We start from the raw sequence: 54,516 nt of genomic DNA on the forward strand, positions 1-54,516 counted from the left end.
ACCGCTCCTAACAAGCCTTTTAAGACAGCCATCGATTGCCGGGCGTGCTTGACGCAAGGTAAACCGTCGCAAGCGCGGCCGCGGGCGTGCAGGAGAATGCGGATTGGTGCAGGCCGAAGGTGCGGCGACGGATGTGTTGCGCGATGAGAGGTAGTTAGGGCAAAGCGACTTGTCCGCCGCAGCTCGAAGAGCGGAAGCGGAAGCGTGCCCACCATGTCACGCAACGGAACTGAGATCGGAGTGATGGGCACGGCGCTTCGCGCCTTTGCCCACCCCACGAGATCGCGTTTTGTACGGACATCAAAGTGGTGCTCCACTAATCCACCCTACGAAGTACGCCCGAGCTGCACGTTGCGGTCGACCGCAATCCACGTCGCCCTTGCCACCGCCAGCAACCTCCCGGCTTCATCGTGCGCGGCAGCCTCGGCGATGCGCTTGCGGCCGTCGCGGCCGGTGGGCCAGGCGGTGATGATGCAGCGTTCGCCGGGACGCGGGCGAGACTCGATCCGGGCCGACATTCGTCCCAGCAGGAGCGGGGCCTGGTCGAAGCCATCGGTCTCCTGATTGTAGTTGCAGGCATAGCCGGTGGGGCAATCGAGCGCTGACCAGAGAAATTCGGGGGCGACCAAGCCATCCTCGGCGACCAAATTCGGATCCGGTGTCCAGCTCGCTGCGAGGACGGCGTTTCGCGAATGACGCCCGAGCGGCCCGGCAAAAATGCGCAGACCATCCCCTTTCGCCCGTGCAGGTCCGCAGACGAAGCATGTCGGCAGCGGATGCTCGTGCGGTTTCACAGGCGTCAGCAATTCTGCGGCGCAGGCTTCCTCAAAACTGGCTGTCTCTACGCGCGTGAGTTCAACGCTCGTCGCGCGCCCGGCCGCGACGACCTTGGCGCCGTCGCGAAGCTCCCATGTGCCGTCGGCGGTCGCGGCCGCATCGAGCGATTTGTCGAGAGGAGGCGGCGCGCGCAGCGTCACCTCGGCGCCGCCGGAAATGTGGCGGGCCAGCCGGCCGCAGACATAGCCGCCGTTCCCGGAGTTCGGAGGACCGCAAAAGCGCTTGTCGATGATGATCTCGGTCATCGGTTTTGTCCTCTCTTCCTGGTCGGGACGCAGTCTACCTGATCTTGAGAACAATTCGTCCCTGAACCGTGCGATTGGCCAAGGCGCGCATGGCGTCGCCGGCCTCCTGCAAAGGGAGGACGCGGTCGATGTGCGGGCGGATCTTTCCGTCGGCCAGCAATTGCATCAGCGTATCATTCATGCGCGCGGCCTCCGCGGAGAATTTCTCCGCCCAGGCGCCGACAAAGACACCGATGATGGCGTAATTTTTCAGGAGAGGCAGGTTCATCGGGATCTGTGGAATCTCGCCGCTGGTGAAGCCGATCGGCATCAGCCGTCCGTCCCACTTCATCGATCGGGCCATCTGCTCGAAAATCGCGCTGCCGACATTGTCGAAGCCGATATCGATGCCGTCTCCCGATGTGATCGACTTGATCCGGTTGCGCAGGTCCTCGCTGCGATAGTTGATGACCTCGCTGGCGCCGTAACGCCGCACCAGGGCGGCCTTGTCGTCGGAACCGACACCGGCGATGACGCGCAGACCGAGATGACGCCCGAGGTCGACGGCGGCGAGTCCAACCCCGCCGGCCGCGCCCGTGACCAACAGGGTTTCGCCACGCTGCGCCCGAGCCCGCTCGACCAACGCATAATAGGCCGTGCCGTAATTGTGCAGCACCGTCGCAGCGGCTTCGAACGCGACACCATCAGGCAGCCGCACGCTCTTCGATTCCTTCGCGATCATCCGTTCGGCGTAGCCACCGGTCCAGGCACTGCACGCGACGCGATCGCCGGGGGCGAACGTCGTGACCTTGTCGCCGACCGCGACGACGACGCCGGAAGCTTCCGTGCCGGGCACGAAGGGCGTTGGCGGCCGCATCTGGTAGAGGCCCGAGACCAGCAACTGGTCCATGAAGCTCACGGACGCCGCATGGACGTCGATGAGAATCTCGTCGCCGGCAGGCCGCGGCGTAACGATTTCACCGAGGCGCAGATCCGCAGGGCCAGTGAACGAATTGCACAGAACCGCTTTCATCGGGGCGCTCCGAAAAGACGCGGCAACAGCATCGGAACGCGCCGGCGATAGTCCTGATAGGTCGCGCCGAACTCGGCGATCAGGTCCCGCTCTTCGAACTGCAGGGCGACCAGGATGTAGGCCGTGTTCGCGATCGCGAACAGCAGATGGCCGGCGGTCATCTCGGGCGTCGCCCAGAACGCGAGCAGAAAGCCCAGCATGAGCGGATGCCGCACGATCTTGTAGAGCAGCGGCGTCCGGAAGGATTGACCTGATATCTCGGCTCCGCGCAACGCGACGAGAGCCTGGCGCAGGCCGAACAGATCGAAATGATCGATCATGCAGGTGGAGGCGAACGCGATCAGCCAGCCGAGCCAATGGACGCCGGTCAGGAGCCACGCCGTAATGCCGCTGGCCTGCCAGACCGGCGCCGGGATCGGACGCCACTGCCAGAACAGCAGCAGGAGGATCAGGCTGGAGAGCAGCACATAGGTGCTGCGCTGGCAGGCCACGGGAAGAAATTGGGCCCACCATCGCTTGAAGGCCGGGCGCGCCATGACGCTGTGCTGGATGGCAAACAGGCTCATCAGCAGCAGGTTGACGACGACGGCCTCGCTCAAATTCGAAGGCGCGCCGACGTCGATCGACTTGTCGATTGACTTGGGCACGACATAATTGCCGACGAAACCGAGCGCGTAGAGGAATGAAGCCGTGAAGACGGCGTAGCTCACGATGGCGTAGAGCAGGATTGCGAGGCGCGCGAACATGGTTTTTCCTATTGTGCCGATGGCGGCGGTGCCGCATTCAGGAGCCTGAGCTCATCGTTGGAGAGCGGGCTCGATCTGGCCTGACTGCTATCGCTGCACCGTCCCCTGCGCGTCCCCAGGGGGCGCCGACCGGGGAGGGAGTATCTCCATGACGGCCTTTTCGCTGGGGACGTTCGGGTTCCCCGAGGTCCATGCCGGCGGCCGCCCGATCAAGCTGGCCTTACGCAAGGGGCTTGCGCTGCTGGTCTATCTCGCGGAAGCCAAAGGCCCCGTCGCGCGCGACGTCATCGCCACGCTGCTATGGCCCGAGACTCCCCGCGAGACGGGCCTTGCACGATTGCGGCGTCTGCTTCACCGCGTCGAGCTCACGCTCGGCCAGGCGGTTTTCGAGACCGACCGCACGAGCTTGCGTTGGTCTCCGGAGGTCGAGCTCAAGATCGACTCGCATCTGTTCGAGAGCGCCTGCGATCGCGGTGCGTTTGAAGAGGCCTGCCGGATTTATCGCGGAGACTTCCTGGCGGGCTTTTCTCCGGACGACTGTCCTGAGTTCGACGATTGGGCGTTCTTTCGCCGCGAGGCGTTGCGGGGACGGCTCGTGCAGGCGCTCGAGCGTCTGGTGCAGGACAGGAATGCTGCCGGCCATCATCTCGCCGCGACAGTGCATGCGGGGCGTCTGGTCGAGCTCGATCCGCTCAGCGAGGTCTATGGCCGGCATCTGATCCGCAGCCTGCTGCTGGCGGGCGACCGAAGCGCGGCCGAACGGCACCATGCGGCACTGGCGCAGCGGCTGCGCGACGAGCTTGGCGTCGCGCCGGAAGCCGAGACCGAAACGCTCATGAGCCGCGCGGCCGCGCCGCTGCGCGATGCTCTTCCAGCGACACGCTACGTGAAGGGCGCCGGCGTGCATCTGGCCTATCAGACCTATGGCAGTGGTCCGCTCGACATCCTGGTCATGCCCGGCTTCGTCTCGCATGTGGAGCGCGCCTGGGAGCATCCGGCGAGCCGGACGTTCCTGGCTTCATTGATGAGGCTTGGGCGGCTGATCGTTTTCGATCGCCGCGGCATCGGCCTGTCCGACCGGGTCGGATCGGCCCCCGGCATCGATGTCACCGCGGAAGATATCGGCACGGTGCTACGGGCGGCGGACTCGCGCCGCGTCGTGCTGTTTGGCGCATCCGAATGCGGGCCGGCCTGCATCAAATTTGCGGTCGAGGAATCCCGCCATGTGGCCGGGCTCATCCTGTTCGGCGCACTGGCCAAGGGCTGCTGGTCGGAGGACTATCCGCACGCGCTGCGCGCCAGCCAGTATGATGCCTGGAGCAAGCACCTGATTGCGCAATGGGGCGGCCCGGTCGGGATCGAAGCCTTCGCGCCGAGCCTTGCCAATGATCCGCAGGCGCGCGCCTGGTGGGCGGGGCTGTTGCGCGCGGCGTCCAGTCCGGGCGGAATCTCCGCCGTGCTCGAGGCATTTCGCGACGCCGACGTGCGACACCTACTGGCGCAAATTGCCGTGCCGACGCTGGTGCTGCATCGGCGGGACGACAAGGCCGTGCGGATCGCGGCCGGGCGCGATATCGCGTGCCGGATCACCGGTGCGGAATTCGTCGAGCTCGACGGCAATGACCATTGGTTCTTTGCCGGCGACCAGCAGCCGGTGCTCGAGGCGATCAAGCGGTTCACGGAGGCTTTACCGCGTGAGGGGAGGTCGGGGCGGTGACGCCTCAAGCCTCATTTATTGGCACGTTTCGTGCCTCCCAAAGCGGCACAAACGACGTGACACGATGCCTGGCCAAGGGAGCCCCTGACATGAAACGCGAAGACCTCACCGAAAAGCTGCTCGACATCAAGCGCGAGAACGGCTGGAGCTGGAAACACATCTGCGACAAGGTCGGCGGCTATTCCGAGGTGCTGATCGTCGGTGCGATTCTCGGCCAGATGAAGCTGACGAAACCGCAGGCCGCCAATGCCGGCGAGCTCTTCGGCCTGTCGAAGGCCGAGACCGCGATGCTCAACGAGGTGCCGATGCGCGGCACCGGCACGCCGATGCCGCCGACCGATCCGCTGATCTATCGCTTCTACGAGATGGTGATGGTCAACGGTCCGGCGTGGAAGGCGCTGATCGAGGAGGAATTCGGCGACGGCATCATGTCGGCGATCGACTTCGACATGGCAATGGAGCGCGTTGCCAACCCGAAGGGCGACCGCGTCAAGATCACCATGAGCGGCAAGTTTCTGCCGTACAAATATTACGGCGCCAGCGGCAATGTGCCGGAATACGGCTTCAAGGAGGGGTGATCAAGCTCACCGTGATTCCGGACGCGGCGCTAGCGGCGATCCGGAATGACGGGATTCTCTGGTGCGCAACTGCGCACCAGAGTTCGGTCCTGCAGACCGCCTGGGAACGACGGTGTTGGGGGGCTTATTTTCCCGCCTTCACTTCGGCCGCCGCCACGGCGATCAATTCGCTCATCTTGGCGCGAATCGCCTGCTCGGTGATGGCGACGTTCTTGGCGGCGAAATCGGCCATGACCTTGCGCAGGACGTCGGCGTCGCCGGCCTCCTCGAAATCGGCCGCGACCACTTCCTTGGCGTAGGCGGTGGCGGCCTCGCCGGTGATGCCGAGCTTCTCGGCGGCCCAAAGGCCGAGCAGCCGGTTGCGGCGGGCTTCCGCCTTGAATTTCTGCTCCTCGTCGAGCGCGAACTTCTTCTCGAAGCCTTCCTCGCGCTTGTCCAAACTGCTCATGCCTTTTCCAATTCCCTGCTGACTGGATCCGGCGGCCGTCGTTGCGACGGCCCCGGTGCATGCCTAGATAGGGGGCACGAATCGGCAAAACAACGAGCCGTTAAGCCGCAGGCAAGACGGTATAAGTTGATGCCGGACGGCCGGATCGATTGTGCTGGGACAGCCAATCGGATAGGTTGCCTGGAGGCTTGGTTCCCGTTCTGTTTCCAAGGGGTTATAGACGGGTTCCCAGCCGTTCACGGCAGCTCCGCTGTGGGTCGTAACCTGGTAACCGGAGCACACCAAATACATGGATTTCAACAAAACACGGTACATCCCCATGAGCCGTCGGCGTCGTATTTATGAAGGCAAGGCAAAGGTTCTTTACGAAGGCCCCGAGCCCGGTACCCTGATCCAGCACTTCAAGGATGACGCCACCGCGTTCAATGCGAAAAAGCATCAGGTGATCGAGGGCAAGGGTGTCCTCAACAACCGGATCTCGGAGTACCTGTTTCAGCACCTCAACGACATCGGGGTGCCGACCCATTTCATCCGCCGCCTCAACATGCGCGAGCAGTTGATTCGCGAGGTCGAGATCGTGCCGCTGGAAGTGGTGGTGCGGAACGTTGCCGCCGGCTCGCTGTCGCAGCGCCTCGGCATCGAGGAGGGCACGCAGCTGCCCCGGTCGATCATCGAATTCTACTACAAGAACGACCAGCTCAACGACCCCATGGTGTCGGAAGAGCACATCACCGCGTTCGGCTGGGCCACGCCGCAGGAGATCGACGACATCATGGCGCTCGCCATCCGTGTCAACGACTTCCTCACCGGCCTCTTCCTCGGCATCGGCATCCGCCTCGTCGACTTCAAGATGGAGTGCGGCCGGCTGTTCGAGAACGAGATGATGCGGATCATCGTCGCCGACGAGATCTCGCCGGATAGCTGCCGTCTGTGGGACATCAAGTCGAACGAGAAGCTCGACAAGGACCGTTTCCGCAGGGATCTCGGCGGCCTGCTCGAGGCCTACACCGAAGTCGCAAAACGCCTCGGCATCCTCATGGAGAACGAGCGTCCGCAGGGCACTGGCCCGGTGCTGGTGAAGAGCTGAGAGGGATTTGACGTGAAGGCACGTGTTACCGTTACCCTGAAAACGGGCATCCTCGATCCGCAGGGCAAGGCCATCGAAGGCGCGCTGAAGTCGCTCGGCGTCGACGGCGTCGCCAGCGTGCGCCAGGGCAAGGTGTTCGACATCGAGCTCGCCGGCGCCGACAAGGCCAAGGCCGAAGCCGCGCTGAAAGAGGCCGCCGACAAGCTGCTGGCGAACACCGTGATCGAGAATTATCGGGTGGAGATCGTCTAGCCCGCGCGGCGCTTCACAGCCATCCGACGCGGCGGAAGCGCCAGTAGAGTGCGGCGCATGACGCGAGCATCACGCCGAGCAGCACGTAATAGCCGTACTCCCAATCCAGCTCCGGCATGTGCTTGAAGTTCATGCCGTAGATGCCCGCAAGCGCGGTCGGGATCGCGATGATGGCGAGCCACGAGGCGAGCTTCTTGGAGACCGCCGTCTCCTGCGCCTGTCCGACCAGCAGGCTCGCCTCGAAGGCGAAGGCCAGCACCTCGCGCATGGAATCGATGCGCTCCTGGATGTTCCTGACGTGGTCGGTGACGTCGCGGAACAGCGGCTGCATCGTCGCGCGCACCATCGACAGTTCGTCGTGCTCGAGCCGGCGGCAGACTTCCACCAGCGGGCCGATCGCGGTCCTGAGCCGCAACAGGTCGCGGCGCAGCATGTAGAGCCGCTCGATCTGCGCCTTGCTGATCGGCTTGGAGAGCACGTCGTCCTCGATGCCTTCGACCTCCTCGTGGATGCTCTCCAGCACAGGCGAGTAGTTGTCGACGATGAAATCGAGGATGGCGTAGAGGATGTAGTCCTCGCCGCGCGCCAGCGCCCGTGGGCAGCTTTCACAGCGTTCGCGCACCGGCGTGTAGGATGTCGAGGCGCCATGGCGCACCGAGACCAGATAGCCTTCGCCGACGAAGATGTGCGTCTCGCCGAAGGCGATCCGGCCCTCGATCAGTTGCGCCGTCCGCGCCACGATGAACAGGGCCTCGCCATATTGCTCGATCTTCGGGCGCTGATGGGCGTTGTTGGCGTCCTCGATGGCAAGGTCGTGCAGGTCGAACTGCTTCTGCACGGCGCCGAGCAGCGCCATGTCAGGCTCGTGCAGCCCGATCCATACCACGTGGCCGGGCTTGGCCCGCCAGCTCGAAGCCTCGCTGATGGCGATATTGGCGACACGCCGGCCGTCGACATAGGCGCCGGCCGCGATGACGCCCTGAGTGGACACCGGTTCAGAGGAGGAGACGGGCAGCGACGGGACGTTCATGGCTTCAATCCCGGGCAAGATCGCCAGGCAAAAGTGCCGTGGCTATGGCCTGTGTACAAGGCCGCCCGGCGAGGCTAGCACTGGTAAAATCCCCGTCAAATGGCTATGTCTCTTCACGATTTTGGCCCTCTCCGGCCAGCCCGATTCCCATCACCTTCGGAACCCGAACCATGAAAGCCGCCATCCTCGTCTTTCCCGGAATCAACCGCGAGCGCGACATGGCGCGCGCATTGAGGCTGATCTCCGGCAGCGAGCCCGCGATGGTCTGGCACGCCGAGACGTCGCTGCCCGCGGGCACCGACCTCGTCGTGGTTCCCGGCGGCTTCTCCTACGGCGACTATCTGCGCTGCGGCGCGATTGCGGCGCGGTCGCCGGTGATGGACGCGGTGCGCGACTATGCGGCCAAGGGCGGTCTCGTGCTCGGCGTCTGCAATGGTTTTCAGATCCTCTGCGAATCCGGCCTGCTGCCCGGCGTCCTGATGCGCAACGCACGGCTGAAGTTCATCTGCAAGGACGTGCATCTGCGCGTCGAGCGTTCCGACACGCCGTTCACCCGCGGCTACAATGCCGGCCAGGTGATCCGCGTGCCCGTCGCCCATGGCGAGGGAAATTATGAGGCGGATGAAGAGACCATCAAGCGGCTCGAAGGCGAGGGGCGGGTGCTCTATCGCTATTGCTCCGCCGACGGCGTGGTCGATGATATCAGCAACATCAATGGCGCGGCGCAATCCATCGCCGGAATCGTCAACGACAGGGGCAACGTGCTCGGCATGATGCCGCACCCGGAGAACCACGTCGAAGACATCATGGGCTGCACCGATGGCCGCGGCCTGTTCGCCGGTCTCACTGCCCATCTGGAAAAGGCCGCGTGATCTCGTTCGTGGGGAAGCGGGCTCTCGCCGCGATCGCGGCGCTGTCGCTCGCGACATTTTCGTTCGCGACTGCCGCCTTCGCGCAGGATTTCCCCAAGCGCCCGATCACGATGATCGTGCCGTTCGCGGCCGGCGGCACGTCGGACGTGATCGCGCGCACGGTGGCCGAGCAGATGGGCATCGCGCTCGGCCAGACCATCGTGATCGAGAACGTCGCCGGCGCCGGCGGCTCGACCGCGCTGGCGCGCGCCTCCCGCGCCGAGCCCGATGGTTACACCATCGCGATCGGCAATGCCGGCACCAATGCCGCGACCTACACGATCTATCCAAAACTGCCGTTCACGCCTGAATCCTTCGTGCCGATCGCCATGGTCGCGAAGACGTTCGGCATCATCGCGCTGCGCAAGGATTTCCCGGCGAAGGACCTGAAGGAGTTCATCGCCTACGCCAAGGCCAACCCGGGCAAGATCAATCTCGGCCACGCCGGTGTCGGCTCGTCGAATTACCTCATTTGCAAGAGCTTCGTGACGGCCGCCGGCATCGATGCGACGCTGGTCGGCTATCGCGGTGCGGCGCCTGCGCTTACCGACGCGGTCGGCAGCCAGATCGACGGTGTCTGCGACGCCGCAGCCTCCGTCTCGCAGTCGATCAACGAGAAGCTGGTGCGGGGGCTCGTGGTCGGCTCGACCGTGCGGCTGGCCACGCTGCCCGATCTGCCGACGTCTGCCGAGGCAGGCCTGCCGGACTTCGAGGCGCAGGGCTGGAATGGCCTCTTCGCACCCAAGGGCACGCCGCAGGCCGTCATCGCCAAGCTGAATGCAGCCGCGCGCACCGCTGTGGAAACCGACGCGGTGAAGAAGCGCTTTGCCGATCTGTCGACCGTTGCGCCCGATCCCGACGAGCATACGCCCGAGGTGCTCCAGAAGCTCGTGACGCGCGACGTCGAGAAGTACCGGAAGATGCTCGCGGACGACGCCAAGTAGACGCTAAGTAGCAGCCGCCCAAGTCATAGCCGCCCAAGTCATAGCGATTTTAGGCTTGCTGTCTCATGAACCTCAATCGCGTTTGAGACGACTGACTCCTCGTCGCCATCAAGGCGCGCGCCTCCGGGGTCGCTGATTTCCGCGCGGATGGAAGCAACTCAAAGTTGTTTCGCCGCGCGAGTTGCGATGTCAGGAAGCGTGCGCTGTCGTTGTGCTCCCGGATGTCACATGCCCGTCGCTTTGGTCGTTCTGCTGCTCGATATCACACTGATTTATCATGCGTCGCGAACCGGGCGGTTGCAGCCCTGGGCCTTCATCATCCTTATGGTGCCGCTGATCGGTGCGCTCGCCTACATCGCGGTCGAGCTCGTCCCTGAATGGTTTTCCAGCCCCGGTGCGCGACAGGCGCGTCAGCGCGTTGCCAATCGGCTCGATCCGGAGAAGCGCTATCGCGAGCTGTGCGACCGGCTGGCGGCCACCGATACCATCGCCAATCGTGCGGCGCTGGCCGAGGAGTGCGCGAAGATCGGGCGTTACGGTGAAGCCGGGCAGCATTACGATTATATTTTGGCGCTGCCCATGGGCCACGATCCCGCCTATGCCTTCGGCAAGGCGCAGGTCGAGTTTGCCGCCAAGCGCCCGGCCGACGCGCTGGCGACGCTGGACGATCTCCAGAAGCAATGGCCGGACTTCGACTCGGGCGACGCGCATCTGCTCTACGCCCGCGCGCTCGCCGATGTCGGCCGGCTCGACGAGGCGCTGGAGGAACATCACGCCGTCGCCAGGTATTTCCCGGGCGCCGAGGCGCGGGTGCGCTACGGCATGCTGCTGCAGATGGTCGGCCGCAGCGCCGAGGCGCGCGTGGTCTTCAACGAGCTGCTGATCCAGATGCGCCGCGCCCCAAAATATCTGCGCGAGGCGCAGGCCGAGTGGCTCAACATCGCCGAGAAGCAATTGTCGGCGTCGCGCTGATTGCCGCTTCAACGCCAAACGCCAGAGAAGGCGATCAGGTCAACCAGGTAATGCACGAGCACGACCGGCCAAAGCGCGCCTGAGCGCCGGTACATCACCATGAAAAGAATGCCGATTGTTGCGGAGAGCAGGATGTTTCCGATCCCGGTCCACCAATGATAGGCGCCGAATATCAGAGACGTGACCAGAATGGCAAAGACACCGTCGCCCACGTAGGGCAGCGATGCGTTTCGAAGCAATCGCCTGAAAACGATCTCTTCGCTGGCCGCTACCAGTGCCAGGCCAAAAACGAGATCGAAGACGTTGAGCCAGCCGGTCGGGTACGGATACTTGCCAATGACGGTCGCAGGAAATGTCGCATTGATGAGACGTTGCGGCCACTGACCCAAGCGGTCCAGTAGCACAATTCCTGCGATCCAGACGCCGATTTCAAGAAAGGAAATCCGACGCTTCTGCGTGCGATAGGCAATGGCTCGTGCTGCCGGAATCGCCGCAAGGATGGCCAGGGCGGCGATCCGGCCGGCATAGTCCCAGGCGAGCCAACCCGCTGCGGTGTCCTGATGCAGTCGCATGAGTTGGGATGCAACGAGCGGAACAAGCGCGAGGGCGAACCACCAGATGCCGGGCACGCGATCGGCTTTTGAATCGCCAATGGCGTGCGGTGAACGACTTTCCATACTGGGCCTTGAGGGAGGGATGCGTCACGACAGGCTTGCGCGCGACTACCTCACATTGGTCCAACTTGTGTCAACCGGCCCTCAGAGCCCACGCAGCCGTCCCAACCACCGCGTGTACACCTCGCCCGGGATCGTCATCGCGGCGACGCCGGCCATGACCAGCACGAGGCCGAGCGCAAGGTTTGACGGCACGGATTCGCCGAGCAGCACCACCGAGAGCGCGACGCCGATCGGAATGCGCAGATAGCCTTGTGCGTTCGTGGTCAGCGTGCCGAGCCGGCCGAGGCAGACGTAGAACAGCATCAGCCCCAGCGCGCTGGAGACGATGCCCATGACGATGGTGGCCACGATCGCCGTCGGCGTCGGATGCAGCGTCCAGGGCTGGTCGATGATCAGCGAGGGCGGCAGCAGCACGAGGCCGCCGAACAGCAGCGAGCCGGTCGCCACCACCATCGGATCGTATTCGGAGAGCCGCAAGCCGAAAATCGTCGCGCAGGCAAAGGAGATGGTGGCGAGCAGGATCGCGATCTCCGCCATGATCTCGCTGCCGAAGCCGCGCAGCGCGTCCAGCCCGACGATGGCGATGGTGCCGGCGAGGCCGAGAATTGCGCCCGCGAGCTTCAGCAGCGTGGCCGGCTCATGTCGCGTGATCAGCGAGGTGATCAGGAAGGCGAAGATCGGCGTCGTCGAGGCCAGCACCACCGTGTTCGAGGCCGGGACATATTGCTGCGACCAGGTGATGACCAGGAACGGAAAGGTCGAGTTGATCAGCTGTTGGGTCGCAAACAGCTTCCAGGCCTTCACGTCGGTCGGCAGCTTGACGCCGCGCATCCACAGGATCGCGGACAGGAAGGCGAACGCGATCAGCGAGCGCGCCGAGATGAAGGTGATGGGCGGGATCGTGGGAAGCGCGAGCTTCGCCAGCGGATAGGTCGAGCTCCAGCAGCAGGCGAGTGCGAACAGCAGCGCGTAGTCGTGCCAGTTGCGCGCACCGGTGGCGATGATGGATGGCGACGATGATGCGGCGGCCGCCGTGCGGCCCGACGATGTGCTCTGCGGCACCTTGTTCCTGCTCCCCCGCGCCAGCGCGCTTGGCGCAAGTCTGGGCGAGGGGGCGCGAAAAGGGAAGGCGTCGAGCTATGCGTTTGGCTGGAGTGCCGGCTTCCGCTTCACCCGCTTGATCGTCCCGGAGAAGGTAAACAGCGGCCGCCCGGCGGAGGTCAGCTTGCCCCGCAGGAAGATCAACGAGCCGCCGGCGCGGGACACTTCGCCGACGCATTCGACCAGCTCGCCCTCGCGGGCCGCGTCGAGGAAATCGCAGGCGAAATTGGTCGTCACCGCCGGGCCATCCAGCTCGTGGGTGGCGATCGCGAACAGGCAATAGTCGGCGAACGCCATGAAGCAGCCGCCATGGACGTTTCCGGAGCCGTTGAGGTGCTTTTTCTCGACCCGGAACGCCGAGCGGACGCTGCCGTCGTCCTCGATTTTGTGCCAGAACGGGCCGATATGGCTCTCAAAACTGTCGCGAATCCAGGTCCGCCAGCCCCTGAACTCGCCATCGGTGGCGACGTGCAGGTCCGGGCGGCGGGTGGAGGGGACTTTGGTCAATTCGTGCAAGGAAATGGGCCTTCAATTACGGGTCTTTAGTCCTTAAATCCGATCCGTCAGCGCCTTGCAATTCCCGTTCCCGCCGACCGCCTGCCCGCAAAACGTGGGACAGCGGGAAAATGCGCCACAAAAGGCTTTTCGTAGGCCCCCGATCTTCCTAAGAACGGCAAAACGCCGCCGAAAGCCCCGAATCCATGAAGAATGAACCCAAGATCACCCCCGAACTGGTTGCCGCCCACGGGCTCAAGCCCGACGAGTACGAGCGCATCCTGAAGCTGATCGGGCGAGAGCCGACCTTCACCGAGCTCGGCATCTTCTCGGCGATGTGGAACGAGCACTGCTCGTACAAATCCTCGCGCATCCATCTGCGCGGCCTGCCGACCAAGGCGCCTTGGGTGATCCAGGGCCCCGGCGAGAATGCCGGCGTGATCGACATCGGCGACGGCCAGGCCGTGGTCTTCAAGATGGAGAGCCACAACCACCCGAGCTACATCGAGCCCTACCAGGGCGCGACCACCGGCGTCGGCGGCATTCTGCGCGACGTCTTCACCATGGGCGCGCGGCCCATCGCCTGCCTCAATGCGCTGAGCTTCGGCGCGCCCGAGCATGCCAGGACGCGGCATCTCGTCTCCGGCGTGGTGGCCGGCGTCGGCGGCTACGGCAATTCCTTCGGCGTGCCGACGGTCGGCGGCCAGGTCCGCTTCCACACCCGCTATGACGGCAACATCCTCGTCAACGCGATGGCCGTGGGCCTCGCCGACGCCGACAAGATTTTCTATGCGGCCGCCTCCGGCGTGAACATGCCGATCGTCTATCTGGGCTCCAAGACGGGCCGCGACGGTATCCACGGCGCCTCGATGGCGTCGGCCGAGTTCGACGACAAGTCCGAGGAGAAACGCCCCACCGTGCAGGTCGGCGATCCCTTCGCCGAAAAACTGCTGCTCGAGGCCTGCCTCGAGATCATGGAGAAGGGCTGCGTCATCGCGATCCAGGACATGGGCGCGGCCGGCCTGACCTGCTCGGCGGTCGAGATGGGCGCCAAGGGCGACCTCGGCGTTGACCTCGATCTCGACGCGGTGCCGACGCGCGAGACCGGCATGAGCGCCTACGAGATGATGCTCTCGGAAAGCCAGGAGCGCATGCTCATGGTGCTCAAGCCCGAGAAGGAAAAGGAAGCCGAGGCGATCTTCAAGAAGTGGGGCCTCGACTTCGCCGTGGTCGGCTACACCACGCCGAGCAAGCGCTTCGTGGTCAAGCATGGCGGCGACGTGATGGCCGACCTCCCGATCAAGGAGCTCGGCGACGAGGCGCCGCTCTACGATCGCCCGCACGTGCCCTCCGCCGCGCTGCCGGTCGTGCATGCGCGGGAGGTGCCGGCGCCGATGGGCGTCGGTGCCGCGCTGGAGAAGCTGATCGGCACGCCCGACATGTGCAGCAAGCGCTGGGTCTGGGAGCAATACGACCACGTCATCCTCGGCAACACCTTGCAGCGGCCCGGTGGGGATGCCGCCGTGGTGCGCGTGCAGGACGGGCCGAAGGGCCTGGCACTGACCGTCGACGTCACGCCGCGCTATTGCGAGGCCGATCCGTTCGAGGGCGGCAAGCAGGCGGTGGCGGAAGCCTGGCGCAACATCACCGCGGTCGGCGGCAAGCCGCTCGCGATCACCGACAATCTCAATTTCGGCAATCCTGAACGGCCCGAGATCATGGGCCAGTTTGTCGGCTGCCTGAAGGGCATCTCGGAAGCCTGCCGCACGCTGGACTTCCCGGTCGTGTCCGGCAACGTCTCGCTCTACAACGAGACCAACGGCCGCGCGATCCTGCCGACACCTTCGATCGGCGGCGTTGGCCTGCTCGACGATTTCACCAAGTCCGCTTCGCTGGCCTTCAAGGCCGAGGGCGAGGCGATCCTCCTGGTCGGCGAAACCCACGGCTGGCTCGGCCAGTCGGTCTACCTGCGCGACATCTGCGGTCGCGAGGAGGGCGCGCCGCCGCCGGTCGACCTCGCGGCCGAGAAGCGCAACGGCGACTGCGTGCGCGGCATGATCCATGCGGGCACCGCGACCGCGGTGCACGATCTCTCCGACGGCGGCCTCTTGATTGCGCTCGCCGAGATGGCAATGGCCGGCGGCATCGGCGCAAGACTGCTCGCGGCGCCGGCGGCGCTCGTGCCGCAGGCCTATTGGTTCGGCGAGGACCAGGCGCGCTATCTCGTCACCGTGCCGGAAGCGGAAGCCGGCCGCGTGCTGGCCAAGATGCGCGGCTGCGAGGTGCCCTGCGTGCGCATCGGCACCACCGGCGGCGATGCGATCGCGATCGCGGGCGAGGCGCCGGTCACGATCGATAGCTTGCGGAAATCTTTCGAGCGCTGGCTGCCGGAGTATATGAGCGGGAAGGCGGCGTAAGGCGTCGCCACACACTCCGTCATTGCGAGCGCAGCGAAGCAATCCAGAGTCTCATCGTTGAGGCAGTCTGGATTGCTTCGTCGCAAGAGTTCCTTGCAATGACAGACGGAGAGCAATGACGGGTGAAGAGACCTCGGCCTCACAACACGTGTGACGCGCCCGGAATCTTCCGCAACATTGCCGTCAGTCCCCAGCTCAGCACCACCGTGAGCACGAAGCCGATCGCGGCCTTGAAGATCGCAGGCCACGAATAGTCGAACAGCACATACTGGATCCACAGCGCGATCGGGTAGTGCACCAGGAACATGCCGTAGGCGTCCGCCTGCATGCGGTCGAGCAGGTTCGGCCCCGGCGACTTCTGGTGCAGGAAGAAGGCGAGGATCGCGAGCAGGATCGCGGCCGAGAACAGCACGACGAACGTGCCGTAGATCGCCTGATACCAGTCCGGCAGCACGTTGGGATTCCCGAGGATTGCGCGCTTGATGTAGATCATGCACCACATCAGGCAGTAGGGGACCAGCGTGGCGATCACCCACATCCATCGGTTCTTCGGCAACTGCCCTTCGGCGCTGAGGATACCGCGATCGAAGTTGGCGGCGCCGACGCTGACGCCAATGAAGAAATAGGCGAAGTAGAGCAGGATGCGGCTCGCCTGCACCGAAAACGGTCCGAACTCGAACCATTTGTTGGCCCCGAAATGGACCAGCGCGGGCACGTAAACGACGGCGGTGACGACGGCCAGCAGCAGCCAGAACGCGGCCGGCTGGTCAAATCCGCGCAGCGAAACGCGGTTGACCGGATCGACCAGGTGGGTTGAGACCCGGTAGAGCAGGCTCGCAGTCAGGTCGAACGCCAGCAGCACCCACACGAACCAGATCGGCCCGCTCGGCCACGGCCCGACGGTGATCGTCTTCCACCAGAACGAAGCGAAGGTCAGCTCGGGATCGTGCCGCAGCGCGATCGCGTAATAGGCGAGCGGGATGACGGTGAAGGCCGCGATCACGAAAGGCAGTCCGAGCCGCAGCAGGCGGTCGCGCAGGAAAACCTGTGGCGCCTTGCGGGCGATGCCGGACCACGTGAACAGTCCCGACAGGAAGAAGAACATCGCCATGAAGAAGCTGTCGGTGCAGAGCACGACGACGTCGAAGCCGATCCAGGATGCCGGGTCGGTGTGACCGAAATAGGTGTAGGGAATGACGGCGTGGTGCAGCAGCACCACCAGCGTGAGGAAGGTGCGGGTCCGATCGAGCGACAGATTGCGCGCCTTGGCTTTCGGCGCGGCGTGCGCCTCTAGGCCGATCGTCGCGGAATGTGACATCGTCATCATGATCGCCCCGATTGCGCTCCTGCCCTGGCCGGACTGTGCCGCCGGGAACCCGATTCAGCAAGCGCAGTTTGTGCCGCGCCTTGCCCGCGGAATGCCCTTAGGAACCAGTTCCGCGCAGCGAAGTTAGCGTTCGCGAATGGGTTGAGGACCGCAAAACATGCGGTATTTTAGTCGGAGTTGGTTATGACGATCCTGAAATGGGCGCTGATCTTTCTCTTGATCTCGATCGTGGCCGGCGTGCTCGGCTTCACCGGCCTCTCGGCCGCCTCGGCCGATGTCGCCCGCTTCCTGTTCTATATCTTCGTCGTGATCTTCCTGGTGCTGCTGATACTGGGGCTCACGATCTTCAGGGCGTAGCAGGCCTCCGGCCCTCAATTGCCTGCGAGCGGTCTCACGTGGGTCACCAACTCCGCCAGGAACTCGTTGGGACGCTCGAATGGAATGAAATGGCTCCCGCCGTGCACCCAGACAAATTCCTTATGCGGAGCCGTGATCTGATTGAAGAATTGTTCGGCCGGCCCAGCCGGTGTGTTGTAGTCCGTATCGCCCTCGATGAAGATCACCGGAATCGGAAACGCGAGTCCCAGTGAAGCGACGTCGCGCTTGAACATGGGGCCCTCTCGTCCGCGCAGATATTTTGCGGAGAAGGCCATGCCTTTGCGCCAGTTGTACCAGTCCAGCAGCGAGAAATCCGGCATGAACGGGGCGGGATGGGACCCGCCAACTGGACGCTCTCGATGGAGGGTAGCCCCAGCGCTTTGCTCCACTTGTCCGCAACCAGTCGATTTTGTGGATTGATCAGAGGCCGCGCGACGATTGGCGCCAATTCCGCCTGGGCCTCGCTGTTGCCAGCGGACTGCGCCAACGCTTGCAGATGCGCGATCGTGATCTCGAATTGCTTCTCGAACGTCACCCTGCCGACCACCTGTCCTGTGCCGACATAGGCGTAAAACAGATCGGGGCGCTGCTTGACGATGTGAATGCCCAGGAACGAGCCCCAGGAATGCCCGACCAGGACGATCTTGTCCTTGTGCAGATGGGTTCGCAGATATTCGGCCAGCTCGACACCGTCCTGTGTCATCCGCTCGAGCGTCATGGTTGGCGCGAGCGCGTCTCCCGCCGCGCCATAGGTCCGCCCGGCGCCGCGCTGGTCCCATTGCACGATAGTGAAATGCTTTTCCCAGGGGCGCCAGCCCGAAGAGATCGCCAAGGTGGAGCCTCCGGGCCCGCCGTGGACGAACAGGAGGACCGGGTTATCCCGGTCCTCACCGCGGATTTGAATCCATTGCCTGATTCCGCCGATGTCGACGAACCCTCCCTCCTGCACGCCCTTTGGTGAGCGGATCGCGAGGGTTTCGGCAGCAAGATGCTGGCGATAGGCGCGAAAACCCAGTCCGGCGGCGGCCACCACGATGAGGATGCCGGCCACGCCCAACAACGAGACCCCAATCAGTCTGGCGGCTTTGCGCGGCATCTCGAGCCTTGTGTCGACTGAGGGGAAGCGACCTGCGATCGCCCCGGCGCGATGAGCCTACCCCACTTCCTCGATCTTCACCTTGTCCGGATAGAAGGCGAGATGGCCGGAAATCTCCGTCATCGCGGGGAAGGGCGTCTCGTAGGTCCAGATCGCGTTATCGAGCGTCTTGCCGTCGGCCTTGACGCTGTAATAGCTCGCGTCCCCTTTGTAGGGGCAATGGGTGACGCGGTCGGTGCGCTCCAGCAGCGCCATGTTGGCGTCCTCCCGCGGCACATATTGCACCGCCGGATATTTGGCCTCCTTCAAGATCAGCGCCTTGCTGGTCTCGGCGATCACGATGTCGCCGGCCGTGACGCGGACGCGCCGGGGATTTTGGGTGATGGTGATGGGGTGGTCGGGCCCTGGGAGCTTCATGATTTCACGCCTTTTCGATCAATCTGCCGCGCGCGGCACTTTGTCGTGCCTTTATCCGGATGGGATCAGGGATATAGTGCCGGAATGCGTGACGTAGAAGGCCGTTCACGCTAAGTTTGGCCCTGCCGGTCCGGGGACCCCGGCAAGCGATTCGAAGCCGAGACAGGAGCAAGACCCGAATGCCCATGGACGCCCACGATATCGAGGCGATGATCAAGGCAGCGATCCCCGATGCCGAGGTGACGATCCGTGACCTCGCCGGCGATGGCGACCACTATGCCGCGACCGTGATCTCGGAATCCTTCCGCGGCAAGTCCCGCGTCCAGCAGCACCAGATCGTCTATCGGTCCCTGCAGGGCCAGATGGGCGGCGTGCTGCATGCGCTGGCGCTGCAAACCGGGGTACCCGGGGCCTGATCTGATCGCGTGACGGGGGGATGACGATGGCTGCGGACAATCCTCGCGGCGCGATGTTTCGCGTCATCGCTCCGAACCAGCACAGCCGCGTCACCAATGCCGAGCTGTTCTTCGACCTCGTCTTCGTCTTCGCCGTCACGCAGGTCTCGCACACGCTGCTGCACCATTTCACCCCGCTCGGCGCGGTGCACGTCACGGTGCTGTTCCTCGCGGTGTGGTGGGTGTGGGTCTACACCGCCTGGGTCACCAACTGGCTCAATCCCGAGCTGACCCCGGTCCGCATCCTGCTCTTCCTGATGATGCTGGGCGGCCTCGTGCTGTCGACCACGATCCCGACCGCGTTCGAGGGGCGGGGCCTGTGGTTCGCGATCGCCTACGCGACCATGCAGGTCGGACGCACCGCCTTCTGGCTGTTCGCGACACCGCGCCATCGAACGGCCGTCCGGCACAATGCGATCCGCATTCTGGTCTGGCTCTGCGGCTCCGCGATCCTCTGGATCCTCGGCGGTCTCGCCCATGACGAGGTGCGGCTGTGGTTCTGGATCGCGGCGCTCGCGATCGAATACGTCTCACCCGCGGTACGCTTCTGGGTCCCGAAGCTCGGCTTCTCGTCGGTCGAAGCCTGGGCCGTCGAGGGCGGCCACATGGCCGAGCGCTGCTCTCTCTTCGTGATCATCGCGCTTGGCGAAGCCGTCGTCGTCAATGGGGCCACCTTCGCCGAGCTGGAGTGGACCGCGGACAACATCCTGGCCTTCATCTCCGCGCTCACCGGCGCCATCGCGATGTGGTGGATCTATTTCCACAAGGGCGCGGAAGCCGGTTCCGAGCGCATCTCGAAATCCGCGGAATCCGGCCGGCTGGCGCGGCTCGCCTACACCTATCTGCACATGCCGATCGTCGCCGGCATCATCCTGACCGCGGTATCGGACGAACTGGTGCTGAAGCATCCGACCGGCCATTCCGACATCAGGACCATCGTGAGCACGGTCGGTGGTCCCCTGGTGTTCCTGGTCGGCACCATCCTGTTCAAGCATGCGATCCGCGGCTTCCTCCAGCTCTCCCACGGCATCGGCATCATCCTGCTACTGGTGCTGTGGTGGTTCGCCGCCGATCTCTCGCCGCTCTGGCTGTCGGTCGCGTCGACCGTGATCATGATCGTGGTCGCGGTCTGGGAGTCGGTGTCGCTGGGATCTTCTCCGGAAGAGGCCGAGGCGCATTGAGCCCCGGCGCCACTTGCGCCGGAGCCTTTACTCCGCCGCCTCCAGCGCGTGCACCGAAAACATCTTCGCGGCGTCCGTCCAGCTTTCGCGCACCTTCCAGCCCGCGCCCTGCGCCAGCGCAGCAAAACGCTCGAGGCTGTACTTGTAGCTGTTCTCGGTGTGGATGCTCTCGCCGGGGCGGAACGAGAAGCTGGTGCCGAGCAGGCGCACGGTCTGGCTCTTCTTGCTGATGAGATGCATCTCGATCCGGTGCCGCTCGCGGTTGTAGATCGCGCGATGGGTGAAGGAGGACAGGTCGAAATTGCCGCCGAGCTCACGGTTGATGCGCACGAGCACATTGAGGTTGAAGCGGGCGGTGACGCCGGCGGCATCGTTGTAGGCGTCGTGGAGGACGCGCTCTTCCTTCTCGAGGTCGGCGCCGATGATCATCTGCGCGCCCTTGCCCAGGATCTTGCGGGCGCTCTTCAGGAAGGCCTGCGCCTCATGCGGCTCGAAATTTCCGATGGTCGAGCCGGGGAAGAAGCCGACCTTGGGCATCGATGCGACTGCCTTGGGCAACTCGAACGGCGTGGTGAAGTCGGCCGCCACCGGATAGATGCCGAGCGTCGGGAAGTCCCGCTTCAGGCCGTTTGCCTGCGCCTTCAGGAAGTCGCCTGAGATGTCGACGGGCACATAGGCCGCGAACTTGCAGTGATCGAGCAGCAGGCGGACTTTCGTGGTTGCTCCGGCGCCGAACTCGACCAGCGCCGCATGCTGCGGGATGATCTTCGCGATCTCGCTGCCGCGCTCCTTCAGGATCGCAAGCTCGGTGCGCGTCGGGTAATATTCCGGCAGGCGCGTGATCGCCTCGAAAAGTTCAGATCCGGCCGCGTCGTAGAAATATTTCGGCGACAGCTTTTTCGGCTGCTGCGACAGGTCCTCGATGGCCTCGCGGGCGAAGGCGGTGGTCTGCTCGTCGGGGAGATGGGCTTCGGCCAAAGCGCTGGCGTGCACATTCATGATACTCTCCTGAACGCGCTGTCCGGCGCGTATTTGTCGTCGGATGATTTTTATTCGTAGTCGGCGAGCCGCAGTCCCGTGAACTGCCAGCGATGGTGCGGATAAAAGAAGTTGCGATAGGTAATACGGCTGTGGCCCTCGGGAGTTGCAAGCGAGGAGCCGCGCAGCACCAGTTGGTTGATCATGAACTTGCCGTTGTACTCCCCGAGCGCGCCTTCGATGGCGCGGTAGCCGGGGTAGGGCGAATATGAAGAACGCGTCCACTGCCAGACGATGCCGAAGGCGTCGTTGAGCTGGCCGGCACGCGCAGCGACCTCCCATTCCATCTCGGTCGGCAGATGCTTTCCGGCCCAGCGCGCAAACGCATCGGCCTCGTAATGGCTGACGTGGCAGACCGGCGCGTCCGGATCGACCGGCTTGAGGCCGGCGAGCGTCATCATCTGCCACTGGCCGTCGATGTCGCGCCAATGGCCGGGGGCGTCCCAGCCTTCGTTGTTGACGGTGGCAAAGCCGTCCATCAGCCACAGCGTTGCGGTCCGGTAGCCACCGTCGCGCATGAAGGCGAGCCACTCGGCATTGGTGACGAGATTGCGTGAGACCCTGACCGGACCGACGAGGGCCCGATGCGCCGGCTTCTCGTTGTCGAAATGAAAACTGTCGTCGACATGCCCGACGGTGTGGATACCCTCGTTCAGCGTCAGCCAATCCTCCCCCGTGCGTGTCGAAGCCGGGAAGCGCCAGCCCGGATCGTAGGCAGGCGGGATCGGGTTCTGCGCGAAGGCATGCAGGATGTCGGTGAACATCAATTCCTGATGCTGCTGCTCGTGATTGAGCCCGACCTCGACCAGCGGCGCAACCTCGCGAAGCTTGTCCGCGCCGACCTCGCGGAAGAATTTGACGACGGCCGCGTCGACATATGCTCGATAGGCGCCGACCTGGTCGGCGCTGGGACGGGTGATGTCGCCGCGGTGATTGCGGGAATGACGCGGGCCGGCGCTGACGTAATAGGAATTGAACAGGAAAGCGAAATCAGGGTGGAAGGGCCGGTAGCCGGGACAGTGCTCGCCGAGCAGGAATTGCTCCCAGAACCAGGTGGTATGGGCCCGATGCCATTTCGTGGGGCTCGCATCCGGCATGGATTGAATCTGCTGGTCCTCCGGCGACAGCGGCGCGGCCCGGCGCTCGGTCTCGTTGCGGACGGCGAGAAACGCCTCTTCCAGCCCCTGGGCGAGGCCGCGCGGGTCGGCCGACGATGACGAAAGCGGCGGGGTGGCCGTAGCGGAGGCTTGTTTCGTCACGTTTTTCTCCAGACAGGACAAGAGAACGTTGTTGGCGTTGCCCGGTTCCAAAACCGAGGTTCGTCCTAGATAAGGGCTCCGTTACGGTATGAAAGTCCTCCCCGGCGATGATATTCGTGGCATCATGCAATGGGCCGGCGTGGCCTGGACCGGCCGCCCAGGGGGTGTTCGCCGCCATTTTACTTTGGATGCACAACGGTTTGGGCTACATATATAGGCAGGTATCGGGTTAAATCGGCTGGGCCGGCCCGAGGGAATCGTTGAGGGCTCCGCCCCGGAAGGACATGGATATGAGCATCGAGGAATTCATCGCCAACGAAGTGAAGTCGAACGACGTGGTTCTGTTCATGAAGGGAACGCCGCAATTTCCGCAGTGCGGTTTCTCCGGCCAGGTCGTCCAGATCCTCGACCACATTGGCGTTGGTTATAAGGGCCTCAACGTCCTCGAATCCGCCGAACTGCGTAACGGCATCAAGGAATACTCGAACTGGCCGACCATCCCGCAGCTCTATGTGAAGGGCGAGTTCGTCGGCGGATGCGACATCGTCCGCGAGATGTTCCAGGCCGGCGAACTGCAGCAGCTCTTCTCCGAGAAGGGCGTCGCCGTCGCGGCTTGATCGGGTGACCCAGCTGACGCGCCGCATCGGCGGCGCCGAGCTTGAGGTTATCGTAGCTGACATCACGACACTCGGCGTTGACGCCATCGTCAACGCCGCAAATTCGTCTCTCCTGGGCGGAGGCGGCGTTGATGGCGCAATCCACGACGCTGCCGGTCCGGAGCTTCTGGCCGAGTGCCGGACGCTCGGGGGATGTCCGACCGGCGATGCCAAGATCACGAAGGGCTACCGTCTGCCCGCGCGACATGTGATCCACGCAGTCGGCCCCGTCTGGCACGGCGGCAGCCGCGGCGAGGCGGATTCGCTGCGCTCCTGTTATCGCCGCGCGCTTGAGCTCTCCCAGGCCAATAGACTGAACTCTCTAGCCTTCTCCGCGATCTCGACCGGGGTATATCGCTTTCCGGCCGATCAGGCCGCGAAGATTGCGGTCCACACGACCATTGAGGCCCTGCCGGCAGCGCCGCTGGTCACCCACGTCATATTCTGTTGTTTCTCGGAGACAAGCGCCGCGCTCCACACGGACGTTCTGGCGCGGTATGGCAGCCCTTGTGCCTGATGACGCGGTCGGTACACTCCGCTCGGCCACGTTCCGGGGAGGGAATATGAATTCACATTTCGGACTGCGTGCGTTCGTTTGCGGCGCGCTGGTGTCGCTGGGTGCGATGTCGCTCGCGCGCGCCGAAGGCACCTACGAGATCCCGGCCGGCGCGCATTTCAATCAGGAGAAGCTCGCCAAGGTCGGCGAGTTCTTCAGGAACGAGGTCGCGACCGGCAAGATCGCCGGTGCCACCGTGTTGATCAAGCAGCACGGCAAGCCGGTCTACCACGAAGCCTTCGGCGTGCAGGACGTGGTGAGCAAGGCGCCGATCACCGACAAGACCATCTTCCGCCTGTTCTCGATGAGCAAGGCGATCACCTCCGTCGTCGCGGTGCAGTTGATCGAAGACGGCAAGATCAAGCTCGACGATCCCGTCTCGAAATACATTCCGTCCTTCGCCAATGTGAAGGTCGGCGTCGAGAAGAAGGCCGACGACGGCACCAAGTCGCTCGAGCTGGTGCCGCCGAACCGGCCGATGACGGTGCACGATCTGATGACGCACACCTCGGGCGTCACCTATGGCTTCTATGGCGACAGCCTGGTCCGCAAGGCCTATCGCGAGGCCAATATCTATGCCGGCGATTTCGACCTCGCCGAGTTCGCCGAGCGCATCGCAAAACTGCCGCTGCACAACCAGCCGGGCGCGCTGTGGCAATACGGCCATTCCACCGACATTCTGGCGCGAGTCATGGAGGTCGCAACCGGCAAGCCGTTGCTCGAGATCGAGCGGGAGAAGCTGCTCGATCCGCTCGGCATGGTCGACACCGGCTTCTTCGTCACTGCCCCCGAGAAGCAGAAGCTCCTGGCCCAGCCGGTGCCGAATGACGCCGATTTTCGCGTCGGCCGAATCAACGATCCGACGGTTGTCAAAAAAATCCAATTCGCCAGCGGCGGCATGGTGACGACCATGGCGGACTATGAACGCTTTGCGCAGATGCTGCTCAATGGCGGCAGCCTCGACGGCAAGACCATCCTCAAGCCCGAGACATTCAAGCTGATGGTGACCGATCAGATCGGCCCGACCTCGGGGGTCAGTCGCGACTATTTCTATTTCCCCGGCGACGGTTTCGGCTTCGGTCTCGGACTTGCGGTCCGCACCGATCCCGGCAACGCCAAGCCGCCGCCGCCCGGCGATCTCGGGGAATTGAAGTGGGACGGCGCCTCCGGTTGCTATTTCGTCATCGACCCCAAGCAGGACATGTTCTTCGTGCTGCTGGAGCAGACCCCGACCGAGCGCCAGCGCGTGCAGCGGACATTGAAGCAGTTGGTCTATGAAGCCATGGAGAAGTGACATGTTCGGGCGCCGCGCGCTGATCGCGGCGCTCGTTCTTTTGTTCGGTGCAGGTAGTACGCAAGCGGGCTCCGAGGGGCGCGCCCACACTTTCTCGCCAGAAGGCCTGGCAAAGGTTTCCGACTACATCAGGAGCGAGGTCGCAGCCGGCACCTTTCCGGGCGCGATCCTGCTGCTCCAGCAGCACGGCAAGCCGGTCTATTACGAGAATTTCGGGGTCCGCGATGCCACGACCGAGCTCTCGATGAGCGCGGACACGATCTTCCGGCTCTATTCGATGTCGAAGCCGGTCACGACGGTCATGGCGATGATGCTGGTCGAGGAGGGCAAGCTCTCGCTCGACGATCCCGTCGCAAAGTACATTCCGGCCTTTGGCGAGATGAAGGTCGGTGTCGAGACGAAGGCCGAGGACGGCAAGGTTGCGCTGGTGCTGGAGCCGCTCAGCCGCGCCGTGACGATCAAGGATTTGATGCGTCACACTGCCGGGCTGCCCTACGGTTATTATGGCGGGGGCTTGGTGAACAAGCTCTATGCCGACGCCGGTCTCTTCGACAACAAGGCTTTGACCAACGCCGAACTCGTCGCGAAGATCACCGCGCTTCCGCTCGCCGAACAGCCCGGCACGAACTGGGATTATGGCCACTCCACGGACGTGCTCGGCCGCATCGTCGAGGTCATATCGGGGAAATCGCTGTTCGCGTTCGAGAAGGAGCGGCTGCTTGATCCGCTCGGGATGACGGACACTGCATACTATGTCGCCGATCCTGCCAAGTGGCCGCGCATCGCCGAGCCGATACCGCAGGATCGCGCGATTAGCCCGATGACGCAGGTCCGCGATCCCCGGATACCGCTGAGGTGGGAGTCGGGCGGCGGCGGCCTTGTCGGTACGGTCGGTGACTACGCCCGCTTCTCGCAGATGCTGCTCAACGGCGGCAGCTATGAAGGCCGGCGCTATCTCAAGCCGGAGACCATCGCGCTGATGGCGTCGGATCATATCGGCCCCGAGACGAAGATCGCGCGCGATCAGAACTACTATCCGGGCGGAAGCTCCGGCTTCGGCCTCGGTTTCGCGGTGCGCACCTCGGTGCCATCAGGGACATCGTGGCCGCTTGGCGAATATCGCTGGGACGGCGTCGGCGGCACCTTCTTCTTCATCGATCCCGAAGACGATCTGTTCGGGATCTTCATGGTGCAGACCCCGTCGCAGCGCGGCCGGATTCAGCTGGCGTTGAAGACGCTGATCTATCAGGCGATGGGACGTTAGCTAGCCGCCTTCGTAGCCCGGATGGAGCGAAGCGCAATCCGGGAAAATCTTTCCGCGAGGCGAGGGGCCCGGATTTCGCTGCGCTTTATCCGGGCTACGGACTTAAGCCCCGCGCACGATCTCGCGCACGTACCCGATCGTTTCCTCGACCTGGGCCGCATTGACGTCGAGATGGGTGCAGGCGCGGATACGGCCGTCCATCATCGCGAGCGTCACGCCGCGCTGGCGTAGTGCGGCGACCATCTTGTCACCGGCAATTCCGGCGCCATCAGGCTTGAAGAACACCAGATTGGTCTCGGGCTCCTGCACCTCGACGCCTACGATCTGCGACAGCCCGCGGGCGAGCGCGCGCGCATTGGCGTGGTCGTCGGCCAGGCGATCGACGTGATGGTCGAGTGCGTAGATGCAGGCTGCCGCGCAGACGCCGGCCTGCCGCATCGAGCCGCCGAGGCGCTGCTTCCACTGCCACACCGCATCGATGAAGGCGCGGGTGCCCGCGAGCACGCCGCCGATGGGCGCGCCCAGGCCCTTCGAGAAATCGATCCAGGCCGAATCCCACCCCGCGGTCATGTCGCGCGGGGAGATGCCGCTTGCGACCGTGGCGTTGAGCAGGCGCGCACCATCCATGTGGGTGACGAGGCCGTGCTGCTTGGCGATCGCGACGATCTCGTCGAGCGCCGCCTTCTTCCAGATCGTGCCGCCGCCGATATTGGCGGTCTGCTCGACGCTGACGACGGTTTGCGGCGGCTGGTAGCGCGTGCGCGGATGCAGCGCCTTGCGAAAGGTCTCCGGCGTGAACTGGCCGTCGGGTCCCTTGAGCTGGGTGACCTGGAAGCCGCCGATCGCGGCATGCGCGCCGCCTTCGCGGGCGATGATATGTGCGCTCTCGTGGGCGAGGATCTCATCGCCGGGACGGCAATGCACCAGCGTCGCGGTGACGTTGCACATCGTGCCTGAGGGCATGTAGACCGCGGCTTCCTTGCCGAGCAGCGCGGCGACGCGCTCGCACAACGCGTTCACGGTCGGATCGTCGCCGACCTGTTCGTCGCCAACCTCGGCGCGCGCCATCGCCTCGCGCATCGCAGCCGTTGGCTTGGTCTGCGTGTCCGAAAGCAGATTGATGCGCACCGGCGGCGCCTTGGGATCGATCGGGGAGGGGTGTAGAGCATACGAAGGCTCCTCAAGCAGTGCGGCCACTCAAGTGTGGCTCTTAAGCAAAAAGGCCCCGGCGAACCGGGGCCTTTCGATATTCAGATCTTAGCGCGAATAGAATTCGACGACCAGATGCGGCTCCATCTGCACCGGGAACGGCACGTCGGAGAGGCCGGGGATGCGCACGTACTTGGCGGTCATCTTGCCGTGGTCGACTTCGAGATAGTCGGGGGTGTCGCGCTCGGGGAGCTGGCTCGCTTCGAGCACGTGGGCGAGCTGCTTGGAGGCTTCCTTGACCTCGATCACGTCGCCGACCTTGAGCTGGTAGCTCGAGATGTTCACCTTGCGGCCGTTCACCTTGATGTGGCCGTGGTTGATGAACTGGCGCGCGGCGAAGATCGTGGAGACGAACTTGGCGCGGTAAACGACCGCGTCGAGACGACGCTCCAGGAGGCCGATCAGGTTCTCGCCGGTGTCACCCTTGAGGCGGCTCGCCTCGACATAGATGCCGTGGAACTGGCGCTCGGAAATGTTGGCGTAGTAGCCCTTCAGCTTCTGCTTGGCGCGCAGCTGCACGCCGAAGTCGGAGAGCTTGCCCTTGCGGCGCTGGCCGTGCTGGCCGGGGCCGTACTCGCGGCGGTTCACGGGGCTCTTCGGGCGGCCCCAGATGTTCTGGCCCATACGGCGATCGATCTTGTACTTCGCCTCACTGCGCTTAGTCATCGCGTCCTCTTCAGGTACATGGTTTGAGGAAACGCGCCCTCCTGTGTGACGGGCTGGGCCCGGCACCGACAGGTCCGATCCCCAAAGCTGAAGGGAGCGGACCACGGGTCGCGAAACGCTTCGCGGGCCGAAATCGGCCCGCGAGCAGGCGGCTTTTAGGTGAGTTTGGGCCGTTCTGTCAATGCGAATAGCCCCGAAATCATGTCCGGACCGCCCGGATCGGCTTCGGCCCGGCCGCAAGCAATTCGGCAGCGATTTCAGTGTTCAGGACCTGTTCCAGCCGGGTCAGCACCCGGGCAATGGGGGCGGCGTCGGTCACCCGGTGGTCCCAGCGGATCACGACCTGGATGGTCTGGTCGGGCTCGACCACCCCATAGCTGACGATGAACGGGCCCGGTGTGATGGGATGGAGCTCGCCACCGCCATAGGCGGCCACCGAGCTCACCGCGAAGCTGCCGAACCAGTTGCCGCGCTGTCGGCCGAAATTCAGCCCGACCGCCCAGCACAGCCGCCGCAGCGGCAGCGGCAGGCGGGTGGCTCGCATGACCTTGCGGAACATGGGAACGTCTTCGACCGGGGCCGTCTTGGCACGCCGGATTTCGGTGTCCACCGCGGCCAGCGCCATGGCTTCGGGAGCCGCGATTCGCTGCGGCATCACGCATTCCTCGCCGTCTTGGATCCTGGCGATCGCGACCGACGCCACGCTATTGGGCAGCTCGTAGAGCGACGGCCAGGGCCATTTGGCGTAGACGGTGCGCAGGACCGGCTCGTCCCTGGCGACCAGGGCAAAGGCCTTGACGACCATCGCGGCCCAGCCGGCGGGCCTCATCGCCCCGGCACGCGCCTCCAGCAGAGGGCGGATATTGAGGGGGCGGGAGAGCGAGACGAATGGCACGTCCATCGACGCCCGCATGAGGTCGCAAATCAGGCGGCGCGGCAGCGAAATGGTCTTGGGCGTCCCGCGCATGGGTCTTTCGGTTCCTGCGGACTAAAATATGTGCAGCGAGCGGGTGGCCCGCTCGCCGCGTGCTCTAGCACGAACCAACCCCGCCTGGGGCCGGTCGGTTTGCCGCATCAGGGCGCCGGCGAAGCCAGCGGCTTGGTCTTGTCGACGATGTAAACTCCAAGCACTTTCATGGCCTTGTCGCCATGAGCCTTGGCGTCGTGCACGACGCCCGCCGGGATCTGGTAGGAATCGCCGGCTTTCAGGGTTTTCTCCGGCTGCCCGTCGATCAGGAGACTGAGCTCGCCTTCGAGCACGTAGCCGGTTTCGACCCCGGGATGGGTATGGCGTCCGGCCGCGCCTCCCGCCGGGACCTCCGCGATGGCGGTGATCGTGTTGTAACCGTCTGGATAGTCGACCTTCTGGAGTGGGGTCCGCTTGATGCCGGTCTGCTGGGCGAAGGCTGCAAGGGCAAGGCTGGTAAAGGCGAGAGCGAGCAAAGTCTTTTTGAGCATGGTTCTTCCTCCCTGGAACCGCCGACCCTAGCAGCGCCGCAGTTCCCGGCAAGGCCGCGATCGGCTCGTTCAGCGCTTGATCCCCTCGAAAGCCGCCATGATGCCGCGCTGGAACAGCGACCAGTCGAAGCCCAGCGCGATCGCGCGATAGCCGCGATCGACCAGGGCGTTGGCCTGGTCTGCCGTGCGGGCCACGCCGCCGATCGGCACGCCGCTTTTGAGGATGCCGGCCTCGGCGCGGGCGACCAGCTCCAGCAATTCCGGATCGTCCATCTGTCCGCGCTTGTTGATGGACGTCGCGAGGTCGCCGGGGCCGATCACCGCGACGTCGATGCCTGGCGTCGCCATGATCTCGTCGATGCGATTGACGGCCTCGACATGTTCGATGGTGATCATGCAGATCATCTCGTCGTCGGCGCCGGCCATGTAGTCCGGCATCGACTGGCCCCAGCGGAACGGCGCGTGGAACGGACCCCAGAGGCGATCGCCGCGGGGCGGATAGCGCACGCTGCGCACCGCCTTCTCGGCTTCGGCGCGATTGGTGATCATCGGGAAATTGATGCCGAAGGCGCCGATGTCCATCGGCGCTTTCGCAAGCCACGGCTCGTTCGCGCCGATCCGCACCAGGGGCGTGCATGGCGTGCCTGTGGTGGCCGCGATCATCGCATGCGCTTCGGTCAAGCCAATCGGGCCATGCTCGAGATCGACGATGATCCAGTCGAGCGAGCGCGCCATGATCTGCACGGTCTGCACGCTCGGGATCGTCGCGATCGCGCCAAAGGCGGGGCGCCCCTCGCTCCACAATTGGCGGAGACGGTTGAGCGGCGCTACGGGGACCGACATGGGGATGAACCTGCGAAGATGGCGACGGCGAAGCCTAGCAGCGCGCCGTCGAGGCGCAAGGTCAGGCCAGTGCGCGGCCGCCGAAGAACGGCGTCAGCGTGGCCGAAAGGCCATGCACGCGGTTCGAGGTGAAGATCATCTCGGCGCCGGACTGCGCGATGCCGCCGATTTGCGTGCCGAGCAGGTCCGAGACGCGGCGGGCGATGGCGGGCGCGGGATCGATCCATTCGACCGGCCAGGGCGCGAGCGTCTTCATCCGGTCGAGCAGCAGCGGATAATGGGTGCAGGCGAGCACCACAATGTCGGTGCGCGATGTCGCGTCCGCGGGATCGCCGACGAAGCAGGGGACGAGTTCGGCGAGGATGTCGCCGTCGCTGATCGGATGGCCGCTAAGCGCGGCTTCCGCCAGCGAGGCGAGCTCGGGCGAGCCGACCAATGTCACCTCGCAACCCAGCGCGAAATCGCGGATCAGTGCCTTGGTGTATTCGCGCTTCACCGTGCCCTTGGTGCCGAGCACCGAGACGCGGCGGGTCTTCGACTGCGCGCAGGCGGGCTTGATCGCCGGCACGGTGCCGACGAAGGGCAGGGAATAAGCGGCGCGCAAGTGAGATAGGACCAGGGTGGACGCCGTGTTGCAGGCGATGACGACGAGGTCAGGATCGTGCGTGCCAATCAGTTCGCCCATCAGCGGCACGACGCGGGCGATGATCTCGTCCTCGCTGTGGTGGCCATAGGGGAAGAAGGCATCGTCGGCGACATAGACGTAATGCGCGTCCGGGCGCGCGGCCACGACCTCGCGGAGCACCGTGAGTCCGCCAAGGCCGGAATCGAACACCAGGATCGTCGGGGAATAGGTCACGTCGCTACCTTAAGGGCACCATGGTTACCATTCGGTTTTGGGGCGGTTTTGCGGCGGGGCCCGCTTGGTACCAATTTGGAACGATTCAATTTCACGGTTACCGCAAGTTCCCGCTATCAGCAGCTGCGCTGCGGACGGGGACATATCCGCAAAACTCCGGAGAGCCGACATGATCAGAAATACCAGTAACGGCTGGGGCAGCGTTTCCCGGTGGCTGCACTGGATTTTGGCGCTGGCCATCCTCGCCATGATCGGCTTCGGCTGGTGGATGAACCACGTCCCGGCGCGTCCCGACCGCTTCTTTTACCGCTCGATCCACGCCGATATCGGCTATGTGATCCTGCTGCTGACCGTGCTGCGCCTGGTCTGGCGCGCCGTCAACCCGACGCCCGCGATGCCGCCTGAAACCTCGCGCTGGCAGAAGATCGCGGCCCATGTCAGCCACGGCGCGCTCTATCTCGTGGTCATCCTGGTCGCGATGCTGGGCTGGGCGCATTCCGGCGCGCGTACCCCTGATTATTCCGACTTCTTCGGCCTGTTGCACGTGCCGCAATTCACCTCTCCCGACCGCGCGGCGGCGGGCGCCTATGAGGACCGCCACATCCTCTTTGCCTATGTGCTGCTCGCGCTGATCGCGATTCACGTGATCGCTGCCCTCTGGCACCACTTCATCCGCCGCGACCGCGTCGTGGCGCGGATGGTGACGGACGACGTAGGGTAGGGGACGGTCTCTCCACCTCGTCATTGCGAGCGCAGCTAAGCAATCCAGAGTCTTTCCGCGGTCGCAGTCTGGATGGCATCGCTGCGCTCGCAATGACGGGTTAGGATGCGGCGTCACGGCTGGTCCAACTCACGGTCGCAGGAGACGCCATGCTCACCGTCCATCATCTCGGCAAGTCGCAATCCGAGCGCATCGTCTGGCTCTGCGAGGAACTGGGACTTCCCTACGAACTGAAGCGCTACGCCCGCGATTCCGTCACCATGCTGGCGCCGCCGGACTACAAGGCGCTGCATCCGATCGGGAGCGCGCCCGTGATCACCGACGGCGACCTCGTGCTCGCCGAGTCCGGCGCCATCGTCGATTACATCATGGCCAAATACGGCGATGGGCGCCTTGCGCTCCGCCCTGATCATCCTGATTTCGCCCAGTTCCTGTACTGGTTTCACTTCGCCAACGGCACGCTGCAGGCCGGCATGGGCCGGCTGATGATCCTGAACCGGCTCAAGCTCGCCGCAGACAATCCGATGCTGGCCGCGAGCAGAGGGCGTACCGACCGCGCCTTCGACCTGGTCGATGCGCGTGTTCGCGACGCCGAATATCTGGCGGGCGATACCTTCACCACTGCCGACATCATGATGGGCTTCTCGCTCACCACGATGCGCTATTTCCAGCCCTATGATCTGTCGCGCTGCCCGAATGTGATCAAATATCTCGGCCGCGTCGGTGCCCGCCCGGCCTACCGGCGCGCGATGGAGAAGGGCGATCCGGGAATGGCGCTGCTGCTAAGCTGAGCCGCAGAACGGGCGCATGATCAGTGCGCCATATGTTTGGTCGCGCGCTCGATCAAGTCGCTCAGCCTCGACACGAATTTTGCGAGGATCGGTGAGGCATTGGTTTTGTGATAGCCCACGACGAGATCGATCGTCGGCGCCTTGCCCCTGAGCGGACGGCTGACGACGGACCAGGGCAGGAAGTTTTTGACGTAGCCCGGGAGCAGCGCGAAGCCGCGGGTGGAAGCCACCATCGACACCGCCATGGCGATGTTGTCGGCATCATGCGCCGTCGGATCGGCAGGCCGCTTTCGCGAACATGGCTGTTGATGATCTTGAGGAGCTCGGGAGCGGTGTCGGAGACATTGACGAAGGGCGTCCCCTCCAGTTTGGCGAGGTCGATGCGGTCGAGCTTGGCGAGGCGATGGTCGCTTGGGAGCACTGCGACCAGCGCCTCCTCGATTACGGTCTTGTAGACGAGCTCCGCCGAGCTTGCCTCCCGCCGCATGAAGGCGAGGTCGAGACTCCCGCGCCTCAGGCCGTCGGCCAGCGCAGGCGAAAAATCGCTCGTCACGGTCACGTCGATGTTCGGCAGTTCGTCGCGCAGTACCCGCATAGCCTCCGGCAGCCAATCGATTTCCTGACCGGTGAGGAAGCCGAGCGCAAAACGCGACTTCTCGGGGCGGCCGGCGCGACGCGCCGCCTCGATCGCCGCATCGGCCTGCGTCAGCGCAAGGCGCGCGTGATCAAGGAAGGCTCGTCCCGCGGCCGTCAGTTCGACGCCGTGCACGCTGCGGGCAAACAGAGGTACGCCCACCTCGTATTCGAGATCGCGAATCTGGCGGCTGAGCGAGGGCTGCGCGGTGTGCAGCCGCTTCTCGGCGGCGACCGTCAGGCTGCCTTCCTCGGCCACGGCGATGAAATAGCGGAGATGGCGCAGCTCCATGAAGCATACCTCCTGGGTATGCCCATGAGCTTACAAAGTCTTTTTCAAGGCCGCCAGCCGGCGCCAAATTACATTTCAGCAAAGGGCGCTGCACCAGCACCATACCTGATTGGCAGGGAATGGGGGTGTCGGCGCCCGGCGAAGGAGAATGACCATGACCGATCTCAAGGGAAAAACTGCTCTCGTCACCGGCGCCTCGCGCGGCATCGGCCGCGCCTCGGCACTGGCGCTCGCGAAGCGCGGCGCGCAGGTGCTGGTGCATTACGGCCAGGCCGCCAATGAGGCCGAGGCCGTCGTCGCCGAAATCCGCAAGAGCGGCGGGCGGGCCGATGCGATCGGGGCCGATCTCGGCGCGCCGGATGGCCCGCATCAACTGGCGACCCGGGTGCGTGGCATCGTCGGCGATCGGCTCGACATTCTGGTTGCCAATGCCGGCATCGCCAAGTCGGCCGTGATCGAGGAAACGACGGTTGAGGATTTCGACCGGCTGTTTGCCGTCAACGTTCGCGCGCCATTCTTCCTGGTGCAGCAATTGCTGCCGATCCTGCATGAGGGCAGCAGCGCCGTACTCGTCTCTTCGCTGGCCGCCCATGCGGTGGTCGGGACGCTGCCGGCCTATGCCGCCACCAAGGGTGCGATCGACACCCTGGTGAAGCATTTTGCGGCAGCGCTCGGTGCGCGCGGCGTGCGCGTCAACGCGGTGGCACCGGGCGTGGTGGGGACCGAGATGTCGTCATTCACCAAGACCGACGCGGGGCGCGACTATACGCTCGGCATGCAGAGCTTGAAGCGGATTGCCGAGCCTGACGACATCGCGGATGCGGTTGCCTTCCTTGCCTCTCCCGACGCGCGCTGGATCACCGGCGACACCATCCACGTCGACGGCGGCTCGAAGCTCTGAGCCGTGGCCGGGTGGCCGAAGCGCGTTCGGCCGCCCGGTTCACGCGATCCGGTTCGTGGTGGCCGCCCGCTCGCTCGCCAGCTGCTTCTGCAAGCGGTCGATGTTCTGCAGCAGGCGCTGGCTGGTCAGCACCAGGAAGTAATAGCCGAACTGCGGGTCCTGAAAATAGATCTCGAGCAAACGGTCATAGGTGATCGTCAGCACCTGTCCGTCCTCGATGCATTCGATCGTTCCGGTGCGCCGGTTGTCCGGCGTGAGGAAGCCGAGCTCTCCCATGAGAGCTCCGGGCCCGATCTCGACATTGATCTCCTTGACCAGGAACTTGCCGGTGACCGTGAGGAGCATTTCCTTGGCGGGATCGCCCAGTTTGAAGAGCGTATCGCCACTGCGATATTTGCGCTCGGTCATGAACGGCTTGAGCCACTCGATCGACATGTCACCTTCGGCCGCATGGCGCGCCTTCTTGACCAGCTTGAGCATCTGCCGCAGGCGCAGGGCGTTGATCGGAAGCAGCAGCAGATAGAGGAGGAAGGTCGAGACATTGGCCGAGAGCGCGCCGAAAACGGCGAAGAACGCACAGCCGACCATGTTGGCGACGCGCAGCGGCACCATCGTCCGCATCAGGAGGGTGGCGACGAAGAAGCCGGCGCCGACCGCGGCGAACAGATTGGCCAGCGTGATGTTTTGGACAAAGATCTCCAGCAGGCGGTTGAAGATCGCGTCGTAGGTGACGTTGTTGGGATCGAGACCCATCTGGACCAGGATCTTTGCGATCCTGAGGTTGTCCGTCGCCGCATCCAGAATGCGGTCGAGGATCGAGGAAATGTCTGCGCTGCCGGACGGCATGTACTAACCCCGCGTAAGGCCTTCAGTCCTGGTCGGTATGCTCGACACGTATAGCCGAAATCGAATGACGACCGCTTGAAATGAAGCCTTCGGCCGCCATGCCGCAAGAGGCAAATTTTAGCCTGATCGGGCGTTTCGGCAATTGCCCGTTGGTTGTGCGCATGGCCGTCGTGCGCCCGTGATTCGGGGCCCCAGGGGCACGGGCTTCGACGTCGTGGACCGTGACGCCCCGACGGGGCGGGGCGGAGCGCGACCAGCCTTACGGCTTGGCGGCGGGCTGCACGACCTGCTGCTCGACGAGGTCGAGGTGCCCCGGCAGCGAACCGGCGCGCAGCAGCATTGCGACGCTATTGGCTTCCTCCAGGGTGAAATTGCCGGAGATCTGGCCCGAGCCGCCGGTGATGGGCTCGCGGATCACGGGGGCGGAGATTACCTTGCCGTCGAGCACGATGGCGAAGGGCCTTCCGATGTTCTCCTCCGTGACGTGGGCAAAGCGCCGCGTGCCGCGGCCGTTGAAGCGGAACGAGGCGATCGGGTCTTTCGTGCCGCTGGCAAATCCCGGGCCGGCATAGCTGATGTCGTCGCCGTCGAGCGCGCTGTCCTTGGCGACCAGGTAATGGCGCTCGTCCTTGAAGCCGGGCAGGACTTCGGTGCCCGTGGGCGGCGTGCCGGATTGCGCCTGCTCCGCCGGCATCGAGAGGTCGATCAGGCGGAAGCCAACCTTGACCTTCCTGGCGAAGACCGCGGTCACGCGGGCGGGCTCCATCATTCCCGGGATGAAAATGCGGATGCGATCCGTGCCATCCGGCAGGACGCTGGCGAGGTTGATGCCGGCATCCTTGAGGCGCTGCTCGATCATGGCGATGGAATCTTCGACGAGATCGCGCAGCCGTGCCGCGGATGCAGCATCGGTCGGCGCGAGCCTGACCAGTCCGTCGCCGTCGTCGGTCACCGTGAGCGCATGCGATGGCAATCCCTCCGCGGCCGACGCGAGCTTGCGTGCGAGCTGTTCGCGGCCCCTGGCGTCCGCGATCTTCACTTCGACGCCGGCGTCGCGGATCGCAAGACCGGAGAAGGCGATCTTGCCCTCGCGCAGGGTCTTGTAGACATCGTCGCGCAAATCCGTGACGACGCTTTCGCGCAAGCCGTCGGTATCGACCTTGTAGACGACGCGCGAGCCGCCCAGCTTCTCCATCTTGTCGCCGACGAAGGCGGCGATCCTGGCACGCATCTTGTCGAACTGGCTGTCCTCGGCGCGCGCCGCGCGGTGCAGGACGATCGCCGAAGTCATGATCGCCGAGGTGATGGCGAGCGCGACAATCAGCCGTGTGACGCGGTCTCGCGGGGGCGTGGTCATGATTTCCTCAAGTCTTGCGGCAGGACGCTGGCAGGGGAGTCCGATGCATGTTCTTGGTCCCCGGATCGGGCGGGGAGGTTCAATGGCCACGAAGACGAGTGCTACGACCGTAGCCGTTCGGCCATGGACGAACGCTCAATCATCCATCATTCTGTCCGCGCTCGACCGGCCATCGGCCGAGGCCTCGCCGACCAAAATGTCAAAAGACAGGAGGCGGGGAAATGCATCTGAGGGAGGACGGAATTCCATGGCGGGCATCCACGCGCTCGATCGGTTCATCGGCGACGACTATCCGGACTTCGCGACAGACGCAGAGGTCCGGGCCTTCGAGCAGGTCCCTTACGCCGATCGCGTTGCGGCCGAGAGCACCTATGACGCCATCAGGCTCGGTGCCGCGCGTAACCCCGACGGCGCAGCGATCCAGTTCCTGCAAAATGCCGATCCGGCCGATACCCCTGTGATGGTCACCTATCGCGATTTCGTCGCGCGCGTCACGCAGGCCGCCAACATGTTTCACGCGCTCGGCGTCGAGAAGGGCGACGTCGTCAGCTTCATGCTGCCGCTGGTGCCCGATGCCTTCGTGACGCTGTTCGGCGCCGAGGCCGCGGGCATCGCCAATCCCGTCAATCCGCTGCTCGAGGCGCACCAGATCGCGGAGATCCTTGAGGCCGCGAACACCAAGGTTCTGGTTGCGCTCGGGCCGATGCCGGGCACCGACATCTGGCAGAAGGTCGAGCAGATCCGCCCGCAGCTGAAACACCTCAAGGCGGTCGTGCAGGTGTTCGGCGGAGGCGATCCGGACAAGGGCATCTTCGCCTTCAACGACCTGATCAAGCAGCAGCCGTCCGACCGGTTGATCAGCGGGCGCAAGATTCTGGGTGGCGACATCGCGGCCTATTTCCACACCGGCGGCACCACCGGCACGCCGAAGCTTGTGCGGCACACCCACGCCAATCAGATCTATCAGGCCTGGGCGCTCAATCTGCTGCTGAAGTCGAAGCCCGGCGGCAACATGCTGTTCGGCATGCCGCTATTCCATGTCGGGGGATCGCTGACGCAGGTGCTGCTGACGTTGTCCGCCGGCGGCTCATTGGTCGTGCTGTCGCCGAGCGGCTGGCGCAACCCGAATTCGGTGAAGAACATCTGGGGGCTGGTGGAGCGCTTCAAGCCCGAGGCGCTGTCGAGCGTGCCGACGGTGCTGGCGGCCACGCTTGCGGTGCCGCCAGGCAATGCGGACATCTCCAGCCTGAAATATGCCGCCGGCGGCGGCTCGGCGATTCCCGTCGCCGTGGGCTCGGCGATCCAGGAGAAGCTGAAGCTGCCGGTGGTCGAGGTCTACGGCATGACCGAGACCTCGAGCGTGCATACGCTCGCCTATCCGTCGCGACCGATCCGGCTCGGCTCGGTCGGCCTTCCCATGCCTTACGCGCGCGTGCGCATCGTGCAGCTCGATGCTGACGGCCGCCTGATCCGCGACTGCGCAGCCGACGAGATCGGCGTCGTCATCATGGCCGGGCCCGGCGTGTTCGGCGGCTATCTCAACGACGAGCACAACAAGGGCGCGTTCGTCGACGAGGTCTGGGTCAACTCCGGCGACCTCGGACGTCTCGATGCCGACGGCTACCTCTGGATCACCGGCCGCGCCAAGGATCTCGTGATCCGCGGCGGGCACAATATCGATCCGGCGCCGATCGAAGAGATCATGTTTCGCCATCCCGCCGTCGGCTTCGCCGCCGTGGTTGGCCAGCCCGACGCCTATGCCGGTGAGTTGCCGGTCGGCTATGTGCAGCTGAAGCCGGGCGCCAAGGTCGAGCCGGGCGAGCTGGAAGCCTGGGTGCGCGAACGCACGCCGGAGCGCGCGGCCGTTCCGGTGCAGGTCATTCCGATCGATCCGATGCCGCTGACCGGCGTCGGCAAGGTGTTCAAGCCACAGTTGCGCTGGGATGCCGCGCAGCGCGTGTTCGCCAAGGTGCTGTCGCCGCTCACTGAGCGCGGCATCGACTGCAAGGTGAAGGTCGGCGCACATGGCAGCCACGGCTCGATTGCCACTGTGACGCTCGCGGGCCTGCCGGTAGACCAGCGCGAACTCGTCGCTGGCGAGGTGCACACGCTGCTCGATCCATTCGTGATGCGGCACGAGGTGGTGCACGCGTAGGTAAGGGCTCGCGAGGCTTGCGCGCCTCGCCGCGAGCGCGCATCATCCTCTCAAAAAATTGGGGGGAAGCCGATGCCTGAACTCTCTCGCCGCCGTCACCTTCAACAATTGTCGGCCGTGTTCGGATTCGCTGCGCTGTCCGGATTGTCACGGTCGGCATGGGCGTCAGAGCCGGACATTCCGCCGGAGGGCGTCGGCAAGGGCATCAAGCATATCTCGTACAGCGATGTCGGCGGCCGGCCCGACACCGTGCAGGTGATGTTCAACCGGCAGCACGTCTATGTCGGGCACATGTTCAGCGACGGCGTGACGATCCTCGACGCCTCCGATCCACGTGCGCTCAAGCCGGTCAATTTCTTCACCGCGGGACAATACACCCGCACCCACCATCTCCAGGTGGCGGAAGACCTGCTGCTGCTTGCGAACGGCGCCAATATCGTCGCGATGCAGTCCTACGACAACATGCGCGGCTATTTCGAGAACACGCTGGTCGACAGCATCACCAAGGCCAAGAAATTCCGCTCCGGCCTGTCGATCCACGACATCTCGAAACCAAGCGAGATGCGCGAGGTCGCGTTCCTCGAAATGCCGGGCTTCGGCATCAACCGGCTGTGGTGGCCCGGCGGCCGCTATGCCTATGTGTCGGCGCATTTCGACGGCTTCACCGACCACATCCTTTGCGTGGTCGATCTCAAGACCATCACCAAGCCGGAGATCGTCGCGAAATGGTGGCTGCCGGGCATGAACCGCGCGGCTGGCGAGCCGGCGACGCCCAAGGGCAAGCGCTTTGCACTGCATCACATGATCACGGCGGGCGATCGCGGCTATGCCGCCTGGCGCGACGGCGGCTTCACCATCCACGACATCGGCGATCCCGCCAATCCGAAGCTGCTCTCGCACATCAACTGGTCGCCGCCCTTCGCCGGCGGAACGCATACGCCGCTGCCGCTGCCCAAGCGTCAGCTCGCCATCGTCGCGGATGAAGCCAATGCGGATCAATGCGCCAAGGGCCTGTTTCACACATTCGTGCTTGACGTGCGCGCGCCGCAAAATCCGGTGCCGATCGCGACGCTGCCGACACCACGCGATCGCGACTTCTGTGCGAAGGGCACCTTCGGTCCGCATAATCTGCATGAGAACCGCCCCGGCTCCTTCCAGAGCGAGGAGACGATTTTCGCGACCTACAACAATGCCGGCGTCAGGGTGTTTGACGTCAGGGATCAGTTTGCGCCGAAGGAGATCGCGTATTGGGTGCCGCCGGTACCGAAGAAGCTGATCGATCCCCGGCCGAACGTCGCGCTCGCGGCCAAGACCTGCGATGCCTATGTGCGGCCCGACGGGCTGATGTTCGTCTCCGACTGGAACGCCGGCATGCACGTGCTGCAATATCAGGGGTAATCGCCGCGCAACGGGAGTCGGCGACTTGTCCGCCGTGGCCACCTCTTCCGACCGGGCGACGCCTCGCCGCTATCCGCGGATCGCCGCATTGGCCCTTTCGGCCGCGCCCGTCATCGCATCCTTCGCCGATTTCGCACCATTGACCACTTCATTCACGCCGATCATGAAGGCGTCGAGGATCGGTCTCGATTGCGGATGGAAAAGGATCGCCTTGGCGCGGTCGACATCGGCATTCTGCAAGTTGGTCAGTGCCGCCTCAGCGGCTCGCGGGCCGAACGCCTTCTTGAAGCCCTCGCTCGACCAGGCCGACACGCGTGTCGTCGCCAGCCCAGCTGCAGCCGTCTGCAGCGAGGTCGCCTTGCTCGTCGCCCAGAGCAGGAACAGGAAGGCGGCCCGCTTGTTTCGAGATTTGGAATTGATGCATGCCTGCCAGTGCGACATGAAGGGGACGGGTCCGCGACCGGCGAGATGCGGAAAGGTTGCAAACCCGGCCTGCTTGGCGACACGACCTTTCGCCGGATTGGAGATGTCGGTTGCGAAGTTGCTGCTGTCGATCGCCATGGCCGTCCGCCCCTGCAGGAAGTCGTCCAGGACGTGGTACCATTCATAGCTGCCAACGCCGGCAGGCCCGGCCTGACTGAGCAGCTGTCCATATATCTCGACGGCCGCGATTGCCTCCGGGCTCGCGAACGCGACCCTGTTGTGCTCGACCATGGCCCCTCCGTAGGAGAACACGAAGCCCATGGCCGGTGGAGAGGAATTGCCGCCGGCCTGGGCCCGCATCGCGATCCCCGACATCGCGTTGGTCTTGACCGCCTTGGCAGTGACGAGCAGCTCGTCGAAAGTCTGGGGGACCGGCTGGTCCCTGGCTGCCAGCGCATCCCTGTTGATGAACAGGGTCATCGCCTCTGAGGTAATCGGGACGGCGTATCGTTCGCCGTCCGACCACAGCGGGAAGGCTCGGGCCGTCTTGAGCAGGTCGCTCTCGTCATACCAGGCAGGGTCGGTCAGCGACTTCATGGAATAGTAGCCGTTCAGTGGCTCCAGCCATCCGTTCGAGATGCCCTGGCCATAGGTCGTGAACATGAAGACGTCGGGCGTGCTACTGCCGCGAGCGAGCCTGATCGGCAGCGCGCCGAGGTAGGTGGTTTCCAGCTGGAAATCGACGGTGACGTTGATGCCGGTGAGGATGGTGAACTCCGGCAACAGCGGCGCGATCGCATTCGACCACGGATGGATCGCGCCCGAAAGCGCGATCGTCTGTCCCGCAAATTGCTTCCAGTCGATCGCGGCGTTGGCGTTAGCCGCAGCGGAATCCTCGGCAAAGCTCCAGCGCGGCAGCGCGGTCAGGCCCGCACCAGCCGCCCCCAGTCCCTTGATGAAACTGCGGCGGCTCGCCGGATGGCTCAATGAGTTTTCACCCTGTGCCATGATGATGCTCCTTGAATCAACCAAGGGCATTCCTTCATAGCACACGCACGGGGCCGCAGCCCTGCGACATCACGGCCCCACCTCCGGCGTATCCGATGAATGTCGGGTTTCCGCCCTCCTTATCCGTGCTATTGTCCCATCATGCTCTGGCGTCGGGACCAGAACACGCGCGGTCACACGAGCATCGAAGACCACGGTCAATGTCCGTTCCTGTTCGGGCCCTGCCTCTGCGATGGTTTGCTCGTCCGCTGATCCTTGCGGTCGCAGTGCTTGTGACCCTGTTTGCCGCGACCAGCTTCCTCGGCCTGCAATATTGGCAGGAGCGGCAGGCGGCTCATCACTTCATCGAGCATAGCCGCCAGGTCCTCGAAACGCTCGATCGTTTGCGGGCGATCGTCGCGGAACTGGAGACTGAAAGGCGCGGGTATCTCATGACCCTCGACCCCGCCTATCTCAAGGCCTACGGCGTCTCTGACGAAAGTGTACGGCGGGAGGCTCAGGCGCTGCAGATGTTGGTCGCGGACGATCCGTTGCAGGGCCTTCGGGCCGGACATCTGGCGCTGACCGTTACAGCCACGCTGCGCGAGATCGACGAACTGCTGAAGACGGCCGGCACGTCCGGGCTGGCCGCGCTGGCAATGATCCGCAGCATGGACGAGGTCCGCTCGCAAATCGACCAGATGGTGGATCACGAGCGCTTTCGGCTCGCCGACCGGGAGGCGCGCGCCGAAGCATTCGAGCAACGCTGGACCTCGCTGATCGCCGGCGCCGTTGTCCTCGTCGTCGCGCTGGCCGCAGCGGCGCTGGCGCTCGCGCGGCTCGAAGCGAAACGGCGGAGAGAGGCGACCGAGGAGAACATCCAGCTCCAGAGTGATGTTGCCGCACGGGATATCAAGATCAGGCGCCTGTTCGACGCCAACATCATCGGCATCATCATCTGGGAAGTCGAGGGGCGCATTCTCGAGGCCAACGATGCCTTCCTGCGCATCGTGGGATACGACCGGGAAGATCTCGCCGCAGGGCGCCTGCATCGGACCGACCTCACGCCGCCGGAATGGCGCGACCGCGACTTGCAGACCGTGACGGAACTGAAGCGGGTCGGGACGGCCCAGCCATTCGAGAAGGAGTATGTGCGGAAGGACGGAAGCCGCGTGCCGGTGCTGATCGGCGGGACCATGTTCGGAGAAGGTACGGATCATGGCGTCGGCTTCGTCCTTGATCTGACGGCTCTCAAGCGGGCGGAAGCCGAAGGCCGCGAACACGAGCGGCGCTACCGTGAAGCGCTGATGGAGCTCGCGCACGCCAATCGCGTCACCACGATGGGACAGCTGACCGCTTCGATCGCCCATGAAGTCAACCAGCCGATCGCTGCGATCGTGGCGAACGCCGAGGCCGGGCTGAATTGGCTGGGAGCGCAACCGCCGGATCTGGAGCGGGTTCGACAGACCTTCGACTGGATCACCGGTGACGGCATGCGAGCCGGCGACATCATCGGCCGGATCCGGGCGCTGATCAGGAACGCGCCCCCGCAAAAGGAAACTCTGGAGATCAACCCGGCGGTGCTTGAGGTCATCGCGCTGACGCGCAGCGAAGCGTTCAAGAACGGCGTCTCGGTGCGAACGCAATTTGCCGAGGGCTTGCCGCCGATTCAGGCCGACCGGGTTCAACTTCAGCAAGTGGTGCTGAACCTGATCGTCAACGCGATCGAGGCGATGGCCGCGGTCAGCGAGGGGGGACGGGAGTTGCTGATCAGCACCGGTCGGGATGCATCCGACGGCGTCCACGTCACCTTGCGGGATTCCGGTCCGGGGCTGGATCCGAAGAACGTGGAGCGGCTGTTCGAAGCCTTCTACACCACCAAGCCCACAGGCATGGGGATGGGGCTCGCCATCTGCCGCTCGATCATCGAGGCACATGGCGGGCGGATGTGGGCCGGCGCAAACGAGCCGCGGGGCGCCTTCTTCCAGTTCACGCTGCCTCTCGCCTCAGACGAGACCGCATCTCATCGGCTGGAGGCGGATGAGCCAACAGGTCAACGCTCTGCAGCGCGATGACGGGCTCCGCGTGGCGTGGCCCTTTGGCGCGAATGTCGCCGGGGCCACGGCTGTCGCGAAGCGGCGCTAGCCCGCCGGCATTCGCGTCTCCACCAGGCGCGCCCAGTAGGAGGCGCCGTGGCCGAGAATGTTGTCGTTGAAGACATAGGCCGGGTGATGGCACTCGTTGCCGTCGCCCATGCCGACCAGGATCATCGCGCCGGGACGAGCTTCCAGCATGAACGAGAAGTCCTCGGCGCCCATCATCGGGATGAACTTGTCGTTGACGCGCTCGGCACCGACGATGTCGCGGGCGACGTCGGCGGCAAGGCCGGCCTCGCGCGCATGGTTCATCGTCACCGGATACATCCGCGTGTACTTGGTCTCGGCCGAGCCGCCATAGGCGCGGGCGACGCTCTCGGCGACCTCGCCGATGCGGCGCTCGACGAGATCGCGCACTTCAGGATCGAGCGTGCGGACGGTGCCGCTGAGCTCGGCGATCTCGGGGATGATGTTGAAGGCCGTGCCGGAGTGGAATTGCGTGATCGAGATGACGGCGGACTTCAGCGGATCGACGTTGCGCGCGACGATCGACTGCAGCGCGTTGACGATCTGCGAGCCGATCAACACGCTGTCGACGGATTTGTGCGGACCGGCGCCAGCGTGGCCGCCCTTGCCGTGGACGGTGATCTGGATGTTGTCGGAGGAGGCCAGCATCGCGCCGGGCGTGGTCGCGAAATGGCCCTCGGGCAGGCCCGGCATGTTGTGCATGCCGTAGACTTCCTGGATGTTCCAGCGCGTCATCAAGCCGTCCTCGACCATCGCCTTGCCGCCGCCGCCGCCTTCTTCCGCAGGCTGGAAGATCATGATCGCGGTGCCGTCGAAATTACGCGTCTCGGCGAGATATTTGGCGGCGCCCAGCAGCATGGCGGTGTGGCCGTCATGGCCGCAGGCGTGCATCTTGCCGGGAATCTTGGAGGCGTACGCGACGCCCGACGTCTCCATGATCGGCAGCGCGTCCATGTCGGCACGGAGGCCAATGGTCTTGCCGGAGGCCGACTTGCGGCCGCGGATCACGCCGACGACGCCGGTCCGGCCGATGCCCGTCACCACCTCGTCGCAGCCGAATTCGCGCAAGCGATCGGCGACGATGCCGGCGGTGCGATGGACCTCGTAGAGCAGCTCCGGGTTCTCATGGAAGTCATGGCGCCAGGCGGCCATTTCGTCGGAGAGGGCGGCAACGCGGTTGACGATGGGCATGAGGGGATCCGTTTCTTGTTTGTCGGGTGGGTCAGCGTAGCGTAACCCACCGCCGTGTCACGGGGAATGGTGGGTTATGCCTTCGGCCAACCACCCTACAGTTTCTGCGGACGCGCGCTCAGCTCTCGCCGAACACGCGCTTGAAGATCGTGTCGACATGCTTGAGGTGATAGCCGAGGTCGAACTGCTCCTCGATCTCGGCGTCGGTGAGATACTTCTTCACTTCAGTGTCCTTCTTCAGGAGCTGAAGGAAGTCGCCTTCGCCGCGCCAGACCGGCATCGCGTTGCGCTGCACGAGCTTGTAGGCGTCCTCGCGGCTTGCGCCCTTCTGGGTCAGCGCCAGCAGCACGCGCTGCGAATGCACGAGGCCGCCGAGGCGGTCGAGGTTCTTCTGCATGTTGGCGGGGTATACCAGTAGCTTGTCGATCAGGCCGGCGAGGCGCACCAGCGCGAAGTCGAGCGTCACGGTGGCATCCGGGCCCATCATGCGCTCGGCGGAGGAGTGCGAGATGTCGCGCTCGTGCCAGAGCACGACGTTCTCCAGCGCCGGCGTCACGTAGGCGCGGACCATGCGGGAAAGGCCGGTGAGGTTTTCCGACAGCACCGGGTTGCGCTTGTGCGGCATCGCCGACGAGCCTTTCTGGCCTTCCGAGAAGAACTCTTCGGCCTCCAGCACCTCGGTGCGCTGCATGTGGCGGATCTCCACGGCAATGCGCTCGACCGAGGAGGCGATCACGCCAAGCGTCGAGAAATACATCGCGTGGCGGTCGCGCGGGATGACCTGGGTGGAGATCGGCTCGGGGACGAGGCCCATCGCCTTGGCGACGTGCTCTTCGACGCGCGGGTCGATCTGGGCGAAGGTGCCGACGGCGCCGGAGATGGCGCAGGTCGCGACTTCCTTGCGCGCCGCGATCAGGCGCTCCTTGGCGCGAGAGAATTCGGCATAGGCATAAGCGAGCTTGAGGCCGAAGGTCACAGGCTCGGCGTGGATGCCGTGGCTGCGGCCGATGGTCGGCGTCATCTTGTGCTCGAAGGCGCGCTTCTTGAGTGCCGCCAGCACCTTGTCGAGATCGGCGAGCAGGAGGTCGGCGGCGCGGGTGAGCTGGACGTTGAGGCAGGTGTCGAGCACGTCGGAGGAGGTCATGCCCTGGTGCACGAAGCGCGCCTCGGGGCCGACGATTTCGGCAAGGTGGGTCAGGAAGGCGATGACGTCGTGCTTGGTCTCGCGCTCGATCTCATCGATGCGGGCGACGTCGAAAGTGGCGTCCTTGGCCTTGGCCCAGACCGTCTTGGCGGCCTCCTTGGGGATCGTTCCGAGCTCGGCGAGGGCGTCCGCCGCGTGCGCCTCGATCTCGAACCAGATCTTGAACCGGGTCTGCGGCTCCCAGATCGAGGCCATTTCCGGGCGGGTATAGCGGGGGATCATCAGACTGCTCCAGGAAGGTGGGCGGGCGACCCAAGGGGGCGGCGACCGACCAAAATGCTTTTTACGCCGTGATTTAGCAGAGCGGACAGGGCGAAACAAACGATCTGGACCCCGGGCGAGGGGGATCGGCCAGCTATCCACCGCCCCCGGAACTAGCCCAGGCTGACGAGGCGCCGCCCACAAAAATTAACTGTCAATCACGGATCATTGACTGACAGATATTGAAATCTGTCAGCGAGACGTGTATATCCGTTCCCGGACGCTCCGATTGGGCGTCCCGCGGTGACCCGCCCGGGGAGCCCGAGGTCCGAAACACTTGCGGATCGTGGGACGTAATTCAGCGGTGGGGACCGTGGACGAATGGAGACTTAAGACAATGACGACCGAAATCATCAACTTCACCGGGACGATTGGGCATTGGCTCAATTTACTGGTCGCGCGCCAGATCGCGGCGCAGGCTGCAAAACTGCCTCATTAAGGCGAGAGCTTTCCGAAACGACCGGCACGGGCGCTTCGGAAGCAGCTCCATCGCCGGGTAACTGAGCCCTCAACGGGAACATGGTGCTGGCATGAATGAAGCCGTGATCTTGACGCCGGAGCGGATACTCGAAGTCACCGAGGACGTTCTGCGGCGCTACGGACTCGCCAAAGCCACCGTGGTTGACGTTGCCCGTGCGCTCGATGTGAGCCACGGCAGCGTCTATCGCCATTTCCCGAGCAAGGCCTCGCTGCGCGAGGCCGTTGCCAAACGCTGGCTGGATCGCATCGACGCCCCGTTGCTGGCGATCGCCGAGGAGCAGGGGCCGGCGCCGGCGCGACTCGACCGCTGGCTGCGCACGCTGTTCGCCGCCAAGCGCTCGCGCGTGCTCGACGATCCCGAGATGTTCGACACCTATCTGACGCTGGCGCGCGAGGCTTGCGCCGCCGTCAAGTGCCACAAGGACACCATGATCGACCAGATCGCGTCGATCCTGACCGACGGCGTGAAGCAGGGCGTGTTCGAGGTGGGCGACGTCAAGGCCACCGCCCGCGCCATCTTCGATGCCACCGTCCGCTTTCACCATCCAGCCCATGCCGACGAGTGGAAGGACGCCGATCTGCCCGCCCGTGTCGATGCGACCCTGGCGCTGGTGCTGCGCGGGTTGAAGGCGGCCTAGGCCGACACGCTCCCGCCAAAGCGCGTAACCGCTGATTCAGCCTTTCGCCTTGTGCAGCAGGGCCTCCTCGCGAAGAGGAGGCGAGCGGGTCGATTGCCTTCCGTTGGAGGAGGGGACAACTGGCGGGCTCTCCGGATATGTGTTCACCGCGATTTCGACAGCGTCCTTTGACCGCTTCCGAATGCGGTAGAATGTAAGCTCCTGATCGAGTGCGGGGCAGCGGAAGTGGACGACGGCCGTATCTGGCAAGCGGCAGAGTTCGTCGATGAGCTCGCCCACGGTGAGTAGCGGAGGATCGACGACCGTTCGGTGCGTGGCCTTACTCATGGCGCAACTCCTTCACTCTGCTGCTAACCAAAACGCGACGGTGTCGGTTCCATTCCGCTCACCTCACGCGCTGGATAAAGGCGCGAACTGCGCGCGCTAGAGCGCGGATCCCGACCGCATGCCGCGCGACCGTATTATGCCGAACGGGTCTTCGCGCCCGGCCAGTTTCCGATATGTCTTGAGGTCGTCAAGCGTCGGACCTTCCCCGCGTCTGGCATTCCCATTCGTTCCAACCGGAATCGACGTGCCGAGGCCGGCATAGAGATAGCTGTCGCCGAACGCCTTCTTGAGCGCGGCAAAAGTCGGCTCACCGGTGCAATGTCCCGGTGCTACGGCGTCGACCTTGAACCTGTCCTTCAGAGCGGTAACGACTTTCGCGATCGCATCGTCAGGCGCGACGACCAGATGAAATCCGCCGGCGATGAGATGAATCCTGGGATTGATACCGGTCGCCGCTTCGACAATGCGCTCGATCCCGGGGTGCGAACAACCGACCAGAAGGACTACGCCTTCTGCGGTGTTGACGGCCAAAGACAGCTCCTTGAGCTCTCTTGTCCCGGGCGCGTCGGAGATCAGCGAAATCAGCGTGATGCCAGGAGCAATCTCGGTCGTTTGATCGATCAGTTCGAAGTTTGCGTTGGCCCATGCCGAGCCGAACTTCATCACCGCTGGGGGCTTGCCTCCGTAGTACCGCATCTCCGGCGGCAGGGCTTCGTCTTTCCGGTAGAATCCGGAAGGCAGCGAAGAGCCGTAGATGCCAAATCCTTCCCTGGGCGCGTAGATCTTGACGGTCGGATTGACGCTCAGGACGTAGGACAAACCCGCCATATGATCGGAGTGGCGGTGCGAAAGAACGACAAAGTCGAGGTTCGAAAGGTCGACACCCCTGGCCTTCACGTTTGCGGCGAAGATCTCGGGGTCGTTACCCGTGTCGAACAAGATGCGTTTTCCCGCGACTTCGACAAGAGCGGAAAAACCCCAGTCCTTCGTCATCGCATCATTTGTGCCGAAGGCGTCATAAAGAATGGTGATCTGGTCTTTCGCCTCGGCTGCTGCGCTTTCGGTGGTTCCGGTCGCGACAACGCTGAAGGCGATCAGTACGGCAAGAAGACTGTCCCTGATGTTCATGGAAGCGTCTCCTGTTGTCGTGCAAAGCATACAACGGGGGAACGAGGGCGGCTTCGAAGACGATCGAGCCTAGCACAATCTGAGAGCGACTGGAGACCTTCGTTGGAGCGGCCGGAACCAGATAGGCGTCCAGTCGCCGAGCTCTAGATCCGCGTCAGCCCGCAGCTCGCGGCCAGCCGCACGAGCTGCGCGTCGGTGCGCGCGCCGGTCTTGGTCTTTATCAGATAGTGATAGTTCTGCACCGTCTTGACGCTGAGATTAAGATGCGCGGCAATCTGCTCGGTCGTCGCGCCGCCGGCGAATTGGCGCAGGATCTCGATCTCGCGCTCACCCAGTTGGTCCAGCGCCGAGCCCGCCGACAGGCTGTCCTCGGCCAGGATATGCGCGATGTCGTCGCTCATGGCACGCTCGCCGCGCGCAACGCTGCGGATCGCCGTGACGACCGCGGAGGGCTCGCTGCTCTTGGTGACGAAGCCGCTGGCGCCGGCGCTGAAGGCGGCTTTCACCAGCACGGCTTCGTTGTGCATGGTGAAGACGAGGATGCGCGCCCGCGGGCTGCGCGCGCGGATGTTGCGGATCGCCTCCAGCCCGCTCGCGCCGGGCATCGAGATGTCCAGCAAGACGACATCAGGGTCGTGCGCCTTGAAGGCGCCGTAGGCGTCGGCCGCGTTGTCGGCTTCCGCCACGACATGGAGATCGCCCTGGCTCTCCAGCACGCGGCGGTAGCCTTGCCGCACGATCGGATGATCGTCGACCAGCAGCACGGAGATGCCTGTTGCGGCGACATCGCTCATGTCGGCCTCACGCCGCGAGCGGGATGGTGGCGGCGACGCTTAGGCCTCCTCGCGCAGGCAGGATCGAGAGCGATCCGCCGGCCGCCGCGACCCGCTCGCGGATGCCGGTGAGGCCGAAGCCGGCCGACTGCGCCACGCGTGTCGCATCGCCGCCGCCGTCGTCCTCGACACGGATCAGCAGCGCGTCGTCGTCACCGGCGCGCCGCTCGATGCGCAGGGAGATTTCGCGCGCCGAGCTGTGGCGCAGTGCGTTGGTCAGGCATTCCTGCGCCACGCGATAGGCGGTGGTGGCGGCCGGGCCGCTGATGTCGGTGAGGTCGCCCTTGAGATCGAGCCGGATGGTCGGCTCCGCTGCGCTTTGCGAGCGCCAGCTGTCCACCAAATTGACCAGGCTGGCCTCGAGCCCAAGCTCCTCGGGCAGGGGATTGCGCAGGCGTTTGAGCGCATCGCGCAGCGAGGCCATCAGATGATGGGTGGCCTGCGAGATCATGCGCGCGTCCTGCGCGATTCCGTTATCCTTGCTCTGCTTCGCGCTTGCCGTCTCGATCGTGTTGGCAAAGGCGAGGATGGCGGAGAGATTTTGGCCGAACTCGTCGTGCAGCTCGCGGGCGAGCGCGCGGCGTTCGTCGTCGCGGATCTCGATCAGCCGCCTTGTCAGCGCCGCGCGCTGTTCGGTTGCTTCCTCCAGCCGGCCGCCGAGCTCGCCGACGGCGCTGCCGATCATCGCCAGCTCCATGGAGCGGAAGCGCGGCAGTTTCGTGCGATACTGGCCCCGCGCCATGCGCTGGAGCGCGGTGACGATGGTGCGCGCCGGCGCCAGCGCGTGTGCGATGGCGAGCGACGCCAAGAGCGCGATCGCCGCCGCCATCAGAAGCGCGACATCGACCACGTTGAGGAGATACTCCCAGGCAAGCGAGATGGCCGCCGCGGCATCCGGTGTCGCGACGACCGTTCCGGCGGCTGCTGCGCGGGGACTGACGGGCCTTATCACTTCGGCGTGGCTGCCGAGGAAGATGGGTACGATCGCGGTGAACCAGCGCGGCGGCGTCTTGCCCAGCCCCACACTCTGGCCGCAGAGCGGCCTTTCGAATGCAATGGCGGGCTGGAACTCGACGCAGACGCCGGGCGAGATCAGCTTCATCGTCTCCAGGGTGCGCCACTCCGGAACCGGCAAAAGCTGCTCGCGCGTTCTGCTGCTGCGCAACAAGAACTCGTGCCAGTACAGCGCCTGAAGCGCCTGCGCGACCCGCTGCGCCGAGGCCGCGGTCGCCCGGTCGACGCTGCGATAGGCGTCGAACGTGGCCCAGACGGTCGCAGCGCCAAGGCAGAGCGCGACGATCAGCAGCAGACGGGCGACAAGCTGAAGCACGAGGCGCATGCGATCACCCTCAACGTTTGGTAAGGTCAGCCTAACAACGCCGCCGCGCCTTGCCAATTGCGGGGTTTGGGCCGGATTGCAGCTCGGGCAAATTTCCCAAGCCGGATTGGGCATGGCTCTTTGGACCGCGCGCGGCGGCTTTGATCTAATCGGGGTGGAATCGTTGCAGGCCAGTCCCTGCAAGCCAATCCCTGCAAGCCAGGAGCGGTGCAGCATGAGTTCGATGACGATTGGACCGATCGCGGGGTCTGCTGCCGACCCATCCGAGCGCAGCGCGCTGCTGTTCTGGATGATCTTCACCGGGCTGTCGATCTTCGCCGTCGTGCTGCTGTGGCGCTTCGGCCTGATCCGTCTGATGCTGACCTCGGACCGCACCTACATTTCCAGCGTGATCGCGCTGCTCTATGTCGTCACCTGCGGTCACTGCTTCCTGCGGACACGGGCGATCGCCCGTGAAGGCGCGGCGGCGCGGCGCTGCCGGGCGGTGCTCGCGGCGCCCGGGGGCAGCAAGGCGCTCGACGGCAGCGCGGCCGCGCTGCCACGCGGGCTGGTGCGGGACCACATCGAGAGCCTCGTGACGAAAGCGTCCGCGCAGGACTACCGGGCGGTCGACCAGACGCTGCTGCTGCGAACGCTGGCCGACCGGCTGCGCGGCTCCAACGGGTTCGGTGCCTTCGTCTCGGACACGCTGATGAAGCTCGGCCTGCTCGGCACCATCATCGGCTTCATCATCATGCTGGCGCCGATCGCGGGGCTGGATGCCGCCGACAAGGTCGCGATGCGCTCCTCGATGGGGCTGATGAGCGACGGCATGGCGGTCGCGATGTACACCACGCTGGCGGGCCTCGTCGGCTCGATCCTGGTCCGCATCCAGTATTACATGCTGGATGCCGCGACCCAGCGGGTGTTCTCGGATGCTGTGGTGCTGACCGAGACCTATGTAACGCCGGTGCTGGAACGCAAAGGCGCTGGAACCGCGTCATGATGGATGACTTTGGTCTCTATCCGCGCGAGGAGCCGTTCGATCCGCTGGGCGTGATGCTGTTCAAGGCGCTCCAGGTGATCGCCTTCCTGTTCTTCCTCGCGCTCCTCGCGGTGTCGCCCGATGCCAAGGACGGCAAGATCGACTCCAAGGCCGAGTTCATGATCACGCTGGACTGGCCGGACAGCCATCCAGACGATCTCGACCTGTTCGTGCAGGATCCCGCAGGCAACATCGCCTGGTATCGCCACCGCGAAGCCGGCTTCCTCACGCTCGATCGCGACGACCGGGGCGGGGCCAACGATTTCATCATGGTCAACGGCAAGAAGATCGCCTCGCCGATCCGCGAGGAGATCGTCACGGTGCGCGGCATCCTCGCCGGTGAATACACCGTCAACGTCTCGCATTTCGTGGCGACGACCGGCGAACCGGTCCAGGCCAATGTGAAGGTGCAGAAGCTCAATCCGACCGCGCAGGTGGTCTTCGACAACAAGTTCACGCTCGATCACACCGGTGACGAGAAGACCGCGGTGCGGTTCCGGCTCGATGCGGAGGGAAAGGTCGTCAATGTGGACCAGCGGCCGAAATCGCTGCTGGAGACGTTCCGCAGCAGTTGGCGCAACGGCGCCGATCTCGACCCGCGGACGGGGGTGAGCAGGAACGCTGTGAGGGTGCGCCGTGACTAGCCCGCAGACGGTCATCCTCACGCTGTCGGTCGCCTACGCCGTTATCGGCGCGCTGCTGCTGGTTGTGCTGGTCTATGCGCGGCTGCACTGGTCGTTGAAGGCCGTCGCGGTGGTCGTGACCAGCGCCTTCTATGTCGTCAGCTTCACCGAGATGCGCGGGCTGCTGGGCTGGGCCAGTTCCGACCGGCTGCCGGCGACCTTCAAGCTGCTGAAGGCCCGCATCGTCGAGCCGCATTCGCTGGAGGGCGATCCCGGCTCGATCTATCTCTGGGTCGAGCAGCTCGACGAAGACAATCGGCCGAGCGGCATCCCGCGCGCCTTTCGTGTGCCCTACAATGACAGGCTGGCCGACAAGACCCATGCGGCGGAGAACGAGATCGCGCTGGGACATCCGCAAGGCGGCCGCGCCGCCGATTTCGGCGGCGGCGATGGCAGCCTGATCGACATGGTCCGGGAATACGTGACGCCCAAGACCATTCTGGAGACCACCGGCGGCGATTCCTCGACCGGCGAATTCCTGGCACCACCCGCCGGCGCGGAAGGCGCGGTGTTCACCCCGATTCCGCCGCCCCGGATGCCGCCGAAGGACGAGCAATAGGCTCTTCACTATCGCCGCAGGGCCCCGCTGGAAAACGCACCCGCACTGGCGCATCTTCTTGACGTCCCTCAATTTGGCCTTATCGGCTTCCGATAAGGCCTTTGGGGTGGAGGGTGCGTGCTTCTCGCTGTCTTCTCGGATATCCACGGCAACCGGCAGGCGTTCGAGGCCTGCCTGAAGGTTGCCCGCGCGAAGGGCGCGGAGCGGTTCGTCCTGCTCGGCGATTTCGTCGGCTATGGCGCCGATCCAGAATGGGTCGTGGATACCGTGATGGGTCTGGTCCGGGAGGGTGCCATCGCCGTCCGCGGCAATCATGACGAGGCGGTCAACACCACGACCGAAGCCATGAATGCGGAGGCGCAGATCGCGATCGAATGGACGCGCGGACGGCTCGACGTCGCGCAGCGGCGGTTCCTCGCCGAGCTGCCGATGCTGGTGGATGAGAAGGAGCGCCTTTACGTCCACTCGGAGGCCTCGAGCCCACAGCGCTGGCACTATGTCCGCTCGACGGCGGATGCCGCCAAGAGCCTGATATCGACGCCCGCCCATGTCACCTTCTGCGGCCACATCCATCGCCCGGCGCTCTATTCGATGTCGGTGACGGCGAAGATGACGAGCCTCGTGCCCAAGACCGACGTTTCCGTGCCGCTGCTGCGCGGGCGGCAATGGCTGGCCGTGCTGGGTTCGGTGGGCCAGCCTCGCGACGGCGATCCATCCGCAGCCTTCGTGCTGTTCGACACCGTGTCGTGTCAGATCACCTATTGCCGCGCGCCCTATGACATTGCGAGCGCAGCGAA

General features: G+C 64.6%; 55 protein-coding genes and 2 pseudogenes (1 of these 57 cut by a window edge). 27 read left to right on the forward strand and 30 right to left on the reverse strand.

The window, feature by feature from the left end; translation table 11 throughout:
• Positions 1-326: 326 nt before the first annotated feature.
• From BJ6T_RS19170 to mddA, 3 genes are read right to left on the reverse strand one after another with little or no spacing between them, the layout of a single operon-like run.
• The gene (locus BJ6T_RS19170) at positions 327-1,082 is read right to left on the reverse strand and encodes a PaaI family thioesterase (RefSeq protein WP_014494119.1); all 756 of its coding nucleotides are present in this window, start codon (positions 1,080-1,082) and stop codon (positions 327-329) included.
• Positions 1,083-1,116: 34 nt separating this feature from the next.
• Positions 1,117-2,094, reverse strand: coding sequence for an NADPH:quinone oxidoreductase family protein (locus tag BJ6T_RS19175; protein ID WP_014494120.1), 978 nt, complete (start codon positions 2,092-2,094; stop codon positions 1,117-1,119).
• Positions 2,091-2,840 (reverse strand): methanethiol S-methyltransferase, encoded by a 750-nt coding sequence (mddA, locus tag BJ6T_RS19180; RefSeq protein WP_014494121.1) that lies wholly within the window; start codon positions 2,838-2,840, stop codon positions 2,091-2,093. The genes BJ6T_RS19175 and mddA overlap by 4 nt, the downstream gene beginning before the upstream one ends.
• A gap of 148 nt (positions 2,841-2,988) precedes the next feature.
• Between mddA and BJ6T_RS19185 the strand changes: the two genes are divergently transcribed.
• The gene (locus tag BJ6T_RS19185; protein ID WP_014494122.1) at positions 2,989-4,557 is read left to right on the forward strand and encodes a bifunctional AfsR/SARP family transcriptional regulator/alpha/beta hydrolase; all 1,569 of its coding nucleotides are present in this window, start codon (positions 2,989-2,991) and stop codon (positions 4,555-4,557) included.
• An 89-nt stretch (positions 4,558-4,646) separates the two neighbouring features.
• The gene (gene cynS, locus BJ6T_RS19190; protein ID WP_014494123.1) at positions 4,647-5,135 is read left to right on the forward strand and encodes a cyanase; all 489 of its coding nucleotides are present in this window, start codon (positions 4,647-4,649) and stop codon (positions 5,133-5,135) included.
• Positions 5,136-5,259: 124 nt separating this feature from the next.
• Here cynS and BJ6T_RS19195 read toward each other — a convergent pair whose 3' ends face one another.
• Positions 5,260-5,583 carry a DUF1476 domain-containing protein gene (locus tag BJ6T_RS19195; RefSeq protein ID WP_014494124.1) on the reverse strand — a complete coding sequence of 108 codons (324 nt, stop codon included), beginning with the start codon at positions 5,581-5,583 and terminating at the stop codon, positions 5,260-5,262.
• 319 nt (positions 5,584-5,902) lie between these two features.
• On the opposite strand from BJ6T_RS19195, the gene purC reads away from it, so the two are divergent.
• Together purC and purS are read left to right on the forward strand one after the other, a co-directional pair.
• Positions 5,903-6,670: a phosphoribosylaminoimidazolesuccinocarboxamide synthase gene (purC, locus tag BJ6T_RS19200; protein WP_172782948.1), complete on the forward strand. Its 768-nt coding sequence runs from the start codon at positions 5,903-5,905 to the stop codon at positions 6,668-6,670.
• A gap of 12 nt (positions 6,671-6,682) precedes the next feature.
• A complete protein-coding gene (gene purS, locus BJ6T_RS19205) occupies positions 6,683-6,922 on the forward strand; it encodes a phosphoribosylformylglycinamidine synthase subunit PurS (RefSeq protein ID WP_014494125.1) in 240 nt (79 codons plus the stop codon).
• A gap of 13 nt (positions 6,923-6,935) precedes the next feature.
• On the opposite strand, the gene BJ6T_RS19210 is transcribed toward purS, so the two are convergent.
• Positions 6,936-7,952: a magnesium and cobalt transport protein CorA gene (locus BJ6T_RS19210; RefSeq protein ID WP_014494126.1), complete on the reverse strand. Its 1,017-nt coding sequence runs from the start codon at positions 7,950-7,952 to the stop codon at positions 6,936-6,938.
• Positions 7,953-8,122: 170 nt separating this feature from the next.
• Here BJ6T_RS19210 and purQ point away from each other — a divergent pair, with 170 nt between their 5' ends.
• From purQ to BJ6T_RS19225, 3 genes are all read left to right on the forward strand, one after another.
• A complete protein-coding gene (gene purQ, locus BJ6T_RS19215) occupies positions 8,123-8,824 on the forward strand; it encodes a phosphoribosylformylglycinamidine synthase subunit PurQ (protein WP_014494127.1) in 702 nt (233 codons plus the stop codon).
• A complete protein-coding gene (locus BJ6T_RS19220; RefSeq protein WP_014494128.1) occupies positions 8,821-9,807 on the forward strand; it encodes a tripartite tricarboxylate transporter substrate binding protein BugD in 987 nt (328 codons plus the stop codon). Before purQ ends, BJ6T_RS19220 begins: the two co-directional genes overlap by 4 nt.
• Positions 9,808-10,035: 228 nt before the next feature.
• Positions 10,036-10,779 (forward strand): hypothetical protein, encoded by a 744-nt coding sequence (locus BJ6T_RS19225; protein WP_014494129.1) that lies wholly within the window; start codon positions 10,036-10,038, stop codon positions 10,777-10,779.
• Between the two features lie 8 nt (positions 10,780-10,787).
• On the opposite strand, the gene BJ6T_RS19230 is transcribed toward BJ6T_RS19225, so the two are convergent.
• The 3 genes from BJ6T_RS19230 to BJ6T_RS19240 all read right to left on the reverse strand — a co-directional run bounded on the left by BJ6T_RS19230 (position 10,788) and on the right by BJ6T_RS19240 (position 13,073).
• A complete protein-coding gene (locus BJ6T_RS19230; RefSeq protein WP_014494130.1) occupies positions 10,788-11,456 on the reverse strand; it encodes a CPBP family intramembrane glutamic endopeptidase in 669 nt (222 codons plus the stop codon).
• Positions 11,457-11,537: 81 nt separating this feature from the next.
• Positions 11,538-12,518, reverse strand: coding sequence for a DMT family transporter (locus BJ6T_RS19235; RefSeq protein WP_014494131.1), 981 nt, complete (start codon positions 12,516-12,518; stop codon positions 11,538-11,540).
• 75 nt (positions 12,519-12,593) lie between these two features.
• Positions 12,594-13,073 carry a PaaI family thioesterase gene (locus tag BJ6T_RS19240; RefSeq protein WP_014494132.1) on the reverse strand — a complete coding sequence of 160 codons (480 nt, stop codon included), beginning with the start codon at positions 13,071-13,073 and terminating at the stop codon, positions 12,594-12,596.
• A 185-nt stretch (positions 13,074-13,258) separates the two neighbouring features.
• Here BJ6T_RS19240 and purL point away from each other — a divergent pair, with 185 nt between their 5' ends.
• Positions 13,259-15,469: a phosphoribosylformylglycinamidine synthase subunit PurL gene (gene purL / locus BJ6T_RS19245; RefSeq protein WP_014494133.1), complete on the forward strand. Its 2,211-nt coding sequence runs from the start codon at positions 13,259-13,261 to the stop codon at positions 15,467-15,469.
• A gap of 139 nt (positions 15,470-15,608) precedes the next feature.
• Here purL and BJ6T_RS19250 read toward each other — a convergent pair whose 3' ends face one another.
• Positions 15,609-16,796: an acyltransferase family protein gene (locus BJ6T_RS19250; protein ID WP_028170594.1), complete on the reverse strand. Its 1,188-nt coding sequence runs from the start codon at positions 16,794-16,796 to the stop codon at positions 15,609-15,611.
• A 183-nt stretch (positions 16,797-16,979) separates the two neighbouring features.
• Here BJ6T_RS19250 and BJ6T_RS42880 point away from each other — a divergent pair, with 183 nt between their 5' ends.
• Positions 16,980-17,153 carry a DUF1328 domain-containing protein gene (locus BJ6T_RS42880; RefSeq protein WP_014494135.1) on the forward strand — a complete coding sequence of 58 codons (174 nt, stop codon included), beginning with the start codon at positions 16,980-16,982 and terminating at the stop codon, positions 17,151-17,153.
• Positions 17,154-17,167: 14 nt separating this feature from the next.
• Here BJ6T_RS42880 and BJ6T_RS19260 read toward each other — a convergent pair whose 3' ends face one another.
• Genes BJ6T_RS19260 through BJ6T_RS19270 form a run of 3 tightly spaced genes read right to left on the reverse strand, consistent with a single transcriptional unit; the run spans position 17,168 to position 18,687 of the window.
• The gene (locus BJ6T_RS19260; protein WP_014494136.1) at positions 17,168-17,407 is read right to left on the reverse strand and encodes an alpha/beta fold hydrolase; all 240 of its coding nucleotides are present in this window, start codon (positions 17,405-17,407) and stop codon (positions 17,168-17,170) included.
• The gene (locus tag BJ6T_RS42610) at positions 17,356-18,270 is read right to left on the reverse strand and encodes an alpha/beta fold hydrolase (RefSeq protein ID WP_014494137.1); all 915 of its coding nucleotides are present in this window, start codon (positions 18,268-18,270) and stop codon (positions 17,356-17,358) included. Before BJ6T_RS42610 ends, BJ6T_RS19260 begins: the two co-directional genes overlap by 52 nt.
• 57 nt (positions 18,271-18,327) lie before the next feature.
• Positions 18,328-18,687 carry a DUF427 domain-containing protein gene (locus BJ6T_RS19270; RefSeq protein WP_014494138.1) on the reverse strand — a complete coding sequence of 120 codons (360 nt, stop codon included), beginning with the start codon at positions 18,685-18,687 and terminating at the stop codon, positions 18,328-18,330.
• 179 nt (positions 18,688-18,866) lie between these two features.
• On the opposite strand from BJ6T_RS19270, the gene BJ6T_RS19275 reads away from it, so the two are divergent.
• Together BJ6T_RS19275 and BJ6T_RS19280 are read left to right on the forward strand one after the other, a co-directional pair.
• Positions 18,867-19,103 (forward strand): BolA/IbaG family iron-sulfur metabolism protein, encoded by a 237-nt coding sequence (locus tag BJ6T_RS19275; protein ID WP_014494139.1) that lies wholly within the window; start codon positions 18,867-18,869, stop codon positions 19,101-19,103.
• Positions 19,104-19,129: 26 nt separating this feature from the next.
• Positions 19,130-20,323, forward strand: coding sequence for a low temperature requirement protein A (locus BJ6T_RS19280; protein ID WP_014494140.1), 1,194 nt, complete (start codon positions 19,130-19,132; stop codon positions 20,321-20,323).
• 27 nt (positions 20,324-20,350) lie between these two features.
• On the opposite strand, the gene egtD is transcribed toward BJ6T_RS19280, so the two are convergent.
• Together egtD and egtB are read right to left on the reverse strand one after the other, a co-directional pair.
• Complete coding sequence (egtD, locus tag BJ6T_RS19285) at positions 20,351-21,322, reverse strand: L-histidine N(alpha)-methyltransferase (RefSeq protein WP_014494141.1); 972 nt, start codon at positions 21,320-21,322, stop codon at positions 20,351-20,353.
• Positions 21,323-21,372: 50 nt separating this feature from the next.
• Complete coding sequence (gene egtB / locus BJ6T_RS19290) at positions 21,373-22,671, reverse strand: ergothioneine biosynthesis protein EgtB (RefSeq protein WP_014494142.1); 1,299 nt, start codon at positions 22,669-22,671, stop codon at positions 21,373-21,375.
• A 239-nt stretch (positions 22,672-22,910) separates the two neighbouring features.
• Here egtB and grxD point away from each other — a divergent pair, with 239 nt between their 5' ends.
• Genes grxD through BJ6T_RS19310 form a run of 4 tightly spaced genes read left to right on the forward strand, consistent with a single transcriptional unit; the run spans position 22,911 to position 26,390 of the window.
• On the forward strand, positions 22,911-23,237 hold the full coding sequence (gene grxD, locus BJ6T_RS19295) for a Grx4 family monothiol glutaredoxin (RefSeq protein ID WP_014494143.1): 327 nt from the start codon (positions 22,911-22,913) through the stop codon (positions 23,235-23,237).
• 4 nt (positions 23,238-23,241) lie between these two features.
• Positions 23,242-23,793, forward strand: coding sequence for an O-acetyl-ADP-ribose deacetylase (locus BJ6T_RS19300; RefSeq protein ID WP_014494144.1), 552 nt, complete (start codon positions 23,242-23,244; stop codon positions 23,791-23,793).
• Positions 23,794-23,839: 46 nt separating this feature from the next.
• Entirely contained in the window at positions 23,840-25,126 is a 1,287-nt protein-coding gene (locus BJ6T_RS19305; protein ID WP_014494145.1) for a serine hydrolase domain-containing protein, read from the forward strand.
• Position 25,127: 1 nt separating this feature from the next.
• Positions 25,128-26,390, forward strand: coding sequence for a serine hydrolase domain-containing protein (locus BJ6T_RS19310; RefSeq protein ID WP_014494146.1), 1,263 nt, complete (start codon positions 25,128-25,130; stop codon positions 26,388-26,390).
• A gap of 102 nt (positions 26,391-26,492) precedes the next feature.
• Here the strand turns inward: BJ6T_RS19310 and BJ6T_RS19315 are convergent, their stop codons facing one another.
• From BJ6T_RS19315 to murI, 6 genes are all read right to left on the reverse strand, one after another.
• Positions 26,493-27,587 (reverse strand): threonine aldolase family protein, encoded by a 1,095-nt coding sequence (locus tag BJ6T_RS19315; protein ID WP_014494147.1) that lies wholly within the window; start codon positions 27,585-27,587, stop codon positions 26,493-26,495.
• 60 nt (positions 27,588-27,647) lie between these two features.
• A complete protein-coding gene (rpsD, locus tag BJ6T_RS19320) occupies positions 27,648-28,265 on the reverse strand; it encodes a 30S ribosomal protein S4 (protein ID WP_014494148.1) in 618 nt (205 codons plus the stop codon).
• A 199-nt stretch (positions 28,266-28,464) separates the two neighbouring features.
• Complete coding sequence (locus BJ6T_RS19325) at positions 28,465-29,232, reverse strand: acyltransferase (RefSeq protein WP_014494149.1); 768 nt, start codon at positions 29,230-29,232, stop codon at positions 28,465-28,467.
• Between the two features lie 107 nt (positions 29,233-29,339).
• Positions 29,340-29,723, reverse strand: a complete 384-nt coding sequence (locus BJ6T_RS19330) for a cupin domain-containing protein (RefSeq protein ID WP_014494150.1) — start codon at positions 29,721-29,723, stop codon at positions 29,340-29,342.
• Positions 29,724-29,792: 69 nt separating this feature from the next.
• The gene (locus BJ6T_RS19335; protein ID WP_014494151.1) at positions 29,793-30,566 is read right to left on the reverse strand and encodes an HpcH/HpaI aldolase family protein; all 774 of its coding nucleotides are present in this window, start codon (positions 30,564-30,566) and stop codon (positions 29,793-29,795) included.
• A gap of 61 nt (positions 30,567-30,627) precedes the next feature.
• Positions 30,628-31,425: a glutamate racemase gene (gene murI, locus BJ6T_RS19340; RefSeq protein WP_014494152.1), complete on the reverse strand. Its 798-nt coding sequence runs from the start codon at positions 31,423-31,425 to the stop codon at positions 30,628-30,630.
• A 169-nt stretch (positions 31,426-31,594) separates the two neighbouring features.
• On the opposite strand from murI, the gene BJ6T_RS19345 reads away from it, so the two are divergent.
• Entirely contained in the window at positions 31,595-32,146 is a 552-nt protein-coding gene (locus BJ6T_RS19345; RefSeq protein ID WP_014494153.1) for a cytochrome b, read from the forward strand.
• A gap of 149 nt (positions 32,147-32,295) precedes the next feature.
• The gene (locus tag BJ6T_RS19350; RefSeq protein WP_014494154.1) at positions 32,296-32,937 is read left to right on the forward strand and encodes a glutathione S-transferase family protein; all 642 of its coding nucleotides are present in this window, start codon (positions 32,296-32,298) and stop codon (positions 32,935-32,937) included.
• 61 nt (positions 32,938-32,998) lie between these two features.
• On the opposite strand, the gene BJ6T_RS19355 is transcribed toward BJ6T_RS19350, so the two are convergent.
• Entirely contained in the window at positions 32,999-33,862 is an 864-nt protein-coding gene (locus BJ6T_RS19355) for a LysR substrate-binding domain-containing protein (protein WP_014494155.1), read from the reverse strand.
• A gap of 154 nt (positions 33,863-34,016) precedes the next feature.
• Between BJ6T_RS19355 and BJ6T_RS19360 the strand changes: the two genes are divergently transcribed.
• Positions 34,017-34,763, forward strand: a complete 747-nt coding sequence (locus BJ6T_RS19360; protein WP_014494156.1) for an SDR family NAD(P)-dependent oxidoreductase — start codon at positions 34,017-34,019, stop codon at positions 34,761-34,763.
• 39 nt (positions 34,764-34,802) lie between these two features.
• Here BJ6T_RS19360 and BJ6T_RS19365 read toward each other — a convergent pair whose 3' ends face one another.
• Together BJ6T_RS19365 and BJ6T_RS19370 are read right to left on the reverse strand one after the other, a co-directional pair.
• Positions 34,803-35,609 carry a Crp/Fnr family transcriptional regulator gene (locus BJ6T_RS19365; RefSeq protein ID WP_014494157.1) on the reverse strand — a complete coding sequence of 269 codons (807 nt, stop codon included), beginning with the start codon at positions 35,607-35,609 and terminating at the stop codon, positions 34,803-34,805.
• A 259-nt stretch (positions 35,610-35,868) separates the two neighbouring features.
• Complete coding sequence (locus tag BJ6T_RS19370; protein WP_014494158.1) at positions 35,869-36,966, reverse strand: SecDF P1 head subdomain-containing protein; 1,098 nt, start codon at positions 36,964-36,966, stop codon at positions 35,869-35,871.
• A gap of 247 nt (positions 36,967-37,213) precedes the next feature.
• On the opposite strand from BJ6T_RS19370, the gene BJ6T_RS19375 reads away from it, so the two are divergent.
• Both BJ6T_RS19375 and BJ6T_RS19380 read left to right on the forward strand, forming a co-directional pair.
• The gene (locus BJ6T_RS19375; protein ID WP_014494159.1) at positions 37,214-39,121 is read left to right on the forward strand and encodes an acyl-CoA synthetase; all 1,908 of its coding nucleotides are present in this window, start codon (positions 37,214-37,216) and stop codon (positions 39,119-39,121) included.
• 72 nt (positions 39,122-39,193) lie between these two features.
• Positions 39,194-40,519, forward strand: coding sequence for an LVIVD repeat-containing protein (locus BJ6T_RS19380; protein WP_028170597.1), 1,326 nt, complete (start codon positions 39,194-39,196; stop codon positions 40,517-40,519).
• 69 nt (positions 40,520-40,588) lie between these two features.
• Here the strand turns inward: BJ6T_RS19380 and BJ6T_RS19385 are convergent, their stop codons facing one another.
• Entirely contained in the window at positions 40,589-41,950 is a 1,362-nt protein-coding gene (locus tag BJ6T_RS19385; RefSeq protein ID WP_014494161.1) for an extracellular solute-binding protein, read from the reverse strand.
• A gap of 200 nt (positions 41,951-42,150) precedes the next feature.
• Between BJ6T_RS19385 and BJ6T_RS48455 the strand changes: the two are divergent.
• A pseudogene (locus BJ6T_RS48455) lies at positions 42,151-42,615 on the forward strand (CHASE3 domain-containing protein); the annotation flags it as partial.
• A 93-nt stretch (positions 42,616-42,708) separates the two neighbouring features.
• Positions 42,709-44,004 (forward strand): annotated as a pseudogene (locus BJ6T_RS19390) (sensor histidine kinase); the annotation flags it as partial.
• A 66-nt stretch (positions 44,005-44,070) separates the two neighbouring features.
• On the opposite strand, the gene BJ6T_RS19395 reads toward BJ6T_RS19390, so the two are convergent.
• Together BJ6T_RS19395 and purB are read right to left on the reverse strand one after the other, a co-directional pair.
• Positions 44,071-45,243 carry a M20 aminoacylase family protein gene (locus BJ6T_RS19395; protein ID WP_014494163.1) on the reverse strand — a complete coding sequence of 391 codons (1,173 nt, stop codon included), beginning with the start codon at positions 45,241-45,243 and terminating at the stop codon, positions 44,071-44,073.
• Positions 45,244-45,361: 118 nt separating this feature from the next.
• Positions 45,362-46,669 (reverse strand): adenylosuccinate lyase, encoded by a 1,308-nt coding sequence (gene purB, locus BJ6T_RS19400; RefSeq protein WP_014494164.1) that lies wholly within the window; start codon positions 46,667-46,669, stop codon positions 45,362-45,364.
• Between the two features lie 569 nt (positions 46,670-47,238).
• Between purB and BJ6T_RS19405 the strand changes: the two genes are divergently transcribed.
• Positions 47,239-47,826: a TetR/AcrR family transcriptional regulator gene (locus tag BJ6T_RS19405; protein WP_028158450.1), complete on the forward strand. Its 588-nt coding sequence runs from the start codon at positions 47,239-47,241 to the stop codon at positions 47,824-47,826.
• 36 nt (positions 47,827-47,862) lie between these two features.
• Here the strand turns inward: BJ6T_RS19405 and BJ6T_RS19410 are convergent, their stop codons facing one another.
• The 4 genes from BJ6T_RS19410 to BJ6T_RS19425 form a co-directional block, all read right to left on the reverse strand.
• On the reverse strand, positions 47,863-48,153 hold the full coding sequence (locus BJ6T_RS19410; RefSeq protein ID WP_014494166.1) for a hypothetical protein: 291 nt from the start codon (positions 48,151-48,153) through the stop codon (positions 47,863-47,865).
• A gap of 96 nt (positions 48,154-48,249) precedes the next feature.
• On the reverse strand, positions 48,250-49,281 hold the full coding sequence (locus BJ6T_RS19415; protein WP_014494167.1) for an MBL fold metallo-hydrolase: 1,032 nt from the start codon (positions 49,279-49,281) through the stop codon (positions 48,250-48,252).
• A gap of 143 nt (positions 49,282-49,424) precedes the next feature.
• A complete protein-coding gene (locus BJ6T_RS19420) occupies positions 49,425-50,075 on the reverse strand; it encodes a response regulator (protein ID WP_014494168.1) in 651 nt (216 codons plus the stop codon).
• 7 nt (positions 50,076-50,082) lie between these two features.
• Positions 50,083-51,453 carry a sensor histidine kinase gene (locus tag BJ6T_RS19425; RefSeq protein ID WP_014494169.1) on the reverse strand — a complete coding sequence of 457 codons (1,371 nt, stop codon included), beginning with the start codon at positions 51,451-51,453 and terminating at the stop codon, positions 50,083-50,085.
• 214 nt (positions 51,454-51,667) lie between these two features.
• Here BJ6T_RS19425 and BJ6T_RS19430 point away from each other — a divergent pair, with 214 nt between their 5' ends.
• The 4 genes from BJ6T_RS19430 to BJ6T_RS19445 form a co-directional block, all read left to right on the forward strand.
• Positions 51,668-52,438, forward strand: a complete 771-nt coding sequence (locus BJ6T_RS19430; RefSeq protein WP_028158454.1) for a MotA/TolQ/ExbB proton channel family protein — start codon at positions 51,668-51,670, stop codon at positions 52,436-52,438.
• Positions 52,435-53,121 carry a DUF2135 domain-containing protein gene (locus BJ6T_RS19435; RefSeq protein WP_014494171.1) on the forward strand — a complete coding sequence of 229 codons (687 nt, stop codon included), beginning with the start codon at positions 52,435-52,437 and terminating at the stop codon, positions 53,119-53,121. Before BJ6T_RS19430 ends, BJ6T_RS19435 begins: the two co-directional genes overlap by 4 nt.
• Positions 53,114-53,719 (forward strand): hypothetical protein, encoded by a 606-nt coding sequence (locus tag BJ6T_RS19440; RefSeq protein WP_014494172.1) that lies wholly within the window; start codon positions 53,114-53,116, stop codon positions 53,717-53,719. Before BJ6T_RS19435 ends, BJ6T_RS19440 begins: the two co-directional genes overlap by 8 nt.
• 117 nt (positions 53,720-53,836) lie before the next feature.
• Positions 53,837-54,516, forward strand: partial view of a metallophosphoesterase family protein gene (locus BJ6T_RS19445; RefSeq protein WP_014494173.1) — the 5' portion only. 61 nt of this gene lie beyond the right edge of the window; the window shows 680 of its 741 coding nt (coding positions 1-680); the start codon lies at positions 53,837-53,839; the stop codon falls past the right edge of the window.

Source organism: Bradyrhizobium japonicum USDA 6 (genome assembly GCF_000284375.1).
Taxonomy (GTDB): Bacteria; Pseudomonadota; Alphaproteobacteria; order Rhizobiales; family Xanthobacteraceae; genus Bradyrhizobium; species Bradyrhizobium japonicum.

Bases quoted from the DNA above. Each gene is read 5' to 3' on its own strand.
- BJ6T_RS19170 (WP_014494119.1), bottom strand. From the start codon at position 1,082: ATGACCGAGATCATCATCGACAAGCGCTTTTGCGGTCCTCCGAACTCC.
- BJ6T_RS19175 (WP_014494120.1), bottom strand. From the start codon at position 2,094: ATGAAAGCGGTTCTGTGCAATTCGTTCACTGGCCCTGCGGATCTGCGC.
- mddA (WP_014494121.1), bottom strand. From the start codon at position 2,840: ATGTTCGCGCGCCTCGCAATCCTGCTCTACGCCATCGTGAGCTACGCC.
- BJ6T_RS19185 (WP_014494122.1), top strand. From the start codon at position 2,989: ATGACGGCCTTTTCGCTGGGGACGTTCGGGTTCCCCGAGGTCCATGCC.
- cynS (WP_014494123.1), top strand. From the start codon at position 4,647: ATGAAACGCGAAGACCTCACCGAAAAGCTGCTCGACATCAAGCGCGAG.
- BJ6T_RS19195 (WP_014494124.1), bottom strand. From the start codon at position 5,583: ATGAGCAGTTTGGACAAGCGCGAGGAAGGCTTCGAGAAGAAGTTCGCG.
- purC (WP_172782948.1), top strand. From the start codon at position 5,903: ATGAGCCGTCGGCGTCGTATTTATGAAGGCAAGGCAAAGGTTCTTTAC.
- BJ6T_RS19210 (WP_014494126.1), bottom strand. From the start codon at position 7,952: ATGAACGTCCCGTCGCTGCCCGTCTCCTCCTCTGAACCGGTGTCCACT.
- purQ (WP_014494127.1), top strand. From the start codon at position 8,123: ATGAAAGCCGCCATCCTCGTCTTTCCCGGAATCAACCGCGAGCGCGAC.
- BJ6T_RS19225 (WP_014494129.1), top strand. From the start codon at position 10,036: ATGCCCGTCGCTTTGGTCGTTCTGCTGCTCGATATCACACTGATTTAT.
- BJ6T_RS19230 (WP_014494130.1), bottom strand. From the start codon at position 11,456: ATGGAAAGTCGTTCACCGCACGCCATTGGCGATTCAAAAGCCGATCGC.
- purL (WP_014494133.1), top strand. From the start codon at position 13,259: ATGAAGAATGAACCCAAGATCACCCCCGAACTGGTTGCCGCCCACGGG.
- BJ6T_RS19250 (WP_028170594.1), bottom strand. From the start codon at position 16,796: ATGATGACGATGTCACATTCCGCGACGATCGGCCTAGAGGCGCACGCC.
- BJ6T_RS42880 (WP_014494135.1), top strand. From the start codon at position 16,980: ATGACGATCCTGAAATGGGCGCTGATCTTTCTCTTGATCTCGATCGTG.
- BJ6T_RS19260 (WP_014494136.1), bottom strand. From the start codon at position 17,407: ATGTTCAAGCGCGACGTCGCTTCACTGGGACTCGCGTTTCCGATTCCG.
- BJ6T_RS42610 (WP_014494137.1), bottom strand. From the start codon at position 18,270: ATGCCGCGCAAAGCCGCCAGACTGATTGGGGTCTCGTTGTTGGGCGTG.
- BJ6T_RS19270 (WP_014494138.1), bottom strand. From the start codon at position 18,687: ATGAAGCTCCCAGGGCCCGACCACCCCATCACCATCACCCAAAATCCC.
- BJ6T_RS19275 (WP_014494139.1), top strand. From the start codon at position 18,867: ATGCCCATGGACGCCCACGATATCGAGGCGATGATCAAGGCAGCGATC.
- BJ6T_RS19280 (WP_014494140.1), top strand. From the start codon at position 19,130: ATGGCTGCGGACAATCCTCGCGGCGCGATGTTTCGCGTCATCGCTCCG.
- egtD (WP_014494141.1), bottom strand. From the start codon at position 21,322: ATGAATGTGCACGCCAGCGCTTTGGCCGAAGCCCATCTCCCCGACGAG.
- grxD (WP_014494143.1), top strand. From the start codon at position 22,911: ATGAGCATCGAGGAATTCATCGCCAACGAAGTGAAGTCGAACGACGTG.
- BJ6T_RS19305 (WP_014494145.1), top strand. From the start codon at position 23,840: ATGAATTCACATTTCGGACTGCGTGCGTTCGTTTGCGGCGCGCTGGTG.
- BJ6T_RS19310 (WP_014494146.1), top strand. From the start codon at position 25,128: ATGTTCGGGCGCCGCGCGCTGATCGCGGCGCTCGTTCTTTTGTTCGGT.
- rpsD (WP_014494148.1), bottom strand. From the start codon at position 28,265: ATGACTAAGCGCAGTGAGGCGAAGTACAAGATCGATCGCCGTATGGGC.
- BJ6T_RS19325 (WP_014494149.1), bottom strand. From the start codon at position 29,232: ATGCGCGGGACGCCCAAGACCATTTCGCTGCCGCGCCGCCTGATTTGC.
- BJ6T_RS19330 (WP_014494150.1), bottom strand. From the start codon at position 29,723: ATGCTCAAAAAGACTTTGCTCGCTCTCGCCTTTACCAGCCTTGCCCTT.
- BJ6T_RS19335 (WP_014494151.1), bottom strand. From the start codon at position 30,566: ATGTCGGTCCCCGTAGCGCCGCTCAACCGTCTCCGCCAATTGTGGAGC.
- BJ6T_RS19345 (WP_014494153.1), top strand. From the start codon at position 31,595: ATGATCAGAAATACCAGTAACGGCTGGGGCAGCGTTTCCCGGTGGCTG.
- BJ6T_RS19350 (WP_014494154.1), top strand. From the start codon at position 32,296: ATGCTCACCGTCCATCATCTCGGCAAGTCGCAATCCGAGCGCATCGTC.
- BJ6T_RS19355 (WP_014494155.1), bottom strand. From the start codon at position 33,862: ATGGAGCTGCGCCATCTCCGCTATTTCATCGCCGTGGCCGAGGAAGGC.
- BJ6T_RS19360 (WP_014494156.1), top strand. From the start codon at position 34,017: ATGACCGATCTCAAGGGAAAAACTGCTCTCGTCACCGGCGCCTCGCGC.
- BJ6T_RS19365 (WP_014494157.1), bottom strand. From the start codon at position 35,609: ATGCCGTCCGGCAGCGCAGACATTTCCTCGATCCTCGACCGCATTCTG.
- BJ6T_RS19370 (WP_014494158.1), bottom strand. From the start codon at position 36,966: ATGACCACGCCCCCGCGAGACCGCGTCACACGGCTGATTGTCGCGCTC.
- BJ6T_RS19375 (WP_014494159.1), top strand. From the start codon at position 37,214: ATGGCGGGCATCCACGCGCTCGATCGGTTCATCGGCGACGACTATCCG.
- BJ6T_RS19380 (WP_028170597.1), top strand. From the start codon at position 39,194: ATGCCTGAACTCTCTCGCCGCCGTCACCTTCAACAATTGTCGGCCGTG.
- BJ6T_RS19385 (WP_014494161.1), bottom strand. From the start codon at position 41,950: ATGGCACAGGGTGAAAACTCATTGAGCCATCCGGCGAGCCGCCGCAGT.
- BJ6T_RS19395 (WP_014494163.1), bottom strand. From the start codon at position 45,243: ATGCCCATCGTCAACCGCGTTGCCGCCCTCTCCGACGAAATGGCCGCC.
- purB (WP_014494164.1), bottom strand. From the start codon at position 46,669: ATGATCCCCCGCTATACCCGCCCGGAAATGGCCTCGATCTGGGAGCCG.
- BJ6T_RS19405 (WP_028158450.1), top strand. From the start codon at position 47,239: ATGAATGAAGCCGTGATCTTGACGCCGGAGCGGATACTCGAAGTCACC.
- BJ6T_RS19410 (WP_014494166.1), bottom strand. From the start codon at position 48,153: ATGAGTAAGGCCACGCACCGAACGGTCGTCGATCCTCCGCTACTCACC.
- BJ6T_RS19415 (WP_014494167.1), bottom strand. From the start codon at position 49,281: ATGAACATCAGGGACAGTCTTCTTGCCGTACTGATCGCCTTCAGCGTT.
- BJ6T_RS19420 (WP_014494168.1), bottom strand. From the start codon at position 50,075: ATGAGCGATGTCGCCGCAACAGGCATCTCCGTGCTGCTGGTCGACGAT.
- BJ6T_RS19425 (WP_014494169.1), bottom strand. From the start codon at position 51,453: ATGCGCCTCGTGCTTCAGCTTGTCGCCCGTCTGCTGCTGATCGTCGCG.
- BJ6T_RS19430 (WP_028158454.1), top strand. From the start codon at position 51,668: ATGAGTTCGATGACGATTGGACCGATCGCGGGGTCTGCTGCCGACCCA.
- BJ6T_RS19435 (WP_014494171.1), top strand. From the start codon at position 52,435: ATGATGGATGACTTTGGTCTCTATCCGCGCGAGGAGCCGTTCGATCCG.